55 protein-coding genes are annotated in these 57,671 nt (G+C 41.7%); 20 read left to right on the forward strand and 35 right to left on the reverse strand.

Annotated features, from left to right (window positions below):
• Window positions 1-79: 79 nt before the first annotated feature.
• From fusA to PSF27_RS08155, 7 genes are all read right to left on the reverse strand, one after another.
• Window positions 80-2,206, reverse strand: coding sequence for an elongation factor G (gene fusA / locus PSF27_RS08125; protein ID WP_206084799.1), 2,127 nt, complete (start codon window positions 2,204-2,206; stop codon window positions 80-82).
• Between the two features lie 89 nt (window positions 2,207-2,295).
• Window positions 2,296-2,766: a 30S ribosomal protein S7 gene (gene rpsG, locus PSF27_RS08130; protein WP_004262486.1), complete on the reverse strand. Its 471-nt coding sequence runs from the start codon at window positions 2,764-2,766 to the stop codon at window positions 2,296-2,298.
• A 97-nt stretch (window positions 2,767-2,863) separates the two neighbouring features.
• Complete coding sequence (gene rpsL, locus PSF27_RS08135; protein WP_004265905.1) at window positions 2,864-3,238, reverse strand: 30S ribosomal protein S12; 375 nt, start codon at window positions 3,236-3,238, stop codon at window positions 2,864-2,866.
• Between the two features lie 136 nt (window positions 3,239-3,374).
• On the reverse strand, window positions 3,375-3,662 hold the full coding sequence (tusB, locus tag PSF27_RS08140; protein WP_206084800.1) for a sulfurtransferase complex subunit TusB: 288 nt from the start codon (window positions 3,660-3,662) through the stop codon (window positions 3,375-3,377).
• A gap of 57 nt (window positions 3,663-3,719) precedes the next feature.
• The gene (gene tusC / locus PSF27_RS08145) at window positions 3,720-4,079 is read right to left on the reverse strand and encodes a sulfurtransferase complex subunit TusC (RefSeq protein ID WP_206084801.1); all 360 of its coding nucleotides are present in this window, start codon (window positions 4,077-4,079) and stop codon (window positions 3,720-3,722) included.
• Between the two features lie 16 nt (window positions 4,080-4,095).
• Window positions 4,096-4,500, reverse strand: coding sequence for a sulfurtransferase complex subunit TusD (tusD, locus tag PSF27_RS08150; RefSeq protein WP_206084802.1), 405 nt, complete (start codon window positions 4,498-4,500; stop codon window positions 4,096-4,098).
• The gene (locus tag PSF27_RS08155; protein WP_206084803.1) at window positions 4,497-5,201 is read right to left on the reverse strand and encodes a helix-turn-helix transcriptional regulator; all 705 of its coding nucleotides are present in this window, start codon (window positions 5,199-5,201) and stop codon (window positions 4,497-4,499) included. Before PSF27_RS08155 ends, tusD begins: the two co-directional genes overlap by 4 nt.
• 944 nt (window positions 5,202-6,145) lie before the next feature.
• On the opposite strand from PSF27_RS08155, the gene PSF27_RS08160 reads away from it, so the two are divergent.
• A complete protein-coding gene (locus PSF27_RS08160) occupies window positions 6,146-6,445 on the forward strand; it encodes a colicin Z C-terminal domain-related protein (RefSeq protein WP_272681254.1) in 300 nt (99 codons plus the stop codon).
• Window positions 6,446-7,181: 736 nt separating this feature from the next.
• Here the strand turns inward: PSF27_RS08160 and fkpA are convergent.
• Window positions 7,182-7,925, reverse strand: coding sequence for an FKBP-type peptidyl-prolyl cis-trans isomerase (gene fkpA / locus PSF27_RS08165; RefSeq protein ID WP_206084805.1), 744 nt, complete (start codon window positions 7,923-7,925; stop codon window positions 7,182-7,184).
• Window positions 7,926-8,182: 257 nt separating this feature from the next.
• Between fkpA and PSF27_RS08170 the strand changes: the two genes are divergently transcribed.
• Complete coding sequence (locus PSF27_RS08170; RefSeq protein WP_206084806.1) at window positions 8,183-8,404, forward strand: SlyX family protein; 222 nt, start codon at window positions 8,183-8,185, stop codon at window positions 8,402-8,404.
• Window positions 8,405-8,468: 64 nt separating this feature from the next.
• Here the strand turns inward: PSF27_RS08170 and slyD are convergent, their stop codons facing one another.
• From slyD to kefG, 4 genes are all read right to left on the reverse strand, one after another.
• Window positions 8,469-9,074 carry a peptidylprolyl isomerase gene (gene slyD / locus PSF27_RS08175; RefSeq protein ID WP_206084807.1) on the reverse strand — a complete coding sequence of 202 codons (606 nt, stop codon included), beginning with the start codon at window positions 9,072-9,074 and terminating at the stop codon, window positions 8,469-8,471.
• 87 nt (window positions 9,075-9,161) lie between these two features.
• Entirely contained in the window at window positions 9,162-9,365 is a 204-nt protein-coding gene (locus tag PSF27_RS08180; RefSeq protein ID WP_206084808.1) for a YheV family putative zinc ribbon protein, read from the reverse strand.
• 9 nt (window positions 9,366-9,374) lie between these two features.
• Entirely contained in the window at window positions 9,375-11,183 is a 1,809-nt protein-coding gene (kefB, locus tag PSF27_RS08185) for a glutathione-regulated potassium-efflux system protein KefB (RefSeq protein ID WP_272681255.1), read from the reverse strand.
• Window positions 11,183-11,737, reverse strand: coding sequence for a glutathione-regulated potassium-efflux system ancillary protein KefG (gene kefG, locus PSF27_RS08190; protein WP_219245452.1), 555 nt, complete (start codon window positions 11,735-11,737; stop codon window positions 11,183-11,185). The genes kefB and kefG overlap by 1 nt, the downstream gene beginning before the upstream one ends.
• A gap of 222 nt (window positions 11,738-11,959) precedes the next feature.
• Here kefG and PSF27_RS08195 point away from each other — a divergent pair, with 222 nt between their 5' ends.
• Window positions 11,960-13,894 carry an ABC transporter ATP-binding protein gene (locus tag PSF27_RS08195; RefSeq protein ID WP_206084811.1) on the forward strand — a complete coding sequence of 645 codons (1,935 nt, stop codon included), beginning with the start codon at window positions 11,960-11,962 and terminating at the stop codon, window positions 13,892-13,894.
• Between the two features lie 82 nt (window positions 13,895-13,976).
• Here the strand turns inward: PSF27_RS08195 and adiA are convergent, their stop codons facing one another.
• Entirely contained in the window at window positions 13,977-16,244 is a 2,268-nt protein-coding gene (gene adiA / locus PSF27_RS08200; RefSeq protein ID WP_206084812.1) for an arginine decarboxylase, read from the reverse strand.
• Between the two features lie 104 nt (window positions 16,245-16,348).
• Window positions 16,349-17,209 carry a MurR/RpiR family transcriptional regulator gene (locus PSF27_RS08205; protein ID WP_206084813.1) on the reverse strand — a complete coding sequence of 287 codons (861 nt, stop codon included), beginning with the start codon at window positions 17,207-17,209 and terminating at the stop codon, window positions 16,349-16,351.
• 252 nt (window positions 17,210-17,461) lie between these two features.
• On the opposite strand from PSF27_RS08205, the gene murQ reads away from it, so the two are divergent.
• Together murQ and murP are read left to right on the forward strand one after the other, a co-directional pair.
• Entirely contained in the window at window positions 17,462-18,373 is a 912-nt protein-coding gene (murQ, locus tag PSF27_RS08210) for an N-acetylmuramic acid 6-phosphate etherase (protein ID WP_206084814.1), read from the forward strand.
• Window positions 18,374-18,400: 27 nt separating this feature from the next.
• A complete protein-coding gene (murP, locus tag PSF27_RS08215; protein WP_272681256.1) occupies window positions 18,401-19,870 on the forward strand; it encodes a PTS N-acetylmuramic acid transporter subunit IIBC in 1,470 nt (489 codons plus the stop codon).
• A gap of 144 nt (window positions 19,871-20,014) precedes the next feature.
• Here the strand turns inward: murP and PSF27_RS08220 are convergent, their stop codons facing one another.
• Entirely contained in the window at window positions 20,015-20,620 is a 606-nt protein-coding gene (locus PSF27_RS08220; protein WP_272681257.1) for a LysE family translocator, read from the reverse strand.
• 101 nt (window positions 20,621-20,721) lie between these two features.
• Here PSF27_RS08220 and PSF27_RS08225 point away from each other — a divergent pair, with 101 nt between their 5' ends.
• From PSF27_RS08225 to PSF27_RS08235, 3 genes are read left to right on the forward strand one after another with little or no spacing between them, the layout of a single operon-like run.
• On the forward strand, window positions 20,722-21,705 hold the full coding sequence (locus PSF27_RS08225) for a hydrolase (RefSeq protein WP_206084817.1): 984 nt from the start codon (window positions 20,722-20,724) through the stop codon (window positions 21,703-21,705).
• Window positions 21,702-21,911 carry a YheU family protein gene (locus PSF27_RS08230; protein WP_206084818.1) on the forward strand — a complete coding sequence of 70 codons (210 nt, stop codon included), beginning with the start codon at window positions 21,702-21,704 and terminating at the stop codon, window positions 21,909-21,911. Before PSF27_RS08225 ends, PSF27_RS08230 begins: the two co-directional genes overlap by 4 nt.
• A gap of 58 nt (window positions 21,912-21,969) precedes the next feature.
• Window positions 21,970-22,836: a phosphoribulokinase gene (locus PSF27_RS08235; RefSeq protein WP_206084819.1), complete on the forward strand. Its 867-nt coding sequence runs from the start codon at window positions 21,970-21,972 to the stop codon at window positions 22,834-22,836.
• Between the two features lie 91 nt (window positions 22,837-22,927).
• Here the strand turns inward: PSF27_RS08235 and PSF27_RS08240 are convergent, their stop codons facing one another.
• Complete coding sequence (locus tag PSF27_RS08240) at window positions 22,928-23,329, reverse strand: OsmC family protein (RefSeq protein ID WP_206084820.1); 402 nt, start codon at window positions 23,327-23,329, stop codon at window positions 22,928-22,930.
• 356 nt (window positions 23,330-23,685) lie between these two features.
• Between PSF27_RS08240 and crp the strand changes: the two genes are divergently transcribed.
• The 3 genes from crp (at window position 23,686) to PSF27_RS08255 (ending at window position 27,022) form a co-directional block, all read left to right on the forward strand.
• Complete coding sequence (crp, locus tag PSF27_RS08245; protein WP_004262556.1) at window positions 23,686-24,318, forward strand: cAMP-activated global transcriptional regulator CRP; 633 nt, start codon at window positions 23,686-23,688, stop codon at window positions 24,316-24,318.
• Window positions 24,319-24,506: 188 nt separating this feature from the next.
• Window positions 24,507-25,481 (forward strand): hypothetical protein, encoded by a 975-nt coding sequence (locus PSF27_RS08250; protein ID WP_272681258.1) that lies wholly within the window; start codon window positions 24,507-24,509, stop codon window positions 25,479-25,481.
• A 179-nt stretch (window positions 25,482-25,660) separates the two neighbouring features.
• Window positions 25,661-27,022 carry a hypothetical protein gene (locus tag PSF27_RS08255; RefSeq protein WP_272681259.1) on the forward strand — a complete coding sequence of 454 codons (1,362 nt, stop codon included), beginning with the start codon at window positions 25,661-25,663 and terminating at the stop codon, window positions 27,020-27,022.
• 60 nt (window positions 27,023-27,082) lie between these two features.
• Here the strand turns inward: PSF27_RS08255 and PSF27_RS08260 are convergent, their stop codons facing one another.
• The 3 genes from PSF27_RS08260 to ppiA form a co-directional block, all read right to left on the reverse strand.
• Entirely contained in the window at window positions 27,083-28,297 is a 1,215-nt protein-coding gene (locus PSF27_RS08260; RefSeq protein ID WP_272681260.1) for an aspartate aminotransferase family protein, read from the reverse strand.
• Between the two features lie 129 nt (window positions 28,298-28,426).
• Entirely contained in the window at window positions 28,427-29,002 is a 576-nt protein-coding gene (locus PSF27_RS08265) for an aminodeoxychorismate synthase component II (protein ID WP_004265957.1), read from the reverse strand.
• A gap of 620 nt (window positions 29,003-29,622) precedes the next feature.
• Window positions 29,623-30,195: a peptidylprolyl isomerase A gene (gene ppiA / locus PSF27_RS08270; RefSeq protein ID WP_206084824.1), complete on the reverse strand. Its 573-nt coding sequence runs from the start codon at window positions 30,193-30,195 to the stop codon at window positions 29,623-29,625.
• 312 nt (window positions 30,196-30,507) lie between these two features.
• On the opposite strand from ppiA, the gene yihA reads away from it, so the two are divergent.
• Window positions 30,508-31,119: a ribosome biogenesis GTP-binding protein YihA/YsxC gene (gene yihA, locus PSF27_RS08275; protein WP_206084825.1), complete on the forward strand. Its 612-nt coding sequence runs from the start codon at window positions 30,508-30,510 to the stop codon at window positions 31,117-31,119.
• A gap of 112 nt (window positions 31,120-31,231) precedes the next feature.
• On the opposite strand, the gene PSF27_RS21210 is transcribed toward yihA, so the two are convergent.
• The 5 genes from PSF27_RS21210 to PSF27_RS08295 form a co-directional block, all read right to left on the reverse strand.
• Window positions 31,232-31,279, reverse strand: a complete 48-nt coding sequence (locus PSF27_RS21210) for a hypothetical protein (RefSeq protein ID WP_438361642.1) — start codon at window positions 31,277-31,279, stop codon at window positions 31,232-31,234.
• 333 nt (window positions 31,280-31,612) lie between these two features.
• On the reverse strand, window positions 31,613-34,405 hold the full coding sequence (polA, locus tag PSF27_RS08280) for a DNA polymerase I (protein ID WP_272681261.1): 2,793 nt from the start codon (window positions 34,403-34,405) through the stop codon (window positions 31,613-31,615).
• A 418-nt stretch (window positions 34,406-34,823) separates the two neighbouring features.
• Window positions 34,824-35,444, reverse strand: coding sequence for a thiol:disulfide interchange protein DsbA (dsbA, locus tag PSF27_RS08285; protein ID WP_206084827.1), 621 nt, complete (start codon window positions 35,442-35,444; stop codon window positions 34,824-34,826).
• A gap of 33 nt (window positions 35,445-35,477) precedes the next feature.
• Window positions 35,478-36,473, reverse strand: a complete 996-nt coding sequence (locus tag PSF27_RS08290) for a serine/threonine protein kinase (protein WP_272681262.1) — start codon at window positions 36,471-36,473, stop codon at window positions 35,478-35,480.
• A 3-nt stretch (window positions 36,474-36,476) separates the two neighbouring features.
• Window positions 36,477-36,746 (reverse strand): YihD family protein, encoded by a 270-nt coding sequence (locus PSF27_RS08295; RefSeq protein ID WP_206084828.1) that lies wholly within the window; start codon window positions 36,744-36,746, stop codon window positions 36,477-36,479.
• A gap of 215 nt (window positions 36,747-36,961) precedes the next feature.
• On the opposite strand from PSF27_RS08295, the gene mobA reads away from it, so the two are divergent.
• From mobA to PSF27_RS08315, 4 genes are all read left to right on the forward strand, one after another.
• Complete coding sequence (gene mobA, locus PSF27_RS08300) at window positions 36,962-37,549, forward strand: molybdenum cofactor guanylyltransferase MobA (RefSeq protein ID WP_206084829.1); 588 nt, start codon at window positions 36,962-36,964, stop codon at window positions 37,547-37,549.
• A 2-nt stretch (window positions 37,550-37,551) separates the two neighbouring features.
• Window positions 37,552-38,070 (forward strand): molybdopterin-guanine dinucleotide biosynthesis protein MobB, encoded by a 519-nt coding sequence (gene mobB, locus PSF27_RS08305; RefSeq protein WP_272573878.1) that lies wholly within the window; start codon window positions 37,552-37,554, stop codon window positions 38,068-38,070.
• A 69-nt stretch (window positions 38,071-38,139) separates the two neighbouring features.
• A complete protein-coding gene (locus PSF27_RS08310) occupies window positions 38,140-38,838 on the forward strand; it encodes a helix-turn-helix transcriptional regulator (RefSeq protein ID WP_206084831.1) in 699 nt (232 codons plus the stop codon).
• 49 nt (window positions 38,839-38,887) lie between these two features.
• Window positions 38,888-39,487: a glutathione S-transferase family protein gene (locus tag PSF27_RS08315; protein WP_272538938.1), complete on the forward strand. Its 600-nt coding sequence runs from the start codon at window positions 38,888-38,890 to the stop codon at window positions 39,485-39,487.
• Window positions 39,488-39,709: 222 nt separating this feature from the next.
• Here PSF27_RS08315 and gorA read toward each other — a convergent pair whose 3' ends face one another.
• Both gorA and PSF27_RS08325 read right to left on the reverse strand, forming a co-directional pair.
• On the reverse strand, window positions 39,710-41,062 hold the full coding sequence (gene gorA / locus PSF27_RS08320; protein WP_272681263.1) for a glutathione-disulfide reductase: 1,353 nt from the start codon (window positions 41,060-41,062) through the stop codon (window positions 39,710-39,712).
• 138 nt (window positions 41,063-41,200) lie between these two features.
• Window positions 41,201-42,043, reverse strand: a complete 843-nt coding sequence (locus PSF27_RS08325; RefSeq protein WP_272538936.1) for a 23S rRNA (adenine(2030)-N(6))-methyltransferase RlmJ — start codon at window positions 42,041-42,043, stop codon at window positions 41,201-41,203.
• 234 nt (window positions 42,044-42,277) lie between these two features.
• On the opposite strand from PSF27_RS08325, the gene PSF27_RS08330 reads away from it, so the two are divergent.
• Window positions 42,278-42,682, forward strand: a complete 405-nt coding sequence (locus tag PSF27_RS08330; RefSeq protein ID WP_272538935.1) for a DUF1090 domain-containing protein — start codon at window positions 42,278-42,280, stop codon at window positions 42,680-42,682.
• A gap of 172 nt (window positions 42,683-42,854) precedes the next feature.
• Window positions 42,855-43,844 carry an inner membrane protein YhjD gene (gene yhjD / locus PSF27_RS08335; protein ID WP_206084836.1) on the forward strand — a complete coding sequence of 330 codons (990 nt, stop codon included), beginning with the start codon at window positions 42,855-42,857 and terminating at the stop codon, window positions 43,842-43,844.
• A gap of 35 nt (window positions 43,845-43,879) precedes the next feature.
• Here yhjD and PSF27_RS08340 read toward each other — a convergent pair whose 3' ends face one another.
• Window positions 43,880-44,950 (reverse strand): NAD(P)H-dependent flavin oxidoreductase, encoded by a 1,071-nt coding sequence (locus PSF27_RS08340; protein ID WP_206084837.1) that lies wholly within the window; start codon window positions 44,948-44,950, stop codon window positions 43,880-43,882.
• A gap of 85 nt (window positions 44,951-45,035) precedes the next feature.
• On the opposite strand from PSF27_RS08340, the gene PSF27_RS08345 reads away from it, so the two are divergent.
• Together PSF27_RS08345 and PSF27_RS08350 are read left to right on the forward strand one after the other, a co-directional pair.
• Window positions 45,036-45,917 carry a LysR family transcriptional regulator gene (locus PSF27_RS08345; protein ID WP_206084838.1) on the forward strand — a complete coding sequence of 294 codons (882 nt, stop codon included), beginning with the start codon at window positions 45,036-45,038 and terminating at the stop codon, window positions 45,915-45,917.
• 40 nt (window positions 45,918-45,957) lie between these two features.
• On the forward strand, window positions 45,958-46,959 hold the full coding sequence (locus tag PSF27_RS08350) for a serine hydrolase domain-containing protein (protein ID WP_272681264.1): 1,002 nt from the start codon (window positions 45,958-45,960) through the stop codon (window positions 46,957-46,959).
• A gap of 226 nt (window positions 46,960-47,185) precedes the next feature.
• Here PSF27_RS08350 and PSF27_RS08355 read toward each other — a convergent pair whose 3' ends face one another.
• The 8 genes from PSF27_RS08355 to PSF27_RS08390 all read right to left on the reverse strand — a co-directional run bounded on the left by PSF27_RS08355 (window position 47,186) and on the right by PSF27_RS08390 (window position 57,605).
• Window positions 47,186-48,670 carry a M16 family metallopeptidase gene (locus PSF27_RS08355; RefSeq protein WP_206084840.1) on the reverse strand — a complete coding sequence of 495 codons (1,485 nt, stop codon included), beginning with the start codon at window positions 48,668-48,670 and terminating at the stop codon, window positions 47,186-47,188.
• 169 nt (window positions 48,671-48,839) lie between these two features.
• Window positions 48,840-49,538 carry a HAMP domain-containing protein gene (locus PSF27_RS08360; RefSeq protein WP_206084841.1) on the reverse strand — a complete coding sequence of 233 codons (699 nt, stop codon included), beginning with the start codon at window positions 49,536-49,538 and terminating at the stop codon, window positions 48,840-48,842.
• 196 nt (window positions 49,539-49,734) lie between these two features.
• On the reverse strand, window positions 49,735-50,739 hold the full coding sequence (dppF, locus tag PSF27_RS08365) for a dipeptide ABC transporter ATP-binding subunit DppF (protein ID WP_206084842.1): 1,005 nt from the start codon (window positions 50,737-50,739) through the stop codon (window positions 49,735-49,737).
• Window positions 50,736-51,716 (reverse strand): dipeptide ABC transporter ATP-binding protein, encoded by a 981-nt coding sequence (gene dppD / locus PSF27_RS08370; RefSeq protein WP_206084843.1) that lies wholly within the window; start codon window positions 51,714-51,716, stop codon window positions 50,736-50,738. Before dppD ends, dppF begins: the two co-directional genes overlap by 4 nt.
• Window positions 51,717-51,728: 12 nt before the next feature.
• Entirely contained in the window at window positions 51,729-52,631 is a 903-nt protein-coding gene (gene dppC / locus PSF27_RS08375; RefSeq protein WP_206084844.1) for a dipeptide ABC transporter permease DppC, read from the reverse strand.
• A gap of 10 nt (window positions 52,632-52,641) precedes the next feature.
• Entirely contained in the window at window positions 52,642-53,661 is a 1,020-nt protein-coding gene (gene dppB, locus PSF27_RS08380; protein WP_206084845.1) for a dipeptide ABC transporter permease DppB, read from the reverse strand.
• Between the two features lie 168 nt (window positions 53,662-53,829).
• Entirely contained in the window at window positions 53,830-55,437 is a 1,608-nt protein-coding gene (dppA, locus tag PSF27_RS08385) for a dipeptide ABC transporter periplasmic-binding protein DppA (RefSeq protein WP_272538933.1), read from the reverse strand.
• A 602-nt stretch (window positions 55,438-56,039) separates the two neighbouring features.
• Window positions 56,040-57,605, reverse strand: coding sequence for a ShlB/FhaC/HecB family hemolysin secretion/activation protein (locus PSF27_RS08390; RefSeq protein WP_272681265.1), 1,566 nt, complete (start codon window positions 57,603-57,605; stop codon window positions 56,040-56,042).
• Window positions 57,606-57,671 lie beyond the last annotated feature (66 nt).

The following is a 57,671-nucleotide window of genomic DNA, read 5'->3' on the forward strand; positions in this document are numbered from 1 at the left end:
CGACTCTATTCCTTATGGAGTTCCCTCTTCACGATAAAGAAGGAACTTAAATTAAAGTAGTTAACCGATTTAAAATCGATTATTTAGCGTTACGAGCTTCGATAACAGCCTGTGCAACGTTGTTTGGTGCTTCATTGTACTTCAGGAACTCCATAGAGTATGAAGCACGACCTTGTGTCTGAGAACGCAGGTCAGTAGCATAACCGAACATTTCGGACAATGGTACTTGTGCACGAACGACTTTACCAGTAGGCAGGTCATCCATACCTTCAATCATACCACGACGACGGTTCAGGTCACCAATAACATCACCCATGTAGTCTTCTGGTGTTTCCACTTCGACTTTCATGATTGGCTCAAGCAGAACAGGTTTAGCTTTTTTGAAGCCATCTTTAAACGCGATTGAAGCCGCAAGTTTAAACGCCAGTTCAGAGGAGTCAACATCATGGTAAGAACCGAAATGCAGACGAACACCCATGTTAACAACAGGGTAGCCAGCTAATGGGCCAGATTTCAGCTGCTCTTGGATACCTTTATCAACCGCAGGGATGTATTCAGTTGGAATTACACCACCCTTGATTTCGTTGACAAATTCGTAGTCCATTGGCAGACCGTCTTTATCGTTTTTGTTCAGTGGGAACATATCGATAACGACATGACCGTACTGACCACGACCACCAGACTGTTTCGCGTGTTTACCTTCGATGTCAGTCACTTTAGCAGTGATTGCTTCACGGTAAGCAACTTGAGGTTTACCAACGTTCGCTTCAACTTTAAATTCACGACGCATACGGTCAACCAGAACGTCCAAGTGCAATTCACCCATACCAGCGATGATAGTCTGATTAGTCTCTTCATCACTTGATACGCGGAATGATGGGTCTTCTTGAGCCAGACGGCCTAATGCGATACCCATTTTTTCTTGGTCAGCTTTAGTTTTTGGTTCGATTGCAACAGAGATTACTGGCTCTGGGAATTCCATACGCTCCAGGATGATTGGCGCATCAACTGCACATAAAGTATCACCTGTAGTTACGTCTTTCAGACCGATTGCCGCCGCGATGTCACCAGCGCGAACTTCTTTGATCTCTTCACGTTTGTTAGCGTGCATCTGAACGATACGGCCAAAACGTTCTTTTTTCGATTTCACTGCGTTCAGAACTGTGTCACCTGAGTTAACAACACCAGAGTAAACACGGAAGAACGTTAAGTTACCAACGAATGGGTCAGTTGCAATTTTAAATGCTAATGATGAGAATGGCTCATCATCACTTGCGTGACGCTCTGCAGGTGTGTCTTTACCGTCATCCAGAATACCATTGATTGCAGGTACATCTGTTGGCGCAGGTAAGTAATCAACCACTGCATCCAGCATCGCCTGAACACCTTTGTTCTTAAATGCAGAACCACAGGTAACCAGGATAATTTCGCTTGCAAGAACACGTTGACGTAATGCAGCTTTAATTTCTGCTTCAGTCAGTTCTTCACCGCCCAGATATTTTTCCATCAGTTCTTCTGATGCTTCTGCTGCGGTTTCGATCAGGTTGTTGTGCCACTCTTCAGCTGCTTCTTGCATGCTCGCAGGGATATCTTCGTATTCGAAGGTAACGCCCTGGTCTTCATCGCTCCACTTAATTGCTTTCATTTTCAGCAAGTCAACAACACCTGTGAACGCTTCTTCTGCGCCGACTGGTAATTGCAGTGGAACTGCGTTAGCTGCTAAACGTGTTTTTAATTGCTCAACAACACGTAAGAAGTTCGCACCCATACGGTCCATTTTGTTAACGAACGCGATACGTGGAACTTTATATTTGTTAGCCTGACGCCATACAGTTTCAGACTGTGGCTGAACACCACCAACTGCACAGTAAACCATTACTGCGCCATCAAGAACACGCATAGAACGTTCTACTTCGATTGTGAAGTCAACGTGTCCCGGGGTGTCGATGATGTTGATACGGTGTGGCTCATACTGTTTTGCCATACCAGACCAGAATGCAGTAGTCGCTGCAGATGTGATAGTAATACCACGCTCTTGCTCCTGCTCCATCCAGTCCATTGTTGCAGAACCTTCGTGAGTTTCACCAATTTTATGGTTTACACCAGTATAGAACAGAATACGTTCAGAAGTTGTGGTTTTACCGGCGTCGATGTGTGCACTGATACCGATATTACGATAACGTGCTATGGGCGTTTGACGGGCCATTTTTTCCTCTCTCGTGGGCGTTCAATGCTTCATATAAAGGGTAGCAAATGGCTACCCTGAGATACATCACTAATGTAGGTAAGAAATTATTACCAACGGTAGTGTGCGAACGCCTTGTTAGCTTCTGCCATACGGTGAACGTCTTCACGTTTCTTAACAGCGGAACCTTTGTTCTCAGCAGCGTCTGATAATTCATTTGCCAGGCGAAGTGCCATAGATTTATCACCGCGTTTACGAGCAGCATCAACGATCCAACGCATTGCCAGGGCATTACGACGAACCGGGCGAACTTCAACTGGAACTTGGTAAGTTGAACCACCAACACGGCGGGATTTAACTTCCACAGTCGGACGCACGTTATCCAGTGCTAATTCGAATGCATCAAGTTCAGTTTTACCAGAACGCTGAGCAAGGGTTTCAAGTGCGTTATATACGATTGCTTCAGCAGTAGATTTTTTCCCGTCTACCATCAGGATATTTACAAACTTGGCCAGTAATTCTGATCCGAACTTAGGATCTGGAAGAATTTTACGTTGACCTATTACGCGACGACGTGGCATGGATATGACTCCGTTGTTAATTCAGGTTTGTCCAAAACTCTACGAGAGTATTTTGACATTAAGATTAAAATGTTTGGCCTTACTTAACGGTAATCCATTAAGCCTTAGGTTTTTTCGCGCCGTATTTAGAACGAGCTTGCTTACGGTCTTTAACACCAGAACAGTCCAGTGCGCCGCGAACGGTGTGATAACGCACACCTGGCAAGTCTTTAACACGACCGCCACGGATAAGGATTACGGAGTGTTCCTGCAAGTTGTGGCCTTCACCACCGATGTAGGAAGATACTTCGAAACCATTAGTTAAACGAACACGGCATACTTTACGTAATGCTGAGTTTGGTTTTTTAGGAGTGGTAGTATATACACGAGTACATACGCCACGTTTTTGCGGGCAAGCTTCCAGTGCTGGAACGTTGCTTTTCACAACTTTCGAGCTACGAGATTTGCGTACCAGCTGATTAATAGTTGCCATTATTAAAAAAGCTCCTGGTTTTTTTGCTTCGTAAACACGGATTTTGACCTCGTTCGCCAACATGACGATACACGAGGACGCGAAATTTTATTGCCGACTGAGTCAGGTGTCAAGAAATATACAACTTTTAGTGCCTTTATAGGGCAAAATGTTGTTTTTGGACTTCTGTTAGCTTCACAAAACCTTGATATGTGATCACAGAAACGGCGGGTGATAGGGTATTTTGCAACCCTCGAGCGTTAATATCGACATCCAAGGCATATAATTGTGCCCCCGTTTTTTGTAATGCATCAAGGAAAGGTGACTGTGATATTGCAGTAGCCACGCCATCTTGCATCAATAAAACCGCGTCTTTATCTGTCATTAGGCGAAGTATAGCCGAAAAATCACAGTTAAACGGAGATGTTGCTAATGTATAAAGCATAGAAACGATCCTACTATAGATCAAAACGCAACCCAAGCTTAAAATACGAACAATCGATTAAAATTTCAACACCACATCGCAAGCGGCTAATTTTAGCTGAATTTCACATGGGTTGAGGATTTTAGGCGTAACAACATACTCACCGTTTTCAGGTAACCCACGTTCCCGAAGGGATTCCCGACAAAGATAAATATTTTCAATGTCATATAGCGGTAATATTTTAAATGTTGCGATATAGTCCCGCGCAAGAATGGCTTTAGGTTGTTGGTTTACTCGCAGTTGAAAGACGCCATCAGCAATAAAAAACACCTCAATTTCATCCGTTAATGCAGATGTTGCCAGCAAGGCATCCAACCCTTCTCGCCCACTTGCATTTCCATGGGGCATTGTCGTAAAAACGAAGGCAATTTTTTTCACGGGATACCTTACTTTCTTAAAATTGAAGGGTTCTATCTGCTGTCATCATGGCTTCCGCTAAGCTACCTAACCCACTCATCATAAACCCACTCGCTAAATTATTGACTGGTAATGATAAGTTTTGAGCCTGTTCTTGATCAACTACACCACGCCGTAACGCCGCAGAAACACAAATATGCATCTCACAACCAGCGTCTTTTGCCAATTGCTGCCAAGCCGTGAGTAAATCGAACTCGTCCGTTGCGGGGGATGTGAGTAAGTTTGCGTTCAGCACGCCTTCACGATAAAAAAATATGGTTTTTAACGTGTGCCCTTCTTCGAGAAGGGCTTTGGCAAATTGATACGCACTTGCAGCTTGTTGCGTCCCATATGCTGGGCCCGTCACCAAGATGCAGTACGTTAATGGATTAGCGTGACTCATTCACCACTCTTAAACTGACGAATGTACAAATAAACGGTGTGTTTTGAGATATTTAAGCGATCTGCAACTTGGTTAATCGCATCTTTGATATCGAAAATACCTTTTTCATACAAATTCAGAACCACTTGTTTGTTCTTCGCATTATTCGATACGTTACGGTCAGCGCCCACTTCTTCAATGGTGTATTCTAATGTTTGAGCAACTAAATCATCAACGGATGAAGCAAAGTTTACATCTGAAGTCACTTCTTGTTTTGTTTCTGGAACAAACGATTGAATAATTTCGGAGAAAGGCACATCTAAGTTCATATTGATGCACAACAAACCAATGACACGCTGCTTACGGTTGCGAATCGCAATCGTCACTGATTTCATTAAGTCGCCGCTTTTCGCTTTAGTAAAGTAAGCTTTAGAGACGCTAGATTCTTCATCTGCCATATCGTGCAGCATACGCAGCGCAAGGTCAGTAATTGGGGAGCCAATTTTACGCCCTGTGTGCTGGCCGTTAGCAATCCTCACCGCAGAACAATTCAGGTCTTCCAATGAGTGAAGAACGATTTCACAGTGCCCACCAATTAGCATTGCTAAGCCATCAACCGCCGCTTCATATGATTTTAAGATTTCGTGGTCGGTTTCAGCAAAAGGCTGGTTATCCAGTATATTAATATCGCTGAGGTCGTGTGACTGTAAAGAATCTGACATTTTCAACATCATCCTTCTAATGTAAACATTTCATCCAGTTGACTAATAAGGCATTCATTATTCGACTAATTTGCCTTTATTGCACCGCATATAATCAACAATTGTGATGATAAATAATAAAATAGAGTCTTCTGAAGTTAAAACTCCAAGACGTCGCCGTCAAGCGAATGAATGCAAGACAGTCTGTTTTATCACAAGTTTTAAACAATTTGGGGATTTTTTTGCCGAAAATTCACCACGGTTAGACTCTGTTGCCACGCCAGGCAGTGACTTATCTAAAACTGGATCATAAGCCTTGATTCCGCATAATTTATAACGAAAAAAACAACTTACTTGCCAGTAAATATAAATTTCCCATTCTCTTTAATGAGTTTTCATTAATAATACATTTAAATCGAAACCATAATTAAAACTATAAAATTATAATTCCTTACCATTTTATTTGGCCAGAATAGTATTAAGATATTATATTCAATTATTCAAATTTAATAATGATGTAATTCTATCCACATGCCAAATTAATTAATGAGGTTTATTTTGATTAAACGAAAAATCTACATGCTAATTATTTACTTCCTAATAGTTTCATTTAGTGAAATATACGACTTATTACTGCTCATCACTGGTGTTGTCACAATACATGTTGATAAGCTGACTATCTATTCAATCGTCTTTACCTTACTGATTATGGTAATGCGCTCACTGCTACTTACCTCTGTGCTAAATTATTCATTACATATTAAATCCATATTTAAACGTATTTTTGTGTTAGCCATTTCATTAACATTAATCGTTGATGTGATTAACCTTTTTGTTTTCTATTTATCAAATATTGATATTTCATATTTTACGCCTTTCCATATCATTAGAAATTCACCTAAAACGTTTATATTTTTAACCGTATTATCCACTGCATTTTCTTTATTTTTAAATAAGGAGCTCTCATGGCAGGAAACAAAGATATCATAATTCCAGTAAAATTTGGAACATGGTCTATTTGGTACTCGATACAATCTTACATTGGCAAACATAAATATACTGTCTCATATGATTTTAGAGACTCAGCGATGGAGATGCCATTTGAGGTTCAAATTAAGTATATGGATGGAGCTAAAACTAGCGTAGTAACCACACTAGGCCCAGGGAGCCACATTGTTGAAGGTGACGGCGCAGGCAGCGATTATATTCGATTACGCTCGTTGTCGTTCGGGTTTGGGAGTGTTGCCGTTACAGTTCCAAATTGATGCCATTAATTTGGGGGTTAGGCGTTAGTTACCTTGAGAACTTTAGAGTAACTAAGCTGATGGATATTCAATGCTAGATTGAAGACACTATTTTTTATTTTGACTTATTGCTATTAATAAAAGTACAATGAAAATTGTAATTTTTAGTCCTTAACTTAATTCGCGTTATTTTTAAATAATAACGCTAAGCATCCACTTATATAATTTAACCCAAGATTAATAACATGGACAAAACCTTACCTAGAGTTAAGAGTAGTGGTTTTTTATTTTTATACTTCATTTTTATACTCACGCCTCAGCTATTTAATTTATTCTCGTTATTATTAGCTAACGAAGATATAAACTCGATTGACTTTCTGGACACTTCACTTTTATTTACATTATTTGTTATTATTACCAAAACAATTTTATTTTTTGTTTTTTTTAATCTATCACTCTCAGTAAAGCCTATCGTATTGCGTTCATTTTTATATTTTTTAACTTTTTCTTTAATCGCCGAGGTTCAGCGCTATTTGTCGTGGTTATCTTCTGGTATAGATATGAGTCGTTACATCATTTTTTCTGCTGTTTTTAATTCAATATCTTTACTTATATACAGCATCATAATATCTACTTTATGCTCTATGTTTTTAAATAAGGAGCTACCATGGCAAAAAACAAAAGCATCTTAATTTTCTTATTTGTATAAAAAAGCCCAAGACAAATGCCTCGGGCTTGATGACAACTAAAATCTATTTTATTTAGCCGCTGGTTTGATATCTAATAATTCAACATCAAAAACTAAAGTTGAGTTAGCTGGGATACCCGGAACGCCGTTTTCGCCATACGCTAAATCAGCGGGGATCACTAACTGCATTTTGCCGCCTTTTTTCAGGTTGACTAAACCTTCAGTCCAGCCTTTAATGACCGAGTTTAATGGGATAGTCAGTGGCTCGTTACGTGAGTAAGAGCTATCAAATTCAGTACCATCAATCAGAGAGCCTTTGTAATGAACGACAACGGTTTCATCTGCTTTAGGTTTAGCGCCTGTACCGTCTTTTTCAATTTTGTACAGTAAGCCTGATTTGGTTTTCACTACGCCTTTTTCTTTAGCGTATTTTTCACGGAATTCAGCGCCTTTTTTCTCATTACTTGCTGATTCGTCTTTCATTTTTTTATCGGCAGCTGCTTTAACTTGCCCTTCGAACTGACGCAGGGTTTCTTCAACTTCTGCATCGGTCATTTTGCTTTTACCATTGAATGCATCTTGAACACCCGCCAACAGTTGTGCGTTATCCAAGTTAATACCAATAGTTTTTTGTTCTTCTAATGAATTCTGCATGTAGCGACCTAAAGAAGCGCCCAGTGCATAAGCATTACGCTCTTCAGCATTTTTAAATGCGCTACTTTGTGCTTTGGCTTCCGCTGCCATAACTTGCGGAGCAGTGAAAGTAAGTGCCAACGTTGTTGCCAGAAGACTTGCCTTAAACAGTGATTTCATCCTAATCTCCGATGATTTTAATGCGAACCTATTTGAATAGTAAACCCAATGTTAACCATTCATTTTATGATAATGCCCCTAGTGCTTTGGGTCTCATTATTTATTTGTGATAGAAACAGTATAATCATTTCTTCAGACAACATTAACAAAAAGAGGTTTCATCGCCTATATGTTTAACTAAAACTTATCTGTTGATTTGTAATGTTCGGTTATTATGATGGTTTGATTATGATGAAAACGCCTAAGGAGAGTCGAAAATGGACTCATCTCATTCATTCGAACAACGTTTAGAACTTTTAGAAAGCAAAGTGGCTTTCCAAGAATTAGCTATCGAACAGCTAAATCAAGTGATTACTGACCAACAAATGCAGTTGACGCGGATGCAGGAACATTTACGCATCGTCACGGAAAGGCTGAAATCGTCGCAAGATTCCCATTTGGCGCGACCAGAAGAAGAAACACCGCCGCCACATTATTGATAGCGACAAAAAAGGAAGCTTTCGCTTCCTTTTTTTATTCTAAAACAAACACTAATACAGCGTATTAGTGGCAACCGCAGCCACCTTGTTTGTGACCATGGCCGTGACCTTCGCCACCACCACAACAACCGCCTTCTGAACCGTGGCTATGACCGCCACCGCCACAGCAACCACCTTCGTGGTCGTGGTCATGGTCGTGACCATCTGCGCCATGAACGTGACCATGTGCGATTTCTTCTTCTGTTGCTTCACGGATGCCCATGACTTCAACATTAAATTTCAGGTTTTGACCTGCTAACATGTGGTTACCGTCAACGATAACTTCGTCGCCTTCAATCCCTGTGATTTCGACAGGAACAGGGCCCATGTCAGTGTCAGCTAAGAAACGCATGCCAACTTCCAGCTCATCAACACCCATAAAGACATCTTTAGGAACGCGTTGAACTAAGTTGTCATCGTATTGACCGTATGCATCGTCAGAAGCCACTTCAACATCGAAGTTTTCACCAACAGAACGGCCTTCTAACGCTTTTTCTAGACCAGAAATTAAAGAACCACGGCCGTGCAAATAGTCCAGTGGCGCGCTTGCCGGGGACTCATCAACTAAAACACCGTCTTCTGTTCTTACTTGATAAGCCAAGCTGACCACCAAGTCTTTTGCTACTTTCATGACATCTCCTACTACCCGTAAGGGGAAAATTTTTTGCCAATTGTACCGAAAAACAATGATGATGTATTGAGAATTGACAAATTTCTCTTATTCAGGTGTAAAAATACCAATCACCTGCTCTTTTTGCCTTACGTGCTCGGTGGCAACCTCCCCCGCTTGGCGTTGTTGGTCGCCACAGTTGACGCACTCCACCACATCAATTTTATCTTCACGCCACATCATCAACGTATCTTGTGATTGGCATTTCGGGCAGGTCGCGCCTGCAATAAAACGCTTACGTGTTGAAGCCATTTCTTACCCTTATTGTTCATTGTTCCAGCTATGTGGCTGCCAGTGTTCTCTTTGCATCTCTTTTTCAAATAGCTCATTGAGCTCACGACGCGCTTCTTTTACACGTGAAATTTGCCCGCTATCGCTATTTTCACTTTCGGGATAGACGTCCCGCAACATGCGCATATCTAAGCGACGGAAATGCTGTTTTGCCCGGTAGGCTTTGTGTGGATGCATACCGGTACTAATTAATGCCTTGCTACCAAGCTCCAAAGCACTAGAAAATGTTTCACGGCTAAAGTCGGTCACGCCACTGTGCAATAATTCATGTGCCTCCAGACGGCCTTTTGCTCGAGCAATAATATGCAAGTTAGGAAAGTTTTCTTGGCAAATTCGCACAATTTCCATCACTTCCTCAGGCACATCACTGGTGATCACAATGGCTTTGGCTTTATCAGCCCCCGCTGAACGCAGTAATTGCAGCTCTCGCGCATCACCGTAATACACGGTATAACCGTAGCGACGCATTGTGCCAATCGCAGTCACATCTTGTTCAAGTACCGTGATTTTGACTTTATTGGCCATTAATAAACGCCCAACCACTTGTCCCATACGGCCAAAGCCCACCAAAATAACATGTGGGTCGTTATCTTCCACAAATGGCTTTTCACTGGATGCAGGTTGCTGATTATATCGGTAGTTCAAATAAGCATCTATCAGCTGCATCACAAGTGGCGTTGTCATCATCGAAAGTGTGACCACCACCAGCAAAAGATCCATTTGGCGTTCATCAATGACACTTGCCCCAAAAGCCGTCGCATAAATAACGAAGGCAAATTCACCGCCTTGGCTTAAGACACCAGAAAATTGGGCTCGAGCGCCATTACGCAGCCGTGCAGCAAAACCAAGCAAATACAGCACCAACGCTTTTACTGCCACTAAGACCACCACGGCAATCAATACCTGAGGTAAATAAGTCCACAGTACTTGTAAGTTAAGCGACATCCCTACAGAGATAAAAAACAGCCCCAGCAATAAGCCTTTAAATGGCTCAATGTTGATTTCCAATTCATGGCGGAATTCTGTTTCCGCTAACATGACTCCTGCCATAAAGGTACCTAACGCCATCGAAAAACCGAGGCTTTCCATAATCAACGCAGAACCTAATACCACTAAGAGTGCAGCGGCGGTAAAAATTTCATGCACACCCGATTTTGCAGCTAGCCTAAACATCGGACGTAATAAGTAGCGACCAACCACCCATAACCCAAAAAAAGCAACAACTTTTAAGCCAATTTTTTGCCAGTCGCTGGTTGCCGTATCCCCTGCCAATAAGGGGATCAATGCCATAATCGGGATCACCGCCATATCTTGGAATAGCAAAACAGAAAAACCAAGCTGACCGCTCTCTTTATTGGACATGCCCTTTTCGTTCATCAGTTGCAGTGCCATCGCTGTTGATGACATTGCCATCCCCAGCCCACCCACAATGGCGGCTTGCCATGAAAATTTGGCAAGAAACAGCAGTGATGCCATGATTGCTGCGGTGACCACAACTTGAACGGTGCCTACACCAAAAATCGAACGCCGCAGCTCCCATAACTTAGAGGGTTTTAACTCTAAGCCAATTAAGAACATTAAAAACACGACGCCCATTTCAGAGAAATGCAAAATATCATCAACATTATGGATAAAGCCAAGTACAAATGGCCCAATCATAATCCCTGCCAATAGATACCCAAGTACCGCGCCCAAACGAATTTTCTGGGCAATGGGTACCATGATGACACCCGCGCAGAGGAAAATGATAACAGATTCAAATAGCCCCATATCTGACATTAGGAAAGCCCTCCCGCACTCAGCGGTTGTTGTATCCATTGACGGTAGTCATCAATAAGCTGTTGAAAATGGGCTTTAGGCTGTCGACGTGCCGCATAAATAATAGTCGGCTCCAGCCATTGCATATCACACATTAATGCGGTCAATTCAAATGGACGAAGTATTTCTGTTAAAGGGTAACGGTTGTACCCATCGTGTTGGTAGGCATGGATAGGTTCCCCTGTTGTAATCACCGAGCGCCAATATTTGCCTTTTAATTTTTGATACCCCATATCGGTGGCGAAACGGCGAGTTAATACGCGGTCAAACCACTCTTTCAACAATGCGGGGCAACTATAAGTATAGAGCGGATGCTGAAAAACAATTACATCATACAAGCACAACAGCTTTTGCTCCGCGGTCACATCAATAAAATAGTCGGGGTATGTCGCGTATAAATCATGTACCGTGACATGTTCAAAATCACGCACCGCATCAAGCAGTGCCTTGTTGGCGATAGATTCATCAGGGTCTGGATGGGCATAGACCACCAGCACTTTTGGTGTATTTGACATCTTTCCCTCCTCAAAGGCGTGTCAGACGGAACATTTTCCGTTACCATGCAGCCTGCTATACTCGTCTTACTTCACGTTGCAGTGTTGTTGACTACGCGCATTCGCACTAGTCACCTACTTAAGTAGGCTCCTCGCGACTCATTTGCTTGTCGCCTAACTGCACTGTGAATTATTTAGAGTATATACGTTGATAATTTAACATATTTTTAATAGACGGTTGCTATGATTGTTTTCTCTTCACTCCAAATTCGTCGAGGCGTTCGTGTTCTTTTGGACAATGCCACGGCAACGATTAACCCTGGCCAAAAAGTTGGTTTAGTGGGTAAAAATGGCTGCGGTAAATCGACGCTGCTTGCGCTATTGAAAGGCGAATTACAAGCTGAAGCAGGCTCTGCAACGTTTCCAAGCAACTGGTCTATGGCATGGGTCAACCAAGAAACCCCTGCATTAGATGTGCCCGCTCTCGAATATGTCATTGACGGTGACCGTGAGTTTCGCGCCCTTGAACAAAAACTTGCCCAAGCTAATGAAAAAAATGATGGTAATGCCATTGCTGTCGTCCATGGGCAATTAGATGCTATCGATGCGTGGACAATCCGTTCGCGTGCATCAAGTTTGCTTCATGGTTTAGGTTTCAGCCAAGCGCAATTAGACTCTCCCGTAAAATCATTTTCGGGTGGATGGCGGATGCGTTTGAACCTGGCGCAAGCGCTACTTTGCCGCTCTGATTTGTTGCTACTTGATGAACCAACTAACCACCTTGATTTAGATGCGGTGATTTGGCTGGAAAAATGGCTGAAAAGCTACCAAGGCACGTTAATCTTGATTTCCCATGATAGGGATTTCCTCGACCCAATTATTGATAAAGTGTTGCATATTGAACAAGAAACTATGTTCGAATACACGGGCAACTACTCTTCATTTGAACGCCAGCGCGCAACAAAACTGGCTCAACAACAAGCGCTGTATGAAAGCCAACAGGCTAAGGCCGCACACCTACAAAGCTATATCGACCGCTTTAGAGTGCAAGCAACCAAAGCAAAGCAAGCACAAAGCCGTATTAAGATGTTGGAAAGAATGGAAATGGTGGCACCTGCACACGTGGATAACCCATTCCATTTTTCATTCCGTAAACCTGAAAGTTTGCCAAATCCATTATTAAAGATGGAAAAAGTCAGCGCGGGCTACGGTGAAAAAATCGTTTTGCAATCGATTAAGCTGAACTTAGTGCCAGGTTCACGCATTGGGTTACTGGGGCGTAATGGCGCGGGTAAATCCACATTAATTAAGATGCTAGCAGGTGATTTACCGCCATTACAGGGTGAAATTTCCCTCGCTAAAGGCATCAAACTGGGTTATTTCGCCCAGCACCAGTTGGAATACCTGCACCCTGAAGAATCTCCATTACAACACCTTGCACGCCTTGCCCCAGAGCAAACAGAGCAACAGCTGCGCGACTATTTAGGTGGTTTTGGTTTTAAAGGCGACCAAGTGACAGACCCTAGCGGCCGTTTCTCTGGTGGAGAGAAAGCACGTTTGGTGCTAGCACTCATCGTCTGGCAACGCCCAAATCTGTTGTTACTCGATGAGCCAACCAACCACTTGGATTTGGACATGCGCCAAGCCCTCACCGAAGCCTTGATGGCATTCGAAGGCGCATTAGTCGTGGTTTCCCATGATAGGCACTTGCTAAGAACCACCACTGATGAGCTGTATTTAGTTCACGGCGGTGCAGTAGAACAATTTGATGGTGATTTAGAAGATTACCAACAATGGCTTGCCGAGCAAAACAAGCTCGAATTGCAGCAAGTGCGTGACCAGCAAGAGAAAGACAAACCCGCCGCTGCGGCAACAGTCACCGCGCAAGATAGGAAAGATCAAAAACGTCGTGAAGCGGAGTTCCGCCAGCTAACTCAACCAATCCGTAAAAAAATCACGGAGTTGGAAAAGCAGATGGAGAAATACTCTAGGTCACTGGGCGAGTTAGAATCGAAGCTTTCTGACGCAGCAATTTATGAGCAAGATAAAAAAGCAGAGCTGACTGAATGTTTGAAAAAACAAACGGAGCAAAAATCCGCCCTTGAAGCGGTTGAAATGGAATGGATGGAGCTACAAGAAAAACTGGAAGTGATGACCAGTGAGTTTGAGGCCAACTAGTTATTCTGCCATTAATTAACACGCAAAAAGGCGCCTGACTTATTAAAATCAAGCGCCTTTTTCGTTTTCTAGCTTGATGTCATTAGTGTTTCACACACATCACATAATACTGCCCATCGATAATTTCGGTTCCTTCGGTTTCATGTTCAAAGCCAGGGAACTCACTATCCCACGCCTGCAGGCTGTGTAAGTAACCGATATGTGGGCTGTTTTTATCCCCAAAACTTTCCCCTGATAGCAACATCGGGATACCTGGTGGATACGGAATAATCGAATTGGCAGCGATACGCCCGGCGAGTTTATCGAGCGGAACTGCTTCCACGCGGTTAGCGACAATTTCTTGGTACGCATCTCGTGGGCTCATCACCACTTCAGGCAATTGTTCATACGCTTGATTCAGCTGCCCAGCAGGGTTATTTTTCTGTAGATAGATAAACATTTTATCGCCTAAGTCACGTAACCCCATGTGACCATATATTTCAGGGGCACTTTCCACCACTTCAGGTAACACCTTTTTCAAACTGGTGTTATTGTCATAGTGGCGTTTAAAGGAGAGTAGCGCATTAACTAAAGTCCCCCACTTCCCTTTAGTGATCCCCATGGAAAACAAGAACATAATCTGGAAATCCGTTGTCCGTGTTGGCACAATCCCATAATGGTTCAACCATGCAGTCACCAGTGCTGCGGGTACGCCAGTGTCTTGCAGTTTGCCATCGTCCCCCATTCCTGGTGATAAAATACTGACTTTAATAGGGTCAAGCATCGCCCAGTTTTCAGGGATATCTTTAAAACCGTGCCATTTATCCTCAGGGTTCATTACCCAGCAGCTCTGCTCTTTCATCAGCAGCTCAACAGGGGCATCTTCAAAAGCATAGCGTTTCCCTGTCGCAGGGTCCTTTACCATTTCCTGATTCCATGGCTTAAAGAACCATTCGTCATCATTGAGAAACTCTTTATACAAATAACCCAATGATTGGCGGAAATCGATAGATTCACGAATAACTTCGTCGGTGAGTGAACGCCCGCTATTACCATCCATCATATCCGCCGCGATATCGTTTGAGGCACAAATGGCATACAGCGGCGAAGTGGTGGCGTGCATATGATAAGCCTGATTAAAGCGATTGAAATCAATCGAGTTACGACCATTTCGGATGTGAATGAATGATGCTTGGGATAACGCATTCAACAACTTATGTGTGGAGTGAGTGGCAAAAATCGTCGGCTCATCGCCATTTCTCGGCTCATCTCGCATAGCAAAGTGGTTATGATAAATCGGATTAAAACGTGCATACCCATACCATGCCTCATCAAAATGAATTCTATCCAATGATTTATCCAGTAAATCTTGAACTTTGCGTGCATGGTAGCAGACACCATCGTAGGTACAGTTAGTGACAACACTATAGGTAGGGCGTTTACCGATTTTGTCCAATGTTAATGGATTCTTAGCGATCTTTTCAGCAATGGCTTCGGGTGTCATCTCTTTCGGATAAATTGGACCGATAATACCATAGCGGTTACGGCTAGGTGTCATATACACAGGTTTAGCCCCTGTCAGGATCAACCCCTGCTCAATCGATTTATGACAATTTCGGTCGATGACGACGACATCATCATCAGTCATGCAAGCTTGCATAATCGTTCGATTGGAACCCGATGTCCCGACAACCACCGAATAAGATTGGTCAGCACCAAAGATACGCGCGGCATTTTTTTCACATTCACCAAATGCCCCTGTATGGTCTAGCAATGAGCCCACTGCAACTCGCTCAATCCCAATATCTGTGCGAAATAAATTCTCACCAAAAAAATCGTGATAAATACGCCCCGCAGGTGTTTTGGTAAAACCAACCCCACCTTGGTGCCCTGGGGCCGCCCACGAATATTCATGTATGTCACTGTATTTAATTAAGCTTTTCATTAATGGCGGCAACAATTGTGCACGATAGCGAATAATCGCCGCAAGTACACGCCCAGCAATAAAGTCGGCTGAATCTTCTAAAATCCAAGCAAATTCATCGACTTGCTCCATCATTTTTCGGTCAAAAGCGGTTAGCGCTTCTTCACGATCGCTCAGTAAAAAAACAGGGACATCTTCTTGTCGACGGTGAAGCTGAGTAATTAATTGATGAGCTTGGGTTTGTTCTTGCTTATCTGACATATCGCGGCCGTATAGCAAGCAATCGATGCTCGTATTTGAACGGATGTAAGCCATCCCATCTTCAAAATCCCGAATAATCACGGTTTCAACATGTTCATCGTTCAATTCACTTGCCAGTCTTGCTACTGCGTGGCTAATAACGGAATCTTCGTCAGTTAACTCAGTATAAACAATGAGTGCTCTCATCAATAATTCCCCTTTGAATATTTCAAATTTAAATACTTATAACTTTAGTCTTAACGCAAATAGGTATGTATTGCAAAGTTATCGATGAGTTATAAGACTAAAGGCTATTCATCTAAATTATTAATTGCCATTCTCGCATTCATAACTAAAGACTTGGCTTTAGCCTCACGTTTTTGTAGCAATGCCATAAAAATGAGGTCGGTTATAGTGTTTTGAGCTGTTCGAGATGAAATAGACGAACTACGCCACTCATCTTCTTCCGCAATACTTTCAATAACGTAATCAGAGAGTTGCGCCAGTGGTGAATGTCGGTCACGCGTTATCGCGATAACCGATGCTCCTTGCTTACGAGCGATATTCGCTGCACTCAGCATGTCTTTTCGCTTGCCCGTAAACGAGATAACAATCTGTACATCATTGGAATTTAACGTTAATGCCGCTGCAATTTGCACATGATGATCAAATTCGACCAAGGTAGTAATCCCAATTTTTTGCAGCTTATAACTTAAATCCTTTGCCGTGAGCCCTGAGCCGCCAATGCCGACTATCTGCACCCGCTGAGATTTATCGATTAACGCAACGACCTTTTCAAACTGCTTGAAATCAATATGCTTTGTTGTCTCTGTTATCGAATGGTTTTTCTCCATCGCAAGCTTTTGCGCCACCACCATCAAATTATCATTCGGTGCAATTCGATTATGCAATGCAGTATGAGCCGTCCCTTCATTAAGTTTCTGGCGCCCAATAATTTCACTTAGCGCCAATTTCAGCGCAGGGTACCCCTTAACGCCCACTTTTTGGCTAAACTTCACAATAGCGGACTGGCTGACATTTAGCTTCTCAGCCAGTTGAGATGAAGACAAACTCAATATATTTTCTGGATTTTCCAGGATAAATTGCGCAATTTTCCGCTGATTTTCTGCTAATCGAGGTAGTGAATACGTAATGACATCCAATAATGTCATAGTGAGCCCCCAAAAGGTGTAAATTTCAAGCCATCAAAAAAATAATAATAATAAATTATTCCAATAAAACTTAATCGATACGTTAAAAATAATCGAATAAATTCAATGAAAAGTGACTCTTTAATTTGAAATAAATGACAAAATATTCCTTTATATTCGCAAGTTAGAATAGATAACACCGTGATTTCAATCACACCAAAGGAATAAATAATTCCATAATATTGGCACAATATCTGATTTAGGAGCTATTTCATGACTATCGACTTAAGCAAAATGGTAACGGAAAGCCGCAATTCCGCAAGTACACATATCGACCAACTTCCTACCTTGCAAATGCTGCAAGTGATTAACAACGAAGATAAACAAGTCCCTTTAGCTGTCGAAAAAGTCTTGCCTGAAATTGCACAGTTAGTTGATAAAGTCGCAGACGCATTTCTAAACGGTGGTCGATTAGTTTACTCGGGCGCTGGTACCTCTGGGCGTTTAGGCATACTTGATGCCAGTGAGTGCCCACCAACTTATGGAACTCCTCATGAGCAAGTCATCGGCCTCATTGCAGGCGGTCACCAAGCCATTTTTCGTGCCGTCGAAAACGCAGAAGATAAACCTGAGTTAGGTGAACAAGACCTGAAAAATATCCAATTTAATGAAAAAGATGTACTCGTTGGTATCGCAGCAAGTGGGCGTACTCCGTATGTGTTAGGCGCTTTAGCTTATGCAGGCTCTGTCGGCGCCACGACAGCAGCCATTAGCTGTAACCCAAATAGCCCCATCGCCAATGCAGCAGATATCGCAATTACCCCTATTGTTGGTCCAGAAGTGGTCACTGGTTCTTCACGAATGAAAGCGGGAACAGCCCAAAAACTAGTGCTGAATATGATCACTACAGGCGCGATGATCCGTATCGGTAAGGTATTTGGCAACTTGATGGTGGATGTTGAAGCCACGAATGCCAAGTTAATTGAAAGACAAACTAAAATTGTTATGGAGGCAACGGACTGTGACCGAACCACAGCTGAAAACGCACTTCAACAATGTGACAGGCACTGTAAGACGGCAATTTTGATGGTGTTATCAGGCTTGAATGCCGATGAGGCTCGTCAGCTGCTCACCAACAATAACGGTTTTATTCGTACAGCACTCAATATGGCATCTTCCGCCTAATACGCGGATTTTAATGAGAAAAATAGTATGGCTAAAATAACAATAGAAATGATGCAGCAGATCCTGCAACAAGTTGGGGGTCGTCGCAATATAAAACTAGCGGGTAACTGCATGACTCGCTTACGACTGACACTCAACAGTGACCAACTCTTCGATAAAGCCGCACTGAAACAAATCCCAGGCGTGCTTGGTGTTATCGAAAGTGACGAGCAGCTACAAATTGTCCTAGGCCCAGGTAAAGCCCAAACCGCCGCGGACTTAATGAACAAAATGCTAGAGGATGAAGAAGATGAGCACGATGAATCACCTCATCAAACTCAAGATTTGAACGAAATTGCCTCTGCCAATAAGCAGCAGTTGAAAAAGAAACAAACTAGCGCGGTACACCGCTTTCTATCAAAGTTTGCCACCATCTTTACTCCCCTAATTCCAGGGTTTATTGGTGCAGGTCTGTTGATGGGGATCGCATCATTACTTGGGTTATTAGTCACCAATGAAAACGTGTTCCCACCAGACTCCCAGCAGCTGGCTTGGTTAAAAAGTGCCATTGCTTACCTAGCCATATTTGGTAAAGGTTTATTTACCTTTATGGGGTTATTAATTGGCTACAACGCCCAAAAAGCCTTTGGTGGAAGTGGCGTTAATGGCGCAATTATTGCCGCCTTATTTATTTTAGGTTACGACCCAGAAGCAACAAAAGGCTTCTATTCGGGGATGTCTAACTTCTTTGGTTGGCACATCGACCCCCGCGGCAACATTATTGGGATTTTAATTGCTTGTATCTTTGGTGCATGGGTTGAAAAACAAGTCCGCAAAATTATTCCATCCAGCCTTGATATTATTCTGACCTCAACTATTACTCTGTTAATTGTCGGTGCAGCAACCTTTATCTTTATCATGCCGATTGGTGTTTGGCTGTTCGATGGAATGTCTTGGTTATTTATGCACTTAAACGGTAACCCGATTGGTACCGCAGTCTTAGCTGGGTTGTTCTTAATTGCGGTCATGTTTGGGGTTCACCAAGGGTTTATCCCTGTTTATGTTGCCTTAGTGGATGCACAAGGGTTTAACTCGCTATTCCCAATACTGGCGATGGCGGGTGCAGGCCAAGTCGGTGCGGCGCTTGCCTTATACGTGAAAGCCAAAAAAGGCTCTGTAACCCGCGGACAAATTGGTGGGGCGCTGTTCCCTGGGTTCTTAGGGATTGGCGAGCCGTTGATTTACGGTGTCACACTCCCTCGCGTCAAACCGTTTGTGACAGCATGTTTAGGTGGCGCAGCAGGAGGGTTCTTTATCGGTGCGGTAGCATGGATGGGTTTGCCCGTAGGTTTAAATACTGTGTTTGGCCCATCTGGATTAATCGCGATCCCCTTAATGACCTCAGGGCAAGGTGTACTCGCAGGGATGGCAGTGTATGCGGGCGGCATACTGGTTTCGTATGTCTGCGGTTTCCTCTTTACTTACCTATTTGGCAGTAAAGGCGTCGATTTAAGTTAATCACTCCCTAAGCAAAAGCCGCATGTAGGTGCGATGCGAGGGAAAAGTTAGCCTAACCATCGAATTACCAACGGGTCACGACCGTACTTTTCATATATAGAGATGCCAAGAAGCTAAATATGATTAGCTTCTTGGCTATAGGCATTACTCTAACCAAATCAATGGTACGCACAGTGCGGTCAGCAATCCCATTGTCCAGTTAAAGATAAACCATGCACGCCGGCTACGAAGAAACAGGCTAATTAACGAGCCAAACCCCATCCAAATAAGCCCTGCCGCCAAATTCACAACCACAAAAGCGATACTCATCATAATAATTGACTGAATGAATAACTCACCAGGTAGACTAAACCCACCAACGGCACCTAAACCCATCATCCATGCTTTTGGGTTTAAAAATTGCAATAAACCGCCTTGATACCAAGTGACGCTTTTTGCCACTTCGCTATTTGCTTTAAGTGGTGCATAATTTGCCGTGGCTGTTTTCCATGCAAGCCACAATAAGTAAATACTGCCCGCAATTTTTAACACGATATGGATCGCAGGATATAGCAGTAAAAGCGCAGCAATCCCAAATGCAGAGAGGTAAAGTATGAGCTGCATACCTAGCATGATCCCAAGGCATAATGTGATAGTACGACGAAAACCATAGTTTGCTGCACTTGAGGTCAACAACATGTTGTTAGGGCCAGGTGTGACTGCGGCAATGAATAGAAATGTAAAAAGTGAAAAAATCAGCCCCAGTGTCATTTATACTTTAATCCTCAAACTCAAATTTGTTTACTTGCATCACAAAAAAATAACAGTATGTTATGTGACTCACAAGAGTCCCCATTAAATAAAATAAGGCTATGTCAGAAAACTTTCGTCCGATAAGTTGGGCTAAGAATCCACACCTCCAAACTTTGTTGCCAAGAATTTTTCGCAGGACACCGAAAATTAAACCTCTTTGGCAGAGACTTGAATTGCCTGATGGCGATTTTATCGATCTTGCTTGGAGCGAAAAACCTGAGCTCGCTGCACATAAGCCGCGTTTAGTTATTTTTCATGGGTTAGAAGGCAATTTTAAAAGCCCTTATGCCCACGGCATGCTAGAAAGCGCACAAAACCAAGGTTGGTTAGGTGTCATCATGCATTTTCGGGGTTGCAGCGGCGAACCGAATCGCCAGCAGCGTATCTATCATTCAGGTGAAACCAGTGATGCACGTTATTTTTTGCGTTGGCTAAAGCACACCTTTGGTGATGCACCAACAGCAGCGGTGGGTTATTCCCTTGGTGGCAATATGTTAGCGTGTTATTTAGCCGAAAGTGGTCAAAATGCAGATGTGGATGCAGGTGTCGTGGTCTCTGCACCGCTCATGTTGGAAGCCTGTTCATTGCGGATGGAAAAAGGGATTTCCCAATTTTATCAACGCTATTTACTCAATGGCTTAAAACGCAATGCGACTCGCAAACTCGTTCGCTATCCAGGTTCATTACCATTAAATCTGTTACAGCTAAAGCAACTTAAACGGATCCGTGAATTTGATGATGTGATCACCGCTCGTATTCATGGCTTTGATGATGCGACGGATTACTATCAAAAATGTAGCGCGCTCCCTAAGCTTGCCTATATCACCAAACCAACGTTAATTATTCATGCCAAAGATGATCCGTTTATGGCGCCAGAAGTAGTTCCTGATCTATCACATTTACCTAAAAATGTGGAGTACCAGATGACGGAACACGGTGGTCATGTGGGCTTTGTGAGTGGCACATTAAGAAAGCCCAAAATGTGGCTAGAAACCCGCATTCCACAATGGCTAATCCCTTATCTAAATAAGGAAAAAAAATGATTATTCCTTGGCAAGAACTTACGCCTGAAACACTGGAAAATCTAATTGAAAGCTATGTGTTACGCGAAGGCACTGACTATGGTGCCCAAGAAAAAAGCCTGCAAGATAAAGTGAACGATGTGAAACGGCAGTTAGTTTCTGGCGAAATTGTGCTAGTCTGGTCAGAATTGCATGAATCCGTTAATTTCATGCCTAAAGCCCGCTAACCCGCTTCGTTCGCTGTTTCTGAAATAGTGGCCATAAGCGCAACACAGGGAGTCCGCTATGTCCAAAAAACACCCGATTATTGCCATCACTGGTTCAAGCGGTGCTGGCACAACGTCAACTAGCCAAGCCTTTCGTAAAATATTCCACCAATTAAATATCCAATCAGCCACACTAGAGGGGGACAGCTTCCACCGTTACACGCGCCCTGAAATGGATATGGCGATTCGCAAAGCCAGAGAGCAAGGCCGCCATATTAGTTATTTTGGTCCAGAAGCCAATGACTTTGCGCTACTTGAGCAAACACTGGTGGATTACGCCAAAACGGGCTGTGGGAAATCGCGTAAATACCTACATACCTATGATGAAGCAGTACCTTATGGCTTACAACCAGGTACGTTCACTCCTTGGGAATCGTTACCTGAAAAAACGGATGTGCTGTTTTATGAAGGCTTACACGGTGGGATTGTGACACCTGAGCACAATGTCGCGCAACATGTTGATTTACTGGTAGGTGTTGTGCCTATTGTGAACTTAGAGTGGATACAAAAACTCATCCGTGACACCACTGAACGTGGGCACTCTAGAGAAGCAGTCATGGATTCGGTGGTACGTTCAATGGGGGATTATATTAACTACATCACACCACAATTTTCCCGTACCCATATTAACTTCCAACGCGTACCTACTGTAGATACCTCAAACCCATTTTCAGCGAAAGCTATTCCTTCACAAGATGAAAGTTTTATTGTTATTCGCTTTCGTGGACTTGAACAGATTGATTTTCCCTATCTACTGTCAATGATATCTGGCTCGTTTATCTCCGCGATGAATACGATTGTCGTGCCAGGGGGGAAATTAGGCTTAGCAATGGAATTAATTATGATGCCAATAGTCGAAAAGCTAATTACTCAGAAACATGACTAAATTGTTTTTTTGATTATTAAATAAGATGCTTACCATTAATTAGAATAAGCATCTTATTTTTAAAATATATCAATAACTATTAAATTTATTTTTAATTTTTAATTTCAAAGCTATGTGTCACTTCGACGGTCTTTTCTAACATCAACGCGACTGAACAATATTTTTCAGCAGAAAGCTGAACTGCACGTTCAACCGCTTTATCCGTTAATTCATTCCCTGTTACAATAAAATGCAAATGGATTTTAACGAAATAACGAGGCGCTTCTTCACGGCGCTGAGAGGTTAATTTCACTTCACAGTCGGTAATATCATTACGGCCTTTTTGTAAGATGGATACCACATCAATTGCACTGCAACCACCTGCAGCCATTAACACCATTTCCATTGGGCTTGGTGCTTTATCGCCTGCATTGCCGTCCATCATCACTTGGTGGCCTGACGCTGACTCACCTAAAAAAGAGAGCCCCTCCACCCATTTAACTCTTGCTTCCATTTTATTCCCCTTGAAATGAAATCGATTTAAAGGCTACATTGTTCCATAGATATAAAGAATGTTATATCAGCTTTATTCTGCTGAAGCGATACAGGGAAGACTTTCTGTATCGGATATGCTACAAACAATACTTAGTTGATAGGATTAAGATCAAAACTCAACGTTTTATTTGATTATATTATAGTGTTGATATCAATTTGTTTACCCTAACCATGAAAAGCGATTGATGCAATGTTGCTCTTCCTGTTATTTAGGGTATATAAGACAAATTAATATGCTAAGCTAGTGACTTTAAAGCCAGCCTTTCTGGTACGCTTTTTCCGGATGGCTGCAATAACATACAGAGGATAACGCTAATGGTTCTCGGCAAGCCACAAACAGACCCTACTCTTGAATGGTTTTTGTCACACTGCCATATTCATAAGTATCCATCCAAGAGCACACTGATCCATCAGGGTGAGAAAGCAGAAACCCTTTACTACATAGTTAAAGGTTCAGTGGCTGTTTTAATCAAAGATGAAGAAGGCAAAGAAATGATCCTCTCCTACCTGAATCAGGGGGATTTCATTGGTGAGCTTGGATTATTTGAAGAAGGGCAAGAACGTACTGCGTGGGTTAGAGCAAAAATCGCCTGCGAAGTTGCTGAAATTTCTTACAAAAAATTCCGTCAATTGATTCAGGTTAATCCTGATATCTTAATGCGCCTTTCCGCGCAAATGGCAAGCCGCCTGCAAACAACGTCAGAAAAAGTGGGCAACCTCGCCTTCTTAGACGTAACAGGCCGTATTGCACAAACGCTACTGAATTTAGCCAAACAACCTGATGCCATGACACATCCAGATGGGATGCAAATCAAAATCACCCGTCAGGAGATTGGCCAAATCGTTGGTTGTTCCCGTGAAACTGTCGGCCGTATTTTGAAAATGCTGGAAGATCAAAACTTAATCTCCGCGCATGGTAAAACCATTGTTGTTTACGGTACTCGATAACTAACCTTTCGCCTCACTCCCTTGGTGGGGCGCACACTTTCGAATAGCGTTATATCATGAGTATAACGCTATTCCTCCAGAATACGATTGTTTTGTATATCATTTTTTAATGAGTATCGTTTCTTTATATTTTCTCTTTTTAGCTACCTATAAAATAATAATTATAATATTAATAGGGAGTTATGTTCATGAAAGTTACACTGAGCAAGTTATCAGGTCATTCCGAAATTTTTAAAAATATTAGTAATTCCGATGATTTCATAAAAAAAATTTTCACCGTGACTACAACATCGAGAAAAGAACCATTTTCCGCTCATCGACAATTCAAACCATCACATACTTGTAGCCTAGAAAGTATTGATTCTGCTTATGAAAGTGATTCAGAAGATGTAAATGATACTAAATTATTAAGCGCTGACGAGTTTAAATATAAAGTTAATCAATTGAAAGGTAATTTATATAAATTTTACGCATCTACTTTTTATAATGAGCAAGATGCCGATTCGCTAATAAAAGAAAATCAGACTGTATTTGACGAATTTAACAATGCTGATAAAGAAATATATGGATATGCCAATTTTTTGTACCGATACGTTAAAATCCCAGGGATTAACATCAAAAATTCAGAAATAAAAGATGAAATCATAAGAAACTATCATCAGCCAAAGCAACTAGAAAATAAAAACGGCACTAAAATCCCTTTAATAATTAGAATAAACAAAAAAAATATCAATAATATTGACTTATCTTTAGAACCAATTAAGAAAAAAACAACGGACTTTTCTCAGAAAAAAATTGCATATGTACACGATAAAGTCACTGACAACAGCCAATATAACTCTAAAGCCATCCCTTTACCTAAAAGCACTTTTGAGTTTAAGGGAAATATACTACAAACAAAAACCTCAGCATTAAGAACACAATATATCAAACAACATTACAAGCTATCTAACAAACCTACGCCATTAGACTATAAAAAACAAAAAAATAGGAATATCAATTCAATTAAAACCTCTGACTTAATAAAAATAAGCAATAGTATTAAAAAAGAACAAAGACTAACAATGGAAATGGATGCACTTAAAGATAATATCATTAAAATACAAAATCAAATTAATGTTAATGATAACTTATTGAAAGAACTAAAAAAAATAAACCATTGAGTAAAACACCTTTTGCATTTATTTAAAACCATCATTACATTAATAATTAATTACATCTTATGATGCATAATCACAATGCCATAAGACAAAACCAAAATATTGAATAAATTAATTCTTCAACATTAAGAATGAATATTTATTTAGCAAATTACTTCTTAGCATTAATATAGGATATGACTATGAAAACTAACACCCTAAACAATACCATAACTAGCTCGCTATACAGAAAAAGTTCATCAACTGGGGCAATGAGAGAACCCCCTAGTATTATACAGAAAATTAAAAATATGAAAGTAAATAATCCTTTCTCATTTTTTCGTTTTAACCCAAAAAATACGGAATCAACATTTCATATTAACTTAACCGTAGTTAGTTCAAAGGAAAGTAATTTAAATTTATTTAATAAATTAAACTCAAACAAAAAAACAATATTTTCCCTCGAAAATAAGCTAATAGAAAAATCATTTAATATCCCACAATTCATTAAGGATTTAAAAAATAAAATAGAAAACTCCATTGATAATTTATTAGATAAGAATAAATTTTTTAGCGAAAATCCAGCTACAGATGAAATCATAGAAACACAAAATGAAACAATAGGCTACCTTAAACATTACCTAGATTTATTAGACAAAAGTGAAAAATTGACAAATAAACACGAAGAGCTAAAAAATGAAATTGATGATCTGAAATCATCCATAAGATATGAATCAAAAACAAGAGGAATTTCACATTTAAAAAAAGAAAGTAAATACTTAGCCTCATTAGAAAAAGAAATATCAATAGAAAATGATATAGAAGAAAAAAATGAAAAAATTGAAGAGTTAATTAAAATACAAAGCTCAGTAAGGACTTTATTGAGCAATGAGTTAAAAGATATAAAAAATAAAGTTCACAATATTACACTGGATAAAAATGCTCTAGGAAAAAATATTTTCGCCCTAAAAAAAACAATAACTAGTGAACCTTTAATTACTTATGATGAAGATAATACGCCTATATACCATAATGAATCTCACAACTTTGACTTTGACGATTTTTTTGAAAAGAAACCAGAAGTAGAGAACAAAAAAAATAATAAAAATATTGATAATTTAATATTTGAAAATGAGTCATTATATAATTTAATAGAAGAGTTAGCTAATGATAACCTTGATTATAGAGGTTTAGTCCAAGACTTAAGAATTAATAATAATAATAATAACCATAAAATTAGAGCGCTACAGGAGAAGCTTGCCAATAGAGCACCATCGATAGCCTCAATTAGTCTCACCTCGTTATCTTCTGGCTACTATTCTGATAATGAAGGTAATAACCTTACACCAGACACTAAGGTTAATGAGGAAAAAATAGCTCAAAAAGAAGAGACACTAAAAAATAAATATCCTTTAGCCAATAATAAAGGAATAAAAAAATACTCGCATACACATAAAGTTCAATGCCTAGCTGCTGGAATACCAATTAATAGCTCAAAAGAGCAATTACAAGCACGGTTAGAAGCCCAAGCTGAGATGAAAAAAATACTATTGTCAGCTCAATAATCGTTATAAAAACAATATTTTCAATAAGTTGCAGAAATCATTCTGCAACTTATCTATCCGTTATTTCAACAACTTCCCAATCGCCGTCTCTAATTTTGCCATACCACTGTTAATTTCTTCTTCAGAAATAATCAGTGAAGGTGTAAAACGCAGTACATTAGTGCCAGCGTTTAACATCATTAGCCCTTCTACTGCACTGGCTTGTAAGATATCTTTCGAACGGTTGAGTAACCTGCCGTCTAACTCAGCACCGATTAATAACCCCATTCCTCTGATTTCAGAAAAAATGTTATATTTATCATTCAGCTTATTTAAATGTGCAACAAATAGCTCGCGACGTTTTTCGACACCGTTTAACACTTCTTCGGTATTAATAATATCAAATGCCGCATTACCCACCGCACAAGCTAATGGATTACCACCATAAGTCGTACCATGAGAACCGACTTCCATGGTTTTCGCGATTTCTTCTGTGGTGATCATTGCACTAATTGGAAAACCACCGCCCAATGCTTTTGCCGTGGTTAAAATATCAGGTGTCACACCATAGTGCATATAAGAAAATAATTTGCCTGTGCGCCCCATTCCACTTTGTACTTCATCGAAAATTAATAAGGCGTTATTTTCATCACACAGCTTACGAACACCTTGCAGAAATTCTGACGTAGCGGCAGTGACGCCACCTTCGCCTTGTACGGGCTCTAAAACAACCGCACAAGTGTTCTCATCGATCACCGCTTTAACTGCATCAAGGTCGTTAAAAGGTACATGGATAATGTCCGCAGGCTTTGGCCCAAAACCGTCTGCGTATTTAGCTTGCCCACCAACCGAAACGGTAAATAGTGTGCGGCCATGGAACCCCTGCTTGAATGCAATGATTTTGGTTTTATAAGGACTGTATTTTGTGATGGCATAACGACGCGCTAGCTTAAAAGCCGCTTCATTGGCTTCTGAACCTGAGTTCACAAAAAATGCGCGATCGGCAAATGTCGCTTGAGTGATCTTTTGCGCGAGTTTAAGTGCTTGTTCATTGGTAAAGATATTACTGACATGCCAGAGTTTTTCACTTTGCTCGCGGACTGCTGCGACTAAACTTGGATGGCAATGCCCTAACGCTAAAACGGCTATTCCCCCTGCAAAATCAATGTATTCTTTGCCCTGCTGATCCCAAACTCGGCTTCCTTCGCCTTTTACTGGAATAAACTCAGCGGGCGAAAATATAGGCAACATGACTTGGTCAAAAGTCTGCCGATTTACTGATTGTTGTTCTGTCATACCCCTCACCTGCTCTAACTGGATGCTTAAGTGAAAATATAAGCATCAAATATGAATAAAAAATCACAAAAGAGCAATAGGCAAGGGGGAAATATGCATAATTAATTTATTATTAGTAATATTGCCAGACTAATACTTTAAAAAGTTGTTCAATAACTCATGGCCTTGTTCACTCAAAATGCTTTCAGGGTGAAACTGAACGCCTTCGATTGGTAAGGTTTTGTGCCGTATTCCCATGATTTCATCTACATCACCGTTATTCAGTGACCATGCTGATACATCAAAAGAAACAGGAAGTGTCTCTGCTGCAATAACGAGAGAATGATAACGAGTGACCGTCAACGGGCGGTTCAAACCTTTAAACACACCTTGATGGTTATGATGAATTGCGGATGTTTTTCCGTGCATCACTTCACGGGCTTTGACGACTGATGCGCCAAAAGCTTGCCCTATAGCTTGGTGGCCAAGGCAAATCCCCAAAATAGGCAATTTCCCCGCAAAATACTTTATCGCCTCAAGGGAGATCCCAGCTTCATCTGGTGTACATGGCCCAGGTGAAATCACCAGATGCGTAGGCGAAAGCTGTTCAATTTCTTCGATGGTAATTTCGTCATTACGTTTTACAACAACCTCAGCACCTAACTCACAAAAGTACTGGTAAAGGTTGTAAGTAAATGAATCGTAATTATCAATAAGTAGAAGCATAGTAGCCTATCCGACTGATTTTTATCATTATATATTATATCCCATGCATATTTTTCGGATATTGACAATCAGAACGATGATTAAAACACCACGAAAAATAACAAAGGGCGGCTATCATAGCACAGCCTAAGCAAGAAAATAGCCTATTTAAGTCAAGGAATGCTTTTTATCCATAAAAATTTCCATATAAAAATCATGGAATTATATTTACACCAACATAACAATTTCATAATGAGATTAAGAATTACTTTAAATACAAGGGAGTAAAAGTATTGACTAAAACGGTGAAATTCAGACAAACTTTTCGTGGATTTAATAGACAAAAATTAAATTAGAGCCAAAATTAGCACTAAAAATAGAGCTAAAAGCAAATTTAAAAAAAATCCTGCAGCGGTGATGAAAGAACCGACTTTCACTACAGCATAATTGCTATAAAATTAAGCTCAAGAATGATGCGTATCGTCTTGTTCATACAGTGAAAAGTGATAATTCCAGTGATATTAATGTCACCGTAACCATTATTGCGGTAGATAGGCGTGATGAAATGTATAGCGAACTTAAAAAACGGCTTTTTGAGTAGTAAAAGTGGGTAAACTCATCCGCTTACCCACTAAACAGCATTAAGGCTTTTTAATCACTTCAGCTGAAATAATTGTAATTGGCTCTACGGGAACATTTTGGTATGGGCCGACATTCTCCGTTTTCACTTTAGAGATTTTATCTGCAACATCCATGCCTTTAACAACTTTACCAAACACGGCGTAACCAAAGTCACGTTGACCGTGGTCTAAAAATGCATTATCTGCAACATTAATAAAGAACTGGCTTGTTGCGCTGTCTTTATTTGCTGTACGGGCCATTGAAATGGTACCACGTAAGTTACGCAAGCCATTATCCGCTTCATTTTTGATAGGTGCGCGAGTTTGTTTTTGCTGTAAATCTTTATCGAAACCGCCACCTTGGATCATAAAACCAGGAATAACACGGTGGAAGGTTGTTCCGTTGTAATAACCTTCATTAACATATTGGACAAAGTTTTCTGTCGTCACTGGTGCTTTCTTACTGTTCAATTCTAGTTCAATATTACCCGCAGACGTGACTAATTTGATGTAAGTCTCACCCGCCGATAATGCAAAAGAGGAGGCGCTCATTGCGCAGACGGCCAAAAGTGGCACAAAAATTCGTTTTAACATGTAAGATCCCTTTCGTTATGACATATTACAACTGCAGTTAGGCAATTCTAGAGCGAAGCCATCAAGATTGCTAAAGATTTACCTATATTTACGCCAAAAGCTTGAAAATCACAAATTGCGTTAGATTGTAGGCCAATTTCGATAAAAAACGTCGAGAATTGTGATTATTTCTCCATTGCCTACTTTTTCTACTCTTATCTGGTCATTCATTATAGGATTACCCAAGCGCGGGTAATATTTCGAGTTGTCGGAAGAGGCCAAGCAAAGCTATAATCCCCCCGCCTTTTGAGGCTAACTCAGGGAGAACGACAAATGGCAATTAAGAATCATAACTATCAGATGGCAAAATTTGTCATCAGTGCACCCGATATTCGTCATCTACCCAAAGATACGGGTATTGAAGTGGCTTTTGCTGGCCGCTCAAATGCAGGTAAATCCAGTGCGTTAAACGCATTAACACAGCAAAAAAGCTTAGCACGTACCAGTAAAACACCTGGAAGAACTCAGCTCATCAACCTATTTGAAGTTGAAGAAGGTGTACGTCTTGTTGATCTTCCAGGCTATGGTTATGCCGAAGTTCCCGAAGAAATGAAACGCAAATGGCAACAAGCACTTGGCGAATATCTGCAAAAAAGAGAGTGCATTAAAGGCCTCGTCGTTTTAATGGATATCCGTCATCCGCTAAAAGATCTCGATATGCAGATGATTGAATGGTCTGTCGCGATGAATGTGCCAGTCTTAGTCTTGCTGACAAAAGCCGATAAGCTGGCATCAGGCGCAAGAAAGAAACAGCTTACAGAAGTGCGTGAAGCGCTGGCACCATTAGAAGGGGATATTGAGGTTGAATATTTCTCTGCACTGAAAAAGATTGGTGTTGATAAACTGCGAATTAAGCTAGATAGCTGGTATAACACGCCAGCGTAACCGACCAAACAAGTGAGTCACTGATGGCTCACTAACCTGCCTCAAATCTAATTGCCTGAATTTTAGATAAAAAAATGCTCCAGTCAAAAACTTTGACTGGAGCAGCTAATATTCAGCTAAATCCGATTACGTGAAGTAAAAGGTCTGAAAGATAGAACATCTTACCTCTGTACCCTACGCCTATTAATGTACTTTATTTTTCGCTCGAAAAAAAGTCTTTTTGTAGTTTTTTTTCAAAGCTTACTACGATTCAGCTACCCATATATTCAAATCAAGATAAAAAATCGTATTTTTATTACATATTTATGAGAGCTACATCGCATAAATATGTCATTTATTTTTAATTTTTCAAGTTAAAATTCAGTGAATTATCGAGTAATTATGTTCAATTTGCAGTCAATAATACCAAACGCATAACTACCCGAAACGTATTCATAAAAAAGCGCCTAATAAAATTTCATTAGGCGCTTCTCAACTTTAAGCTCATCAAAAACTAGTGGGCTTCATCCCAGTTATTCCCGATACCAACTTCCACTTTGAGCGGTACATCAAGCTTCAAGCTTTGCTCCATCAGGGCTTGTACCTGAGCTTGAACACGCTCTAACTCAGACTCTTTGACCTCAAAAACCAATTCATCGTGTACTTGCATTAACATATCTGCTTGTGGTTTTTCCGTTTGTAGCCAGTTATCGACAGCAATCATCGCTTTTTTGATGATGTCAGCTGCAGTGCCTTGCATTGGAGCATTGATCGCTTCACGCTCTGCGGCCTTACGACGCATACCGTTGCTGGATTTTATATCTGCTAAATATAATCGACGCCCTTCTAAGGTTTCAACATAACCCTGTTCAGATGCCTGTAAACGCGTATTTTCCATATAACGTAGAACACCTGGATAACGTTCAAAATATAAATCCATATAACGCTGAGCTTCACCCCGCGGGATGCCTAACTGACGCGCTAAACCAAAAGCACTCATACCGTAAATCAAGCCAAAGTTAATTGCTTTTGCACTGCGACGTTGATCGCTAGTCACTTCATCAAGAGGAATACCAAACACCTCTGCTGCCGTTGCTTTATGAATATCTTTCCCTTCTGCGAACGCGGTAAGTAAGCCTTTATCCTGAGATAAATGCGCCATAATACGTAATTCAATTTGTGAATAGTCAGCCGCCATGACTTTATAACCATCACGCGCCACAAACGCTTGGCGAATTCGCCGCCCTTCTTCTGTTCTTACAGGAATATTTTGTAAGTTAGGATCTCGTGAAGATAAACGCCCTGTTGCCGTAACCGCTTGATGATAAGAAGTATGAACGCGGCCAGTACGCGGGTTAATCATGAGTGGCAGCTTATCTGTGTAGGTCGACTTCAGTTTGGCTAAGCTTCTGTGCTCCAAAAGCAATTTAGGCAACGCATGGTTAAGCGCTAGCTCTTCCAATACCTCTTCATTCGTTGATGCTGCACCACTTGGCGTTTTCTTAATCACGGGTAATTGCAGTTTTTCAAATAAAATAGTCTGCAACTGTTTTGGTGATGCAAGATTAAACTCTTCGCCCGCCAGTTCAAACGCTTCTTTTTCCAATTCAGCTAAACGCGCCGTGATCACTTTGGATTGTGCTGCCAGTGTCGCTGCATTAATTAATACCCCTTTGCGCTCCATGCGAACTAACACAGGCACCAGCGGCATTTCGATATTTTCAAAAATGTGCTTCAGTTTTGGCTCCGCTTCTACCTGCGGATAAAGTGCTTGATGCAGCAACAAGGTGACATCAGCGTCTTCAGCTGCATAATTCGCGGCTTCTTCTAGCGCAATCTGATTAAACGTCAGCTGCTTTTTACCTTTACCTGCAATCTCTTCAAAACTGACCGTTTTATGGTTAAGGTGGCGTTCTGCAAGGCTATCCATATCATGACGTCCCATACCTGCCACACTATTTAATACATAGGATTCCAGCATGGTATCATAGCCAATACCTTTTAATTCAATGCCATAGTTTTCTAAAACTTCCGCGTCATATTTCAGGTTTTGACCAATTTTGAGAATTTTTTCGCTCTCAAGAATCGGTTTCATCGCTTGAAGGACTTCATCAAGCGGTAACTGAGCGGGTGCATCAAGGTAATCGTGGCCTAAAGGCAAATAGGCCGCATGACCCGCTTCAATCGCAAATGACATGCCGACCAAACGCGCTTCTTGCGTGTCTAAGCTGTCAGTTTCGGTATCAAAAGCAAATAAAGAGGCGGCGCTCAGTTTTTCAATCCAGCGGTCTAAATCGGCTTTTTCTAAAATGGTTTGGTAATTTTCAGCACTCAGTGTTGGTGTTGCAGGGGCCGCGGCTTTTACTGGTGCCGTCGCAGGCGTTGGAGCCGCTTTATTACTGACACCTTTGCCATCCATCCAAGAGCCGTTTTCAACATCCGCTAACCAACGTTTAAATTCATAGCGGCTAAATAATTGATGAAGCTTATCTGCATCAATTTCAGTCACTTGTAATTCTTCACATCTTTTATCTAGCTCTACATCGGTTTTGATCGTCGCCAGTTGGTAGGATAAAAACGCAAGTTCACGGTTTTCCGCCATTTTAGGGGCTAACGTTTTTGAACCTCTAAAACCTAATGGCGCGATAGCATCAAGGTCGTTGTAAATGGCGTCTAAACTACCAATACCTTGTAACAGTGCTAATGCCGTTTTTTCGCCAACACCCGGTACACCCGGAATGTTATCTGACGAGTCACCCATCAATGCGAGGAAATCAATAATAAGCTCAGGAGGAACACCATACTTATCTTTGACTTCATCAGGGCCTAAGATGGTGTTGTTCATGGTATTGATCAGTGTGATATTTGGCTCAACCAATTGCGCCATATCTTTATCACCCGTACTAATCAAAACAGGCATACCTTTACGGCTCGCCTCACGGGCTAACGTCCCGATAACATCATCAGCCTCTACGCCTGAAACAACCAGCAACGGTAACCCCATCGCCTCAACCATTTCATGTAATGGCGCTATTTGTGCCCGCAAGTCATCAGGCATCGGTGGGCGGTGAGATTTATAACTTTCGAATAATTCATCACGAAACGTTTTTCCCTTCGCATCGAAGACAACCGCGACATGGCTAGGCTTATATTGCAGCATTAAACTGCGCAACATATTGAGCACACCATACATGGCACCTGTAGGCTCACCTGCGCTGTTTGTAAGCGGAGGGAATGCATGATAAGCACGGTATAGGTAGGAAGAACCATCAACCAAAATAAGGGGGTTTTCTGCAATCTGAGCCATAGTCTGTCATCATCTTGTTAATCGGGAATGAAGAGCCATAGGATGCCATAATGTGGCTTAGGATACATCCCAAGTTTTACATTACGCCAACCCTCTGCCGAAATTCTGTTGAAATCGCGACCAATTTCAAACAAATGATCGCTAATTCAAGCCAACGAAGTGATTATTCACCCCATGGCTAATCACACTACGTAATGGAATATCCTGTGGATAACCGTGTGTATATATTTATGTTATTGATTGAATTCAATAAGAAAGAGGTTGTTTGTATATAAAAACAAGAAATAAAAATCAATGGGTTAGATAATACATGTTTTGATTTAACACAAGATGAAGAGAGTCGTCGAATTGTGGATATTGATTCAGCAGTGAGGGGAAATAGCTTGATGGTGGCATGATTTGCCACCATCAAGAAGGCTTACTTTTTATTCACTAAGAAATTCACCACATTGGAGAACTCTTTGCCATAGTCTTCCGCTTTATCAGCTGAAATACCGTTGTTGCGGACTTGATATTTACCATCAACAAATAATGCTGGCACACCACGCAGTTTTAAATCTTGGGCAGCATTTTGCTGTTTTGCCACCACAGATTTGACCACGAAGCTATTCAGTGCTGCATCATACTCATCACCAGAGATACCTGCTTTGATGAAAGCATTACGGATATCAGCTTTGCTGTTGATAGTTTGTGTTTTTTGGATGCCTTCAAACAGAATTGGCGTCACTTTATCTTCTGCTTTCAATACAATAGCAACTGCCCACGCTTGCGTTAAATCAGCGCCTAAAGGCCCTAAGAAATCAACGTGATAACGTTCCATTTTTACGCCTTCCGGTAAATTTGCTTCTACCGTTTGTGGCACTTTATACACACTTTCAAACTGGTAACAGTGTGGGCAGTAAAAAGAGAAAAACTCTAAAACTTGTGGCAGGTTTTGCACAGGTTTAACATCGGTATACTCTTTACCTTCCGTGTAATTTGCCGCTGCAGCACCAAAAGACATGGCAATACCAAGCAAAGCCAACATAATTTTTTTCATAGACTACATTCTCCAAAAACAAAGACTTAAATGTTAAAACTGCGGGGTTAATTGCAAAGGAGCATCCTGCAACCGTTCAATTTGCTGCGCAAACTCAAGAGATTGCTTTTGCCAAAAATCATCAGCCTGTAGCCACGAAAACGCCCGAGGAAATGCAGGGTCTTGCCAACGGCGAATAATCCACCCGAGATAGTGAACCATACGCATCGCCCTAAGCGGCTCAATCAGCTTCAGCTGTTTTACATCAAAATCAGAAAACTCATTATAAGTTTCTAATAACGTATCTAATTGAATGAGTTGCTCTTGGCGTGAGCCATTGAGCAGCATCCATAAATCTTGAATCGCAGGGCCATTGCGCGCATCATCGAAATCCACCATCCAAGCCTCATCACGCCACAAGATATTGCCTGGATGGCAATCCCCTTGCAGCCTTAGGGTAGATAAGCTTGTTGGCCATTGCAGTTTGACCTGTGCAATCAGCTTATCCAACGATGTTACAAATGGCTCTTTATCGCGTTCTTTTAACAATGAACTTGAAACAATAATATCGCGCGGTTTATCAAGGTATTCATCCACGCCTATTGTCGGACGAAATACAAAGTTTTTACGCTGACCAATTTGATGAATGCGCCCTAATAAATGCCCTACGCTTTCGAGCTGAAATAAGTTGTCTGTTTCATATTGCCGCCCACCGATACTCGGAAAAACAGCAAACATAAAGCCACCAAACTCCAGCACCGTTTGCCCAGCAAACTCAAGAGGGGCTGCAACAGGAAGTCCTTCATCATGTAATTCTAGCGTAAAATCATGTTCTTCTTGAATTTGCGACCGATTCCAACGTTCAGGCCGATAAAACTTCACCACATAACGTTGACGATTTTCATCTTGAAACTGAAAAACGCGGTTTTCATAGCTGTTTAATTCAGTCAGCCCTGATTCTAGGTAAATCCCCGCTTCCATTAGCGCGTCTAAAATCAAGTCAGGTGAAATCCCACTAAAATGGAAATTCGAAGGTTCTATCTCATTCATGATTTAGTCTTTTATGATCCCACGAGCACGCAAAATGGCCGTTTTAAAGTCATCTTCATAGTCTTTTTTTAGCCCAGGGATCACATCGTTACTGTCAGTGCCACGCATTTTCAGATGATAAATCAATACATCATCCGTTAATTCAGATAAGCTGCCTTTAAAGCCCGCTTCATCAGCAAGTTTCTGCAATAATTCAACAAGGTTTAAATCTGAGTTATCTTTCCAAACAGGGTGCAGAAGCTCAATAACTTCATTTAAGCGATGGCATTTCATGTTTATTCCTTTATCACGAATATTCGATACAAGTTATCAATAATCATACAAGAGAAAAAGCGAACTGTTGTCAATCTACGTAAAGTTTAGCGCCAATACGTACGAATATTCATTGATTTTATAGCAAAATAGAATAAATTTTAGCAATTACTATACGCGAAAGTGTTTGCAGGTAAGTTGAAACATTTTCTTGAAGATATTCAAGGATATTGAATATGTCATTTCGACAGTCAATTACAGGGGTCATACTGGCAGGTGGCCGAGGAACACGTATGGGCGGGCAAGATAAAGGCTTAGTGCCTTTGTTAGGCAAGCCTTTGTACCAATATATCCTCGCACGCTTATCCCCCCAAGTTCACCAAGTGATGATTAATGCCAATCGCAATCAAGATGAATATCGTCAAAGCCAATTGACGGTTATTACGGATTTAAATGCGGATTTTTCAGGCCCTTTAGCAGGTATGCAAGCAGCTCTTCGTTGCGCCAAAACCGATTGGCTGCTATTTGTCCCTTGCGATGTTCCTTCTTTCCCATTGAATTTAGCGGAAAAAATGTTCATGGAAAAAGATCAGCATTTGGCCTGTTACGCTCAAGATACCGAGCGCGAACACCCCACTTTCGCCCTGTTACACCGCAGTCTCCAATCCCAACTCGATGATTATCTCGCCAGAGGTGATCGCAAATTGATGCTGTTTATGCAAAAAATCAATGCAAAAGGCATCACGTTCTCGTCAGAATCTGGTTCATTCGCTAACTTGAATACACCAGAAGATAGCCGTAACTGGGAGTTACAACAAAAATAGCCATGAAACAAAATACGCTACCTCTACTCGGAATTACCGCCTACAGCGGCACAGGTAAAACAACATTATTAAAAAAAGTCATTCCACTGCTTAGGCAACGTAACGTCCGTGTCGGTTTAATCAAGCACACCCATCATGATATGGAGGTGGATAAACCTGGTAAAGACAGCTTTGAATTACGCAAAGCAGGTGCTGACCAAACCCTTGTCGCCAGCGAAAAGCGCTGGGCGCTTATGACAGAAACCCCAGAATCCAAAGAAATGGATCTGTATTATTTAGCAAGCCGTTTTGATCCTGCGTCTTTAGACTTGATTCTCGTCGAAGGATTTAAACATGAGACGATCGATAAAATCGCTTTATTTCGATCTGAGGTTGGAAAACCACTGAATGGCCTGATCGATAACTATGTAGTCGCTGTCGCCAGTAATGAAATCATTGATACTCAAGTGCCACAGCTTGACATCAATAACCCAGAACAAGTGGCTGATTACATTGTGTCTTGGTGGCAAAAAAGCCGATAACTGCGCACATTGCGCCTATTAGTTGCATAAATAGGCGCAATACGTATTAAATGAAAATAAACAAGACTTATGACTCGTACTCAACGCTTGCTGACCTTATTACAAATCTTAAAAGAAAACCGTTATCCAATTACGGCAGAAGCCCTTGCCTCCCAGTTGGAAGTAAGTATTCGCTCAGTCTACCGCGATATAGAATCTCTCCGAAATCAAGGGGCTGAAATTGTTGGGGAAGCAGGTATCGGTTACCAACTCAAAACAGGGTTGTTATTACCGCCATTAACCTTTGATGAAAATGAATTAGAAGCATTGATTTTAGGTTTGCGTTGGGTAAAAAGTAATGCGGATACTGAACTTAAAAATTCAGCCATACGTGCAATCAGTAAAATCAATGCGGTGGTCGCGGGGAATGCCCAAAAGATCCTCAATCAAAATACCTTATTTGCCCCTACAACCCATTATTATGACATCAATGATAAAATTGCTAAGGACTTACGCTTAAGTTTACGAAAAGAGTGCAAAGCCCGAATGACTTACCTTGATGGCCAAAACCAATCAACCGAACGCGTTATTTGGCCAATTGCCATTGGTTATATGAAAGAGTCCCAAGTCTTAGCAGCATGGTGTGAATTACGAGAAAGCTACCGTCACTTTCGCTTGGATCGTATTCAGTCGTATTTTGCACTTTCCGATAAACTACCGTATCCAAAGGAATATTTATTAGCACGATGGCAAAAAGACGTGTTGTGTGTCTCTCCTGACAATTTCTGACACTCCCCTCCCTTATAGTAAGTACTCAACTTCATATAAGGGAATAACCATGAGCGAACTCGTCCTTTTTACTAACTCAATGTCACGCGGCAATACCGTCGATTTATTATTAAAAATCCTAGATGTTCCTTACAAACGCATTGAGCTAGGCTATGGCGCAGACATGCACACCGCTGAATACCTCGCGATTAACCCGATGGCTAAAGTGCCTGCATTAGTTGATGGAGATGCTATCGTCACTGAAACTGCAGCGATTTGTACTTATTTAGCAGATAAGTTCATTGAAAAAGGCTTAGCACCTGCACTGGATGACCCAAAACGCGCTGCTTATTATCGTTGGTTTTTCTTTACCGCAGGGCCAATTGAATCAGCCTTTACGGTCAGTGACTTAGGTATTCAATTAAACGAAGAGCAGCAAAAATCGTCTGGCTTTGGCTCTGTTGAACGCACAATGGCCTGCTTAGAGGTGGGTTTAAACAGTGCTAACCCATTTATTTGTGGCGAACAATTTACCGCTGTCGATGTATATGTCGGGGCATTTGTGATGTTTTTAGTCAAATACCAAATTATGGAAGCCACTCCTGCAATGAAAAAATACCTTGATAGCTTAGCAACCATCCCTGCAATTGCAGAGCTACTGGAAAAATAATTTCAAAAAAAGCTAAGCTCATCAAAGCTTAGCTTCTGACTGCTGACAAACCGATTAGGTTTGACTGCAGGTTGGATAGGTTTTGAAAACAAATTAGGAAAATCAATTTATTGATTTTCGGCTGATAACACAAAGCAGGAAAAACGACGCTTTTATCCTGCTTTGTCAACAACCTCAAGCTAAGCTCATCAAAGTTAAGCTTTTAAATTTAGATGGCAATGCTTAACGCATCGTCACAAACTCTTCCGCTGCGGTTGGATGGATAGCCACGGTATTATCGAAATCTTTCTTGGTTGCGCCCATTTTTAATGCGACCGCAAAACCTTGAAGAATTTCATCCATACCGAAACCAATACCATGAATTCCGACAATCTTTTCATCTTCACCAACACAAACTAACTTCATGCGGCAAGGTTGGCGATGGGAAGTCACTGCGGTATACATCGCCGTAAACGATGATTTATAGCTTTTCACATTGTCTGCACCGTATTTTTCAACGGCTTCTGGCTCGGTTAAACCGACAGTACCAATTGGCGGATGCGAGAATACAACAGTCGGGATATTACTGTAATCTAAGTGCTCATCTGGCTTGTTATTAAACAAGCGCTCAGATAAACGACGCCCTGCGGCTACCGCCACTGGTGTTAATTCCACTGCACCCGTGTTATCACCAACCGCATAAACACCTGCAACGTTAGTGTTTTGGTATTTATCGACCTTGATGTAGCCTTTTTCATTTAACGCGACACCTGTTGCTTCAATATTCAGGTTATCTGTCATTGGCTCACGACCAATAGCCCAAATTAATGCATCGACAGTCTGTTGATGGCCGTTTTCCAATTTCAACGTCAATGAACCATCGGCATTTTTCACCACTTCTTTTGGAATTGATTCAGTGTGCAGTTTTGGCCCTTCGGTGTTCATCACTTCCACCAGCGTTTCGACAATCAGTGGGTCAAATGAACGCAATGGCGCATGTTTACGGACAAATAAATGCGCTTCAGCCCCTAAACCATTTAATACACCCGCTAGTTCAACGGCAATATAACCCGCGCCAACAACCGCCACGTGTTTTGGTAAATCCGCCAGTTCGAAGAAACCATCGGAAGTCATGCCGTACTCCGCACCTGGGATCGCAGGGATCACAGGACGACCACCTGTTGCAATCAAAATATGATCGGCAGTATAGGTTTCACCATCCACTTCAACAGTATGCGCATCCACAAAACGCGCAAAACCGCTGATCACATCCACTTTATTATTCCCTAATACACGGTCATAGGATTGGTGAATACGATCAATATAAGCAGTACGACTCTCAATTAAGGTTTTCCAATCAAAATGGTTAATGGTTGTGTCGAAACCATAATCAGGGCCATAGTTGCGAATGGCTTCTGAAATTTGCGCAGCATGCCACATCACTTTTTTCGGTACACAGCCGACGTTAACGCATGTTCCGCCTAATGCTTTCGCCTCAATTAAGGCACATTTTTGTCCATACATCGCCGCACGGTTCATCGATGCAATACCACCGCTTCCGCCACCAATTGCAATATAGTCGTAATGTTTGCTCATAATTTGGTTATTCCCATTTATTGAATGACTTATTTGTTCATTTTCTCGCAGGTCGCTATCCATTGTCATGAGATAAATAGCGATTTACGATAGTCCATGCCTGTTATTTCAATTGGTATCGCCTATTAATTAGGTGAATTACTCAGGCACAATCCACTCAACTAACGTGTGTCCTGTACCTTCTGGAACCAGCGTTTTATGCAACCACGGCAGCACATTTTTCATTTGCTGTTCAAGTTTCCAAGGTGGATTAATAACAATCATTCCTGATGCCGTCATACCGCGCTGGTCGCTATCAGGACGCACAGCTAACTCAATTTGTAGAATTTTACGAATGCCTGTCGCTTCTAATTGGTTGACCATGCGCTTAATTTGCTGGCGCAATACCACTGGGTACCAAATTGCATAAGTGCCTGTTGCGAAGCGTTTATACCCTTCCGCAACCGCTTTCACGACCGCTTCATAATCTGATTTCATCTCATAGGGCGGATCCATCAAAGCAAAACCACGGCGGCTGTGCGGAGGTAATTTTGATTTCAACTGTTGATAGCCATCTTCCCGTGAAACTTGCGCACGCCTATCTTTCAAAAACTCACCACGTAATAAAGGATAGTCGCTGGTGTGTAATTCAGTTAATACCAGTTTATCGTGTTCGCGTAATAAAAATTTGGCTAATAACGGCGAACCTGGATAATAACGTAAACGCCCGCCGTCATTAAGGCGACGCACGATATTCATATACGGCAGTAATTCTTCAGGTAAATCCGGCTGCGCCCAAATACGTGCAATTCCGTCGAGGTATTCACCGGTTTTTTCTGCATGTTCACCCGTTAATTGATAACGACCCGCTCCTGAGTGCGTATCTAAATATAAAAACGGTTTTTCTTTCTCTTTCAAAGATTCGATGATCAAGCTCTGTACTGTGTGTTTTAACACATCAGCATGGTTGCCTGCGTGAAAGCTATGACGATAACTTAACATGTAACGTTTATTTCCTGAGGAAATTCAACACTAACCACCATTGTGGTTACTATTAAATAAATGCGTAAAAGAGCGCCTTTTTGAATAAAAAATAGGCCGTATTGATTCTTGTGCGCCATTATAGCGAAATTTGGTCATAATTGTCACAGTCATAAAATCAGTAAAATCCGCATGACCTAAATGCGATAAAACGCTATCCTAAACACAAATTTTGACACATTTAAGGGAAAAAAAATGAAAAAGTTACTCATCATCACCGCAATTTCTGCTGTTTTTTTTACTAGCACTTCAGCAATGGCGGCTAAAGGCCAAAATGGCTGCGAAATAAAAAAACAAAATATTGAAGAACAAATTAAATACGCCAAACAACATGGTAACCAATATCGTGTTAATGGCTTAGAACAGGCGTTAAACAATGTAAACCGTTATTGCACACCTGAATCTTTATACCGTGATAGCCAAAAAGATGTCGCAGAAAAAACCGAAAAAGTCCAAGAGCGCGAAGCGGAGTTACAAGAAGAAAAAATAAAGGGCAATGACCGCAGTAAAATCGAAAAACGTGAGCGCAAATTAGCTGAAGCACAAGAAGAATTAAAACAAGCACAAGCAGAATTACAAACCTACAAAGACGCTCTTTAGTCTTTCTCATTTCATTATTAACCGCACTTCAATGCCTGTTTTCATTGAAAAATCGGCATTGGAGTAAAGTTATCCATAAATTTACGCTATAGTAATGGCAGGTTATCGTTAATAAACAGCAAATTGCTCGAAATACTGCACTAATTTAGCAGTAAAAATAAGAGGGACATCAATGTCAGATAGGCAGGAAGACGAACAAAAAGAAACCAATAAACTGAAAGCGACACTGACAAAAAGCCTCGATGGCAGTAAAAAAGCGCTCACTTTTTCTATGCGTGTGGTGAATTTTGTTACCGCAATCCCTTTTATTGCACATTTAATTCGTACCGCACAGCGTTTTACTGACCGCATGGGCAACCAGTTTGGCGCCGCAATCACCTACTTTTCTTTTCTCTCGTTAATTCCTGTATTGATGTTCTCCTTTGCTGCCGCAGGTTTTGTGTTAGCCAGTAATCCTGAACTCCTTGAAAAACTGGTTCGCAGCATCTCTGCCAATATTACTGACCCTACTCTCGCCAATACATTAGAAAGAACAATTGATACCGCAATTCGCCAGCGGACAACAGTTGGTTTAACAGGTTTGGCACTAGCCGTGTATTCAGGCGTTAACTGGGTGAATAACTTACGGTTAGCGATTTTGGCGCAATCAAGGCCTGTTTGGGAACGAAATGAAGATGAACAAGAAAATATCGTTTTCCGCTACATTCGTGATTTTTTTGCTTTAATTGGCCTATTAATTGCGCTGATTGTCACCATTACCCTGACATCCGTTGCAGGTTCAGCTCAAGCCACCATCGTCAGCACACTGGGCTTAGATGGTATTGAGTGGCTAAAACCAGCGTGGACGTTAATCGGTTTAGGAATATCCATCACAGCAAACTTCCTGTTGTTTTTATGGATATTTTGGATCCTACCACGCATGCAACACCGCCGCCGTTCCTTGTTCAAAGGCACACTATTAGCCGCGATTGGCTTTGAAATTATTAAATCAGTAATGACGTGGATTTTACCAAATTTGGCGTCATCACCTTCAGGTGCCGCATTTGGTTCTGTGCTGGGTCTAATGGCGTTCTTCTACTTCTTTGCTCGCTTAACCTTATTTTGTGCCGCATGGATTGCGACGGACGAACCCAAAGGCTCACAACAAGAAGCCACACTCTAATCATTTAATCAGGGGGAACTATCCCCCTGATTTGCCTAATCAAACGACGTTTGTAACTCTTTAGCCAGTATCTCGACTAGTTCAGCGGCAGGCAATTCACGTACCTTCGCCACATTTTGGCCTGCCCAGTGAGCCGCAAATTCGTCACTCCCTGCTTTTGTCGCGGCAGCATTCAGCTGCTTACCCACATCATAGGCGATTGGGTAATCTGGCAATTTACTCGGTTCATATTTTTTTCCTGCTTCCATAAACGAATTTATAATTCCACGAGCTGGACGTCCAGAAATCGCCGATGTTAACGCGGTATTATCTGTTGTTTGCTGTTTTAATTTTGCACGATAGCCCGCATTCGTCGCAGACTCAGGACATAACAAAAATGCGGTGCCAAGCTGTGCGGCTGCCGCACCATTGCCTAATGCGGCTTTGATATCTTGGCCATTCATAATCCCACCCGTAGCGATAATTGGCAGATGGGTATGCTGTGACAATAATTTCACCAGCGCTTGCGTTGTCAGTTCATCATCAGGCGCTTTTACATCAAACATCCCACGATGACCACCTGCTTCAATCCCTTGTGCAACTATCGCATCAATACCTACTTTTTCAATCGCCTGAGCTTCTTGCAGATTGGTTGCCGCAGCCATGGTATAAATCCCCTGGGCTTTTAACTGACTAACAACCTCGGCTGATGGCACATTGAAGTGAAAACTGACTACTGGTGGCTTCATTTCAAGGAACAAAGCCAACATGTCGGGATTGTCGAGAAATGAGAGGTAAATTTCACCCAATTGTTCAGGCGGCTGCGCATTAAATTGCGAGAATTGTGGTGATAAATAATCAACCCATTCTTGTTCATTTGCTTGGCTGCGTTTGGGCGTTAGATGGCAAAATACATTCACATTAAACGCTTTGTCTGTTAGGGCTTTCGTTTGTGTAATCAATTGCCGAGCTTGTTCAACAGAACTGGCCCCTAACGCTAATGACCCCAAACCACCTGCTTCTGAAACCGCAGCAGCCAATGCAGGTGTTGAAACAACCGCCATCGGTGCTTGAATGATGGGATAGCGTAAACCTAAGCGCTGTAGAAATGCATTTGAGTTATTCATTATCTTTCCTTTGTCTCAATGTCAGGGTACACTTTATGTTCTTATTTAAAGAATAAACATAGCATAACATTCACATAAAAAGAAAATGAACTCTGAATCTCTAAAAATATTTTGCACTGTTGCCGTCGAGCTCAGCATTACGCGTGCGGCGACTCGGTTAGGCCGCGTGCCATCAAATATCACCACCCGAATCCAACAATTGGAAGCGGATTTGGGCGAGTCACTTTTTATCCGTCAAAATAAACGCCTTGAGCTTTCCGAAGCAGGTAGGCAATTTCTTGATTATGCACAGCGCCTGCTCGCATTAGAAGAAGAAGCTCGCCATGTGATCAGCGGTGGCCAAGATGGTGGACAATTACGAATTGGGAGTATGGAAAGTACAGCGGCTTGTCGGTTACCTTTACCGCTAGCGCAATTTCACCAACAAAACCCAACCACGCGATTATTATTACGCACGGGGTCTTCTCTATCGCTCCTTGAGCAAGTGCATACAGGAAAACTGGATTGTGCTTTTGTTGCCCTACCTTCTTCACTCTATGAGCCTAGTCAGTTTTCACAAATGGGTATTAAAACAGAGGCTATTTGGCAGGAAGAATTGCAATTGTTACTCCCTGAACACGACCACAGTGCTCGCCATAATGCTGATATTAAGACTCGTTCACTCGCCGCATTTACCCAAGGATGCAGTTATCGCAATATTGCCGAGCAGTGGTTGGGGATCCCCGCTAATTTAGACTGGAATATTCAGGAGATGAATTCTTACCACGCCATGATTGCTTGCGTCACTGCGGGAAGCTGTGTCGCACTATTGCCCAAACACCTTATCGAGTCGATGCCAATTTCGCCATTGCGATTAGGCCGTATTCCAATCACCACCTGTAACACTCTGTTGATTTATCGTGAGAATTACCACGTACCCGCATTTAGCGCATTTAAAGCGTGCATCACGTCTTCGCGTAATGGGTAATATGGGAAATTCCCAATTGACGGCCTGATAAGGACTTTTGATGACAAACGTAATCCCACAACTGGAAAACTTATCCTGCGGGGTAGCTCTCTACTACCATAACCAACTTAAAAAAAGCGTTGGTACATTTTGTGCCAGAGGTGCATCACTGGATAACGCCCCGCTTACCGTCGATACCCCATTACGCATAGCGAGTAATACGAAAACCTTTACCGCTGCGGCAATTTTACGTTTAGCTGAAATGGGAAAAATCAATATTGATGATGCTATTTCCAAGCTGATTGACCCACAATATGATTCATTACTGAGTACTCAATACAACACCCAACAAATCACCGTTCGCCATTTACTCAACCACAGTAGCGGGTTACTCGACCACGCTGATGCAGATTACCTTAAAGAGGTTATAAAGCGCCCAGATTACCAATGGAGCCGCCTTGAACAAGTTGAGATGTATGTACGTAAGCAGTTCCCCTTTATCGCCCCCTCAGAGTCTTTTATTTATTCAGATACTGGATACATTCTACTCGGCGATATTATCGAGCGAATAACAGGACAATCCCTTGGTCAAGCTGTTCGAGAATTACTCAAGTTTGATAAAATCGGCCTAGAAAGTGCTTACTGGGAATATTTAGAACAACCACCACAAAGTGCATCGCCAAGGGCAAAACAATACCTTGGTAAGTTTGAAGGGACGCATATTCATGCCTCTATGGATGTCTATGGCGGCGGCGGGTTGATTATGTCAGCCAAACAAATGGCCCAATTTTTAGAAGCCTTATTTGAAGGGCAAGTTTTTGATTCACACGAAACGCTAAAAACTATGTTAAGTGTCGGTTCCCATAAAGATGCCGAAAGCTATCGCTTGGGTATTATGGCGAGTGAAGTTAACGGTATAACCCTTTATTCGCATTTAGGTTTTTGGGGGTCTGTGGCCTACTATTCACCAACAACAAAAACCAGTGCTGCGGGCTTTGTGGATGACAAAGAATCAAGAGACACACTGATTAGCGTGATTGAAACATTATTAACTGAACAATAATTATTGGGAAGAAAGATAGCCTGTGTATTTGCGCAGGCTATCTTTCAGACTGCTGACAAACCGATTAGGTTTGACTGCAGGTTGGATTGGTTTTGAAAATAAACGAGAAAAATCAATTCATTGATTTTTGGCTGATAACACAAAGCAGGAAAACCACGCTTTTATCCTGCTTTGTCAACAACCTCAAAGATAGCCTGTGTATTTACGCAGGCTATCTTTTTATCGATTATTGGGCAGCTGGAGTTGCTGGCGCAACTGGAGTTGGCTCTGGAGTTGTAGGAATTTTCGGCCAAAGGACTTTATTGAATTTCTGGCGAATTTGTTCTGCATCCATGGTTTGCTTATCTTTAGGCTGTGCTAAAACAAAAGCAGCCTCTTGGGACAGCAAACGTCTCGCTTCCATATTCACTTGCTCAAGGCTTTGTGCAGCTAAAAAAGCCTGCCTTAAGCGTTGATATTGCTCTGGTGCGATATCCACAACACCATTTTGCTGGGAAATCAAACGCTGGCTAATCAGAACATCCGTACTGGTGCGTGCATACGCAGCAAACAACTGAGACAACTGCACCTGTTTTTCTTTGATCATCTCATCGAACAACTCAGGTGAAATCCCGTTTTGATTAATTGCTGCCAGTTCACTCGCTACAAGGTCTGTTACTGCAGCCATTTTTTCTGGCGCTGCTGTAACGGTAAGCGTACAAGTCGCTTTTTGATATTGCACTCGGCAATCTAAACCAGGGACAACTTCATCTTGATTGAATTTTTGGTTAAATGATTTTTGTAACGTACGGTAAACTGCTTCACGCGCTAAATCACTCGCCCAATAACGCAATAAAATGTTTGAATCATTAATTGGTAACCAATCAATATCCCAAATTAAAGACAGGGTATCTTGTGCTGGTTGATCCTGCAGGATATCAATAGACTGCGGCTTAACGGTGGATAATACCGCCACAGAAACAGGTTCTGAACGTCTTCCTTGCAGCCCAGAGAAAGTTTGTGAGATTGTATCGGACAACATCCGTGAATCCACATGCCCCGCCACATAGAGTGTCATCACATCTGGCGTGTACCATTTTTGGTAAAAATCATTCACACCTGCGAGATCAACATTCCCACTAGGTTTCTGGCCTGGGTCATATCCCATCATGGCTGAACCCTTCAAACGCGCACGCCAAACGGGATCATTCGCATTTAATGGTAGCGTTGCAACAGGCACATTTTGAGCTTCTAGCCCATTGTGCAATGCTGCTTCTGTGTATGTTGCACCTGCTACTGATGTTGACAGCCAACTCAGCGCCTGTTTAATTAAATCAGGACGGTTGTTCGGTAAACTTAAGCTGTAAATCGTGTAGTCATAAGAAACCACGGCAGGAGGAATTGGCATATCTGGATCGGTCGCCTGTCGCCAAAACTCTTGTAAAGTCGCCGTCGGAAATGCTTCTGTTTGGTGAAGTAGCGCCATTTTAGGGATTAAATAGCTATAACCTTTTTCACTCGCTTTTTCTGATAATGAACCTGCTTTAATGGCTAACCTGAGCTGAATACGGTCATTCGGGCGCTGTGGTGTTTGTAATAATTGCCAGCTAAAGCCATTTTCTAGCTTTCCTTGCTGCCATGCTGGATCGGGTTGTAACGGTTCAGCCTGCGCAAATTGCGCAACTGACAGTAATACAACACTGATAATATACCGAACTTTCAAGCCCTGCATGTAAACCCCTATGTGTTTTATATCTTTATATTTAACCGCAAATTACAACGAATAAGTTAACGAAAAACGCGAACTTACTGGGTTAAACGATATCGTATGGCTTTATCCAATCTTTCATTGCCACCACTCTAACGATATTAGACCATAAAGCTGAAAGCATGTTCATGGCTTAGTCTGAATTTTGTTGTTTTCTTTGACGATTATAACCTTTTGCCAATAAACCAAGCTCATCATCGTGATGATAGCTAGATACGGTGACTTGATTTACCGATTCATTAGTTTGCAATTCAATCGCTATTTTACGTAATGGCCTAACAATCATACGACTAACACACCAGGTCATCGCAATTGCAATAATCAATACCAACAACAAATAAGTGGTCGTCATTAAAGCAAGCGTATTTAGTGCAAATCGATAAACTCGGTTCGAATCTACCTGTAAGGTCAAATAGCCTTGAGGCTTGGCTTGTAGCACAACATTGCCATAAGCATATAATGGCACTGTCATTTCCACAGGAATGCCCACAATATACTCTACCCATTCAGGTATCGGCTTTGGCGTCGCAAAACTTAAATTCATGACGGTAGCATCATCAACAGTAACTATCGCTTTTCCCATAATGCCAGAGGTTTTTAAGCTCACAAGCAACTTTTTCGCTTCGTTAAGATCTGAGCTTAGCAGAGAATCTGTTAATGGTTTTTGAATTTGCACAACAGCATTACTGAGCTGACCCAAGTAATCCTGCTTGCGCTGCTCTAGTAAGTAACTGAATTGAATAGCTAAAAAAAGCGCAAGTGAGAGTAATGTAATCGCAAAAAATGCAACCATACTTTTTAATGTTAGTGAGCGTTGGACTTGCGTATTCATTTGGCCACAACCTTCCTAATCAAGTCGCTTTTTAAAGAAGAACGAAAAACATCTGTCAGTATACTTGATTTTATCTGCAAAAGAGTAATTTAAAAAGAAAGATTGGATATTTAAGATAAGATACAGCTCGAAGAGAATTATGCACTAACTCCACAAATAAAATGGCAGAAAGAGGGACTTTCTGCCATTCAAAAATTTAACTTACAACAATCGTGTGTTTTTCGTCTTCATCGACAGCAAAACATGCGACAAGCTGCTGGTCATATTCTTTCAGTGTCGGTTGAAATTGTGTACATTGGCTAAATGCACGGCGGCAACGTGCAGCAAAAGCACAGCCAGGAGGTGGGTTCAACGGACTTGGCAATTCTCCCGTTAATTTAATGCGTTCACGACGTGAATCTGGGTTCAGCCTTGGGGTTGCCGAAAGTAACGCTTGTGTATAAGGGTGCAGAGGATTGTTAAAAATCTGCTCTTTCGTCCCTTTTTCCACACAACGCCCCAAATACATCACCATCACCTCATCGGCAATGTGTTCCACCACGGATAAATCATGGGAAATAAACACATAAGACAAGCCTAAATCCTGTTGAAGATCCATCATTAAATTTAACACTTGAGCACGTACAGACACATCTAGCGCAGAGACAGGCTCATCAGCCACCACAATATCAGGGTCAAGCATCAAACCGCGTGCAATTGCAATCCGTTGACGCTGACCACCTGAAAACATATGCGGATAACGGCTATAATGCTCTGTTTTCAAACCGACTTTAGCCATCATCGATAATACTTTTTCTTTCCGCTCTTCTTTCGAAAGCGATGTATTAATCACTAATGGCTCTTCCAATATTTGTCCCACTTTTTTACGTGGATTCAAAGACCCATACGGGTTTTGGAAGACGATTTGAATTTTTTGACGACGTAATTTTTCAGCTGATTTATCTTTAACTAACAGGTTTTGATCTTGGTAATACAACTCGCCATCTGAAGGTTGCTCAATCATCGTCAGCAAGCGGCCTAATGTGGATTTACCACAACCCGACTCACCTACAACGGCTAATGTTTTGCCCCTTTCGAGCTCAAATGAAACGCCATCCAGTGCTTTTAGCGTTTTTTCTGCACCAAACACACCTTTTTTGACGGAATAATACTTTTTCAAGTCCACAGCTTTTAGCAGTGGTGCTGCATGTTTGTCACTCATAGTGTTGGCCTCCCCATATCATCAAGCGGCATATGGCATTTAACTTGGCGATCACCAACGGTTTGTAACATTGGCTCTTCTTGGCGGCATTTCTCTGTGGCATACGGGCAACGCGGATTGAGCAAGCAACCCGTTGGCCTGTCATATTTACCAGGAACTACGCCTGGGAGTGAAGCTAAACGTGATTTATTCGTCGCAAATTCAGGGAGCGCACGTAATAGCGCCTGTGTATAAGGGTGACGAGGATGTTTAAAGATATCACTCGCTTTTGCTGACTCGACAACTTGCCCTGCATACATCACGATAATGTGGTGAGCGGCTTCAGCAACCAATGCAAGGTCGTGAGTAATCAGCACCAGAGCCATATTTTCTTGCTGTTGTAACTCCAACAGTAATTCAATAATCTGTGCTTGAATCGTCACATCCAGTGCGGTTGTTGGCTCATCTGCAATCAATAACTTAGGACGACAGGCAATCGCCATCGCAATCATCACTCGTTGGCTCATCCCACCCGATAACTGGTGCGGATACACATCCAAGCGTGATTCAGGATCAGGGATCCCCACCATATCAAGTAGATCAATCGCTCGTTGCTTACGAGTACCTTTATTACCACCTTGATGAACTTTTAATGCTTCCATGATTTGATAACCCACTGTAAAGCACGGGTTCAAGCTGGTCATCGGATCTTGGAAAATCATCGCAACATCGGCACCGACAATTTGTCGGCGCTCTTTCTCAGGGATAGACAATAAATCACGGCCATCAAACTTTAATGAGTCCGCCATCACTTTTCCAGGATAGTCAATTAACCCCATAATGGCTAAAGAGCTAACCGATTTTCCTGAACCTGACTCGCCAACAATCCCGACGACTTGGCCTTTTTCAACGCTATAGCTGATCCGATCAACGGCGCGAAACGGAGCTTTGTCGTCGCCGAAATGTACCGAAAGTTGTTCTACATTTAACAGTGCCATTAAATTACCTCATCACTGCTTGAGTTTTGGATCAAATGCATCACGCAAACCATCGCCCATCAGGTTAAACGCTAATACAGTTAATAAAATTGCTAATCCTGGGAACGTCACGACCCACCATGCGCTCTGTGCAAACTGCAACACATCAGACAGCATTGTTCCCCACTCTGGCGTTGGAGGTTGAGCCCCCATACCAAGGAAACCCAAAGCAGCCATATCTAAAATAGCATTCGAAAACCCTAACGATGCCTGAACAATCAAGGGCGCGAGGCAATTAGGTAAAATATTGACAAACATCTGACGAATAGCCCCTGCACCAGCAACACGTGAAGCGGTCACATAATCACGGTTTACTTCGACCAAAACGGCTGCACGCGTCAAACGGATATAGTGAGGCAATGCCACGAATGTCAATGCAATAGAAGCATTCACAATAGAAGGGCCAAAAATAGCCACTAGCACTAAGGCCAATAACAGGCTTGGCAACGCCAACATGATATCGACAACACGCATAATCAGCGCATCAACGACACCACCAAAGTAACCCGCAATCACACCAATTGTTACCCCCATGATCAGTGAAAGCACAACCACAAGGCAACCAACTAGCAGTGATAAACGGGCGCCATACATCAAGCGAGATAATAAATCGCGCCCAACGTCATCGGTGCCTAAAATAAATTGCCACGTTCCGCCCTCTTGCCAAACTGGTGGGGCAAGTAAAAAGTCACGGAATTGTTCATCTGGAGCATGAGGGGCGAGTACTCCTGCAAAAATCGCGATTAGCACCATCAGGATGATGTAAAACATCCCAACAACTGCCCCTTTGTTGCGTTTAAAATAGTGCCAAAATTCTTGTAACGGTGTCATCGGCTGTGGGGCGCTGACAACGGTTGGCTCAGTAGATTGAGACATTTAGCGCTCCTTATTTCTTATGACGAATTCTTGGGTTTACAATGCCGTACAGCACGTCGACCACTAAGTTAACGAAGATAATCAATGTGGCAACAAGCAACACACCACCTTGAACAACAGGGTAATCACGGCGTTGTAGCCCTTCGATTAACCAACGGCCTAGCCCTGGCCATGAGAAAATGGTTTCGGTCAAAATAGCCCCCGCTAGCATAACCCCAACCTGTAAGCCAATCACGGTGACCACTGGCAACAAAGCATTACGTAAAGCATGAATAAGGATAACCCTTGCACGGCCTAAGCCTTTCGCTCGTGCGGTACGGATGTAGTCTTCACCCAATACTTCCAACATGGAAGAACGTGTCATTCGCACAATAACGGCTAATGGGATCGTCCCCAATACAATGGATGGCAAGATAAGGTGTTCTAACGCATCAACAAAATCACCGCTTTCCCCCCAAATTAGGGTATCAATAAGCATAAAACCCGTGAGTGGTTGTGAATCATCAAGGAAAACTGTGTCACTTACCCGCCCTGCAACAGGCGTCAAGTCAAGCTGTACCGACACTAACATGATGAGCATGATCCCCCACCAGAAAATCGGCATTGAATAACCTGTTAAGGAAAGTCCAATCGCGGTGTGGTCAAAAATCGACCCGCGTTTAACTGCGGCTAATACCCCAACAGGGATGCCAACAGAAATCGCGAAAATCATGGCACAGGTGGCTAATTCGACAGTTGCTAAAAAGCGTGGAACAAATTCTTCCCATACGCCAATGCGACTTTTTAGGGAAATCCCTAAATCGCCATGAAATATGCCATTGATATAATGCAGGTATTGTTTCCAAAGTGGCTGATCGAGCCCTAATTCAGCCATTAGATAGGCGTGTCTTTCGGGGGATAACCCTCTTTCGCCCGCCATGATCATGACTGGATCCCCAGGGATCATATGGACAAAAGCAAATGTGAGTAATGTAATACCGATAAACGTGGGGATCACAAGCCCCAATCGTCGGAGGATAAATTGCAGCATATCCTGAATCTCTTTAATAATGCCGTTGACGGCTCTTAGTCCGTTTGGCTACTCAGAAAATCACTTTTCTGGGTGCTCACAAACAACTGAACTTCTCTGCTTCTTTTAAAGAAGAAAACGCCCTTCGTTCCAAACCAGCAACGAAGGGCATAGACAGATTAGATACGATTACTTCTCGATGTCGACGTTTTCGAAGTGGTGCTTACCTAGTGGATCAACCACATAGCCTTTCACTTCTTTACGCACTGGTTCAAACACAGTTGAGTGAGCAATGATCAGCGCTGGCGCTTGGTCATGCATGACGACTTGTGCTTGTTTGTACAGTTCAACACGTTTGTTATGATCTGCCGTCATACGAGCAGGCTGGATCAGGTTTTCAAAGCTTTCGTTACACCATTTGGAGTAGTTAGAGCCTTGTTTTTTCGCAGCACAGCTAAATAATGTGGCAAAGAAGTTGTCTGGATCCCCATTGTCACCCGTCCAACCCATCATGACCGTTTGTGGCTCACCGTCTTTAGCACGCTTGAGGTATTCACCCCACTCATAGCTAACAACTTTTGATTTCACGCCAACTTTCGCCCAGTCCGCTTGGATCATTTCGGCCATGCGGCGTGCATTTGGGTTATATGGGCGCTGAACTGGCATCGCCCACAAATCAATTTCAAACCCATTCGGGAAACCTGCTTCTGCTAACAGTGCTTTGGCTTTTTCTGGATTATATTCATAATCCTTCACGGCATCGTTATAGCTCCACATGGTTGGTGGGATCAGGTTTTTCGCTTTTTGGCCTGCACCTTGGTAAACCGCTTCGATGATCGCATCTTTATTCACTGCCATTGACAATGCTTGACGAACCTTTTGATTATCCAGTGGTTTTTTCTCTACGTTATAAGAGAGGTACCCCACGTTCAGACCTGGTTGCTCTAACAAGGTAATATCTTTGTCTTGTTTCATGCGCTCTAAGTCAGCTGGATTTGGATATGGCATAACTTGGCATTCATTTTTTTGCAGTTTCGCATAACGTACTGAAGCATCAGGCGTGATTGAAAACACTAAGCGGTCAAGTTTTGGTTTTGTTCCCCAATATTGGTCATTCGCTTTATATAAAATGCGGGAGTCTTTTTGATACTGTTGTAAAACAAAAGGGCCCGTTCCGATAGGGTTTAAATCAACTTTTTCAGGGGTTCCTGCTTTCAACATTTGGTCAGCATATTCCGCAGACAAAATGGAAGCGAAGTCCATTGCCATATCCGCTAAGAATGGTGCTTCAGGGCGAGTTAGTGTAATTTTTACAGTGTTATCATCGACTTTTTCAACTTTATCGATAATTTTATCCATATCCATTCCCATGAAGTACTCATAGCTACCGCCAGAAACTTTATGATATGGGTGGTTTGCATCTTTTTGACGCATGAATGTATAGATAACATCATCCGCATTGAGGTCACGAGTTGGTTTGAATTCTTTGTTTGAGTGCCACTTCACGCCTTTGCGTAGGTGGAAGGTATACACTTTTCCATCATCACTCACTTCCCAGCTCTCTGCTAAGCCTGGCTCAATCTCTGTAGTACCTAATTTAAACTCAACTAAACGATTATACAGCGGAATTGAACTTGCATCGTATGTTGTACCAGACGTAAATAACTGAGGGTTAAAGCCTTCTGGCGAACCTTCTGAACAGTACACTAATGTTTTAGCTTGTACTGATGCCGACACTGCTAATGCTGCTAGTGTTAATCCTACTGAAAGTAGACCTGTTTTTTTAATAGAGCGCATCTGTATGCTCCTGTGGTGTTCATGTTGTTTTTGCTCGATGACTAACCCCGCCATTAAAATGACAGAAGTAGTATCTGTATTTTTGTTATTCATTGAGCAATTAATCAACTGTCACTCACTTCGTCAATAGCTGCATTGACTCACTACACACAAAACTCGTAACATATTAGAAACAATTAGCATGTTAATTTAGGCTAAAATAGCAATAATGAAGCCAATAAGTAGGCATTATAACCATATTATTAGTAATGATTAGTGTTTTGTGTTGGGGTTATTTATTTTTATATTTGTGATTAAGTGCTGAATTACTGAACGAATATAGCGCTTTACCCAATAGCTGCTGAAATAAAACACTGAAGGAAATGAGGATTGAAATTATTTTAGCATGTTATTATTTAGTTTATTTTTTATCCATATTAAAAACATTCGCCTGTTCATGCTAAACATAATTTTAACCAATTGATAACTTAAAGAATAAAATAATTTTTATGCGTTCCTTTTAATCATTCAAGCTGTATACATAAAATTCTATGATATTGTTGATAAAAGCTACAATTGGCTAAGGCGCTCCCCTCCCTCTCATGCTGTTGTTAAATTATTGGCTAATAACGCATACTCGCTTGGATACCAGAATGGAGGCTATTAGCAACAACCTGATTAACTTGCCAAATAGGCGCTTCAAGGAAAACATGATAATTGATTGCCCCTATTGAACCCCTCACTCCAGCCTTGCAGCCTAATAAGGCATTTTTTCGCCAAAATGTTGTTCTATCATTTGCCGTTACCCCCATTCCAATAGAACTGTACAACTGAGTTTGTTCCCTCGGTATATCCCAACTCACTTCATTGTGTAGCTTTAAGCTATTGTCCCCCAACTCAATACCATCTGTATTTGGAAAACCCTGCACGCCGTTTCTTCCAAAAAAAGCCTCTCGCTCTAATAATCCATCGAGTTTAGAGCGGCTCAATTGGATATCTAAACTATTCTGATAATAAATAGGTGTGCTTCCCCAAGCTGATGAAAATGATAGCTGGTAAATTTGAGGCCGTTCTAACCCTGTAATTTGTGTCGCATTGGCGCCAAACAAACGGTTCCCTTGTTTGTATTTCAGAGATACCGTCGCTTGGCCTCGTGAAAAAATGTGCTGGTAAATCAGTTCACCAGACAAATAGCTCGCTAGCCGCCTTTGCGTTACCAGGCGTTGCCCTGCTAAAAAGGTATCAATAGTTTGAATTTGCGAACTAACATTAAATAAAGTAACGCTATTTTCAGTGCGATTAAAAATATATTGTGCGGTCAGTAATAATGCCCGATTACGTTGCTGCATCTTCAATGCGATGTCATTAATTGGTATCTTTGTTTGGCTATTTTGGTAATGACTATAAAGAGAAAACAACCAATAACGATATGGTAGCGAATAACCAAGTGCGATAGCTTGTAGCTTATTTCCATTCGAAGAACCTAAAGAATGATTTGCATTTAAATACAGCGAATCATTTATCCGTAACGGATTAGCAAAAATAACATCATGAGAGATGACGGCTTTAGGCTGGCTATCAAAAGGACGATATTCAATAGACAATGTTCCTCTTTGAGCACGTTGATTCCCACCAACGACAATAATCTCAGTTGCCTGAGGATTCATCTCATCAGGCGCTAAATTAATATGGTAAGGAACTAAAGCTGCATTTTGTAGATTATACAAACCCTGTTCAATATGTCGTAAATTTAGAACATCGCCCGTTTCAAAAGGAAAAATATTGGCTCCCCCCTGATAATGAATATTCGAAATAGCCCCTGTAATAACCTCGGCCTGTAAAATGTCCAAAAACAAGGGTTGTTCAGGGTAAGACAGATAAGACGTTAAATAACCTGCTTTAATCAGCTCTGTATTTATATAATCCGCATAGGTAAGTAACTCAGACGGAGTCATACATCGACCTTCAATCATCCCACGCCAGATTTTTATCTGCTTAGGTTTAATCTTGGGTAACCGCTCCATACCCATTAAATTAAGAACGTTAATAATGATACAAGATAGGGGCGTAAGCTGGCTCACATCCGCATTTTGCCTATTTGGCGCTGCAAAACCTTTTGGTATCACCGCTATTAGGGCAACAAAGTAAAGGATAAGAAAAATAGAGGGGTTAACATGTTTGGTTTTCATTAACGAGTCCTTGTCATGAAAAATACCTTTATCAGCGCCATAAACAACTTGAGCTAATAAATAAGC

Source organism: Providencia sp. PROV129 (assembly GCF_028482245.1).
In the GTDB taxonomy this organism is placed as follows: domain Bacteria; phylum Pseudomonadota; class Gammaproteobacteria; order Enterobacterales; family Enterobacteriaceae; genus Providencia; species Providencia vermicola.

What these genes read in the sequence shown, in the direction of transcription:
- slyD (WP_206084807.1), bottom strand. Translation starts at nt 9,074, where the DNA reads ATGAAAGTAGCAAAAGACTTGGTGGTCAGCTTGGCTTATCAAGTAAGA.
- yhjD (WP_206084836.1), top strand. Translation starts at nt 42,855, where the DNA reads ATGTCAGATAGGCAGGAAGACGAACAAAAAGAAACCAATAAACTGAAA.
- gorA (WP_272681263.1), bottom strand. Translation starts at nt 41,062, where the DNA reads ATGAGCAAACATTACGACTATATTGCAATTGGTGGCGGAAGCGGTGGT.
- ppiA (WP_206084824.1), bottom strand. Translation starts at nt 30,195, where the DNA reads ATGTTAAAACGAATTTTTGTGCCACTTTTGGCCGTCTGCGCAATGAGC.
- rpsG (WP_004262486.1), bottom strand. Translation starts at nt 2,766, where the DNA reads ATGCCACGTCGTCGCGTAATAGGTCAACGTAAAATTCTTCCAGATCCT.
- mobB (WP_272573878.1), top strand. Translation starts at nt 37,552, where the DNA reads ATGAAACAAAATACGCTACCTCTACTCGGAATTACCGCCTACAGCGGC.
- mobA (WP_206084829.1), top strand. Translation starts at nt 36,962, where the DNA reads ATGTCATTTCGACAGTCAATTACAGGGGTCATACTGGCAGGTGGCCGA.
- PSF27_RS08260 (WP_272681260.1), bottom strand. Translation starts at nt 28,297, where the DNA reads ATGACAGAACAACAATCAGTAAATCGGCAGACTTTTGACCAAGTCATG.
- rpsL (WP_004265905.1), bottom strand. Translation starts at nt 3,238, where the DNA reads ATGGCAACTATTAATCAGCTGGTACGCAAATCTCGTAGCTCGAAAGTT.
- fusA (WP_206084799.1), bottom strand. Translation starts at nt 2,206, where the DNA reads ATGGCCCGTCAAACGCCCATAGCACGTTATCGTAATATCGGTATCAGT.
- PSF27_RS08205 (WP_206084813.1), bottom strand. Translation starts at nt 17,209, where the DNA reads ATGACATTATTGGATGTCATTACGTATTCACTACCTCGATTAGCAGAA.
- murQ (WP_206084814.1), top strand. Translation starts at nt 17,462, where the DNA reads ATGACTATCGACTTAAGCAAAATGGTAACGGAAAGCCGCAATTCCGCA.
- PSF27_RS08240 (WP_206084820.1), bottom strand. Translation starts at nt 23,329, where the DNA reads ATGGAAGCAAGAGTTAAATGGGTGGAGGGGCTCTCTTTTTTAGGTGAG.
- polA (WP_272681261.1), bottom strand. Translation starts at nt 34,405, where the DNA reads ATGGCTCAGATTGCAGAAAACCCCCTTATTTTGGTTGATGGTTCTTCC.
- murP (WP_272681256.1), top strand. Translation starts at nt 18,401, where the DNA reads ATGGCTAAAATAACAATAGAAATGATGCAGCAGATCCTGCAACAAGTT.
- PSF27_RS08345 (WP_206084838.1), top strand. Translation starts at nt 45,036, where the DNA reads ATGAACTCTGAATCTCTAAAAATATTTTGCACTGTTGCCGTCGAGCTC.
- PSF27_RS08295 (WP_206084828.1), bottom strand. Translation starts at nt 36,746, where the DNA reads ATGAAATGCCATCGCTTAAATGAAGTTATTGAGCTTCTGCACCCTGTT.
- PSF27_RS08390 (WP_272681265.1), bottom strand. Translation starts at nt 57,605, where the DNA reads ATGAAAACCAAACATGTTAACCCCTCTATTTTTCTTATCCTTTACTTT.
- PSF27_RS08340 (WP_206084837.1), bottom strand. Translation starts at nt 44,950, where the DNA reads ATGAATAACTCAAATGCATTTCTACAGCGCTTAGGTTTACGCTATCCC.
- PSF27_RS08220 (WP_272681257.1), bottom strand. Translation starts at nt 20,620, where the DNA reads ATGACACTGGGGCTGATTTTTTCACTTTTTACATTTCTATTCATTGCC.
- PSF27_RS08160 (WP_272681254.1), top strand. Translation starts at nt 6,146, where the DNA reads ATGGCAGGAAACAAAGATATCATAATTCCAGTAAAATTTGGAACATGG.
- kefG (WP_219245452.1), bottom strand. Translation starts at nt 11,737, where the DNA reads ATGTCAAATACACCAAAAGTGCTGGTGGTCTATGCCCATCCAGACCCT.
- PSF27_RS08265 (WP_004265957.1), bottom strand. Translation starts at nt 29,002, where the DNA reads ATGCTTCTACTTATTGATAATTACGATTCATTTACTTACAACCTTTAC.
- dsbA (WP_206084827.1), bottom strand. Translation starts at nt 35,444, where the DNA reads ATGAAAAAAATTATGTTGGCTTTGCTTGGTATTGCCATGTCTTTTGGT.
- tusD (WP_206084802.1), bottom strand. Translation starts at nt 4,500, where the DNA reads ATGAGTCACGCTAATCCATTAACGTACTGCATCTTGGTGACGGGCCCA.
- PSF27_RS08230 (WP_206084818.1), top strand. Translation starts at nt 21,702, where the DNA reads ATGATTATTCCTTGGCAAGAACTTACGCCTGAAACACTGGAAAATCTA.
- PSF27_RS08360 (WP_206084841.1), bottom strand. Translation starts at nt 49,538, where the DNA reads ATGAATACGCAAGTCCAACGCTCACTAACATTAAAAAGTATGGTTGCA.
- PSF27_RS08170 (WP_206084806.1), top strand. Translation starts at nt 8,183, where the DNA reads ATGGACTCATCTCATTCATTCGAACAACGTTTAGAACTTTTAGAAAGC.
- PSF27_RS08315 (WP_272538938.1), top strand. Translation starts at nt 38,888, where the DNA reads ATGAGCGAACTCGTCCTTTTTACTAACTCAATGTCACGCGGCAATACC.
- PSF27_RS08355 (WP_206084840.1), bottom strand. Translation starts at nt 48,670, where the DNA reads ATGCAGGGCTTGAAAGTTCGGTATATTATCAGTGTTGTATTACTGTCA.
- PSF27_RS08310 (WP_206084831.1), top strand. Translation starts at nt 38,140, where the DNA reads ATGACTCGTACTCAACGCTTGCTGACCTTATTACAAATCTTAAAAGAA.
- dppC (WP_206084844.1), bottom strand. Translation starts at nt 52,631, where the DNA reads ATGTCTCAATCTACTGAGCCAACCGTTGTCAGCGCCCCACAGCCGATG.
- PSF27_RS08350 (WP_272681264.1), top strand. Translation starts at nt 45,958, where the DNA reads ATGACAAACGTAATCCCACAACTGGAAAACTTATCCTGCGGGGTAGCT.
- PSF27_RS08330 (WP_272538935.1), top strand. Translation starts at nt 42,278, where the DNA reads ATGAAAAAGTTACTCATCATCACCGCAATTTCTGCTGTTTTTTTTACT.
- PSF27_RS08180 (WP_206084808.1), bottom strand. Translation starts at nt 9,365, where the DNA reads ATGGCTTCAACACGTAAGCGTTTTATTGCAGGCGCGACCTGCCCGAAA.
- PSF27_RS08155 (WP_206084803.1), bottom strand. Translation starts at nt 5,201, where the DNA reads ATGTCAGATTCTTTACAGTCACACGACCTCAGCGATATTAATATACTG.
- adiA (WP_206084812.1), bottom strand. Translation starts at nt 16,244, where the DNA reads ATGAGAGCACTCATTGTTTATACTGAGTTAACTGACGAAGATTCCGTT.
- PSF27_RS08325 (WP_272538936.1), bottom strand. Translation starts at nt 42,043, where the DNA reads ATGTTAAGTTATCGTCATAGCTTTCACGCAGGCAACCATGCTGATGTG.
- fkpA (WP_206084805.1), bottom strand. Translation starts at nt 7,925, where the DNA reads ATGAAATCACTGTTTAAGGCAAGTCTTCTGGCAACAACGTTGGCACTT.
- dppA (WP_272538933.1), bottom strand. Translation starts at nt 55,437, where the DNA reads ATGCGCTCTATTAAAAAAACAGGTCTACTTTCAGTAGGATTAACACTA.
- PSF27_RS08195 (WP_206084811.1), top strand. Translation starts at nt 11,960, where the DNA reads ATGATTGTTTTCTCTTCACTCCAAATTCGTCGAGGCGTTCGTGTTCTT.
- dppF (WP_206084842.1), bottom strand. Translation starts at nt 50,739, where the DNA reads ATGAGTGACAAACATGCAGCACCACTGCTAAAAGCTGTGGACTTGAAA.
- dppB (WP_206084845.1), bottom strand. Translation starts at nt 53,661, where the DNA reads ATGCTGCAATTTATCCTCCGACGATTGGGGCTTGTGATCCCCACGTTT.
- PSF27_RS08290 (WP_272681262.1), bottom strand. Translation starts at nt 36,473, where the DNA reads ATGAATGAGATAGAACCTTCGAATTTCCATTTTAGTGGGATTTCACCT.
- crp (WP_004262556.1), top strand. Translation starts at nt 23,686, where the DNA reads ATGGTTCTCGGCAAGCCACAAACAGACCCTACTCTTGAATGGTTTTTG.
- PSF27_RS08250 (WP_272681258.1), top strand. Translation starts at nt 24,507, where the DNA reads ATGAAAGTTACACTGAGCAAGTTATCAGGTCATTCCGAAATTTTTAAA.
- dppD (WP_206084843.1), bottom strand. Translation starts at nt 51,716, where the DNA reads ATGGCACTGTTAAATGTAGAACAACTTTCGGTACATTTCGGCGACGAC.
- PSF27_RS08235 (WP_206084819.1), top strand. Translation starts at nt 21,970, where the DNA reads ATGTCCAAAAAACACCCGATTATTGCCATCACTGGTTCAAGCGGTGCT.
- yihA (WP_206084825.1), top strand. Translation starts at nt 30,508, where the DNA reads ATGGCAATTAAGAATCATAACTATCAGATGGCAAAATTTGTCATCAGT.
- tusB (WP_206084800.1), bottom strand. Translation starts at nt 3,662, where the DNA reads ATGCTTTATACATTAGCAACATCTCCGTTTAACTGTGATTTTTCGGCT.
- PSF27_RS08255 (WP_272681259.1), top strand. Translation starts at nt 25,661, where the DNA reads ATGAAAACTAACACCCTAAACAATACCATAACTAGCTCGCTATACAGA.
- kefB (WP_272681255.1), bottom strand. Translation starts at nt 11,183, where the DNA reads ATGTCAGATATGGGGCTATTTGAATCTGTTATCATTTTCCTCTGCGCG.
- PSF27_RS08225 (WP_206084817.1), top strand. Translation starts at nt 20,722, where the DNA reads ATGTCAGAAAACTTTCGTCCGATAAGTTGGGCTAAGAATCCACACCTC.